Below are 57671 nucleotides of genomic sequence, written 5' to 3'. Positions count from 1 at the left end.
GAACAAGTTTAAAATGCTGATGTACCATGCCTATACCCTTTTTAACAGCATCTTTGGGCGAAGAAAATTCAACCCTCTTGCCCTCAATAAATATTTCGCCCCCGTCGGGTCGATACAATCCAGTGAGCACGCTCATTAACGTACTCTTCCCCGCTCCATTTTCACCCAAGAGTGCATGAATTTCGCCTTTGTTAACAACTAATGAAACTTGATCATTAGCAAGGATACCCGGAAATTCTTTTGTGATTTTGCGCATTTCCACCATGGGCGTATTCCCCATCGATCTCACCCTTTCAACATTATCGCAAACCGGCGAGAAACTCGCCGGTTTGCGGATAACATCATTCTTCTGTTCTAGCCGGTTAAGATTTGGGAATTGATCCCACAACGCCTTTGACAAACCAGTTGATGGAAAGGAGCATCTCATCTGTGGCTTTATCACCGTCTTTAATCTTGAGGTTACCGTTTTGATCGTAAACCGGTCCTGTGAAAGGAACAAATTTACCATCGATAATATCTTGTCGTTTAGCATTAACAATTGCTTGGAAATCTTTATCGACTTTGGAGCTAAAGGGTGTAATATCAATAACACCGCCGTCTTTGATTCCGCCGAAATATTGGGTTGGTTTCCAGGTTTTATTCATAACTTCTTTGACTACTTGAACAAAGTACGGACCCCAATTGGAAACGTCACCGACGAGGATAGAATTAGGGGCAAACTTCGACATATCTGAATCGTGGCCAATGGCCAGCACACCTCTATCCTGAGCTGTTTGAGCAAAGGATGGCGAGTCTACGTGCATAGCAAGAACGTCAGCGCCGGCATCAATCAAACTATTGGCCGCTGTTTTTTCTGTTGCGGGATCGTTCCAGGAATTTGTCCAGACTACTTTAACTTGAACTTTAGGGTTTACCGATTGGGCGCCAAGAGTAAAGGCATCGATATTACGGATGACTTCAGGTGTACCAAACGGTGCCAGGAAGCCAAGAATATTGCTCTTTGTATATTTTCCGGCAACCATACCGGTCAGATAGCGGGCTTGATAGTCACGATTGAAATATGTGCCTAAATTGGCAGTTGTTTTATAACCACTGCAATGTTCGAAGACGACATTCGGGAATTTTTTGGATACATCTTTCATGTAATCCATGTAGCCATAGCTGGTACCGAAAATAATATTGTAACCCTTTTGAGCAAGATCTGTGAAAGTACGTTCACAGTCAGCAGTTTCCGGAATGTTTTCAACATAGGTTGTCTCAACATTCTTCATATGTGACTCCAGGTATTTTCGGCCTTGATCCTGAGCATAAGTATAACCGAAATCGCCCACAGGTCCGACATAAACAAAGGCAACTTTAATTTTTTGACCTGCAGACTGACTGCTGCCTTGATCCGAAGTCGCTGCCGGCTTACTGCTTTGCGAGCAGCCACTAAGCAGCAGGGTCAAGATCATGACAAAGACTAACGTAGAAATACTGATTTTCTTAGATAATTTCATGCTCTTTCCTCCACTAATTATTCTTAAATTACGTTATCAAAATTAATGTCTTTGCATCCCCTCTTCCTGACTTGACAGTCTATATTCACAAAAATACAGCTGCATTGCCCTCTTGCTTCCCGATTTTCGTGAATAGTTTAGACATATCCCTGGACCTGTTTAAATGCTGTATCTAAAAGTGCCATGGCAATGCAACCATATTTATACTGCCAAAACCGACTGTGAATGTGCTAACCTTGTGAAGATTATAGTAAATCCTAAAAAAAATTCGCCAAAAACATACCAATATTTAAGAAATTAATTATGTAAAATTGACCTCTATTTCTTTTGTTTTCCAGATAAACAAAAAAGAGAAGTTATATATCCCAGAAAATACCAGGAATTATAGCTTCTTTGCTACCTAATCTAATACAGCTGCCTAATCTAATACATTAAAGACTAGCTACGAACTAAATTATAATAGGTTTTTCTCCATAGTTCAAGTAGTCTAACCCTACTTGCTTCTCTATTATAGCTTATATTAATTAATTAATTAATTTAGTTGTTAATAAAGAGAGACTGGGAAGTGCATCTAACCATTTAAGATAAAAATTTATAAAAATACCCCTTGTAAACAAAAACGACTTGACTTAGAGTAGACTCTAAGGTTTATTCTAAGGTATGAATAATGTTTATACTGGGGGAGTTATAGATGGAAAAGTCAAAAGTTTATTTTACAAACTTACACACAACAATAAATGAAAACTTACAGCAAAAATTAAACCGTTTAATTAAAACTGCCGGAATGCAGCAAATTGATTTTGACAAAAAATTTACAGCCATAAAAATTCATTTTGGTGAGCCAGGAAATTTGGCCTATTTACGTCCTAATTTCGCCAAAACAGTTGTAGATATTGTCAAAGAACTAGGCGGAAAGCCATTTCTCACAGATTGTAACACCTTGTATGTAGGGGGACGAAAAGACGCACTTGAACATTTGGAATCTGCTTATGTCAACGGCTTTTCTCCTTTTTCTACAGGTTGTCACCTTCTCATTGGTGATGGGCTGAAAGGGACTGATGAAGTTTTAGTTCCTGTTAAGGGCGGCGAATATGTTAAAGAAGCGAAAATTGGTCATGCTATTATGGATGCCGATATCATAATTTCTTTAAATCATTTTAAAGGCCATGAACTTACAGGTTTTGGCGGCGCCTTAAAAAATATTGGTATGGGATGCGGTTCATGGGCAGGTAAAATGGAGATGCACAGTAATGGTAAACCCCATGTTTCGCAAGAACAATGCATTGGCTGCGGGATGTGTATAAAAATTTGTGCTCATAGCGCTAATAGTGTTACTGATCATAAAGCGTCTATCGATCATAACAAGTGTGTTGGCTGTGGTCGTTGTATTGGAGTTTGCCCAACTGGAGCAATTGTAGCAGCTTGGGATGAATCTAATGACATCTTGAATAAGAAAATGGCGGAATATACATGGGCTGTTCTCCATGACCGCCCACATTTCCACATTAGCTTAGTTATCGATGTTTCTCCTTTCTGCGACTGTCATGCCGAAAACGATATCCCGATTGTTCCCAATGTAGGGATGTTTGCCTCCTTTGATCCTATTGCTCTCGATGTTGCTTGCGCTGACGCAGTCAACCGCCAGCCGGTCATGAGTGGAAGTCTGCTCGAAAAAAGCGACCACAATCATAGTGATCATTTTACCGCCGTAAATCCAAGCACCGACTGGAAAGTAGGCATAGACCATGCAGTAAAACTAGGGCTGGGCAGCAAGGCGTATGAATTGATTACACTTTAATTAGAGGAGTCGTATTTGATGGGATATACGATTAGCCAAGTTGCTAAAAAATTTGATCTTACTGCACACACCATTCGCTACTATGACAAAGAAGGTCTTCTGCCCTTTGTCGACCGGAGCAAAACAGGAAATAGGGAATTTTCAGATGATGATCTTGATTGGATAAAACTCATTTGTTGTTTGAAAAACACCGGAATGCCCATTAGGCAAATTAAACAATACATTGAATGGTGCCTTTTAGGGGATGAGACCCTCGAAATTCGCCGGCAAATGTTTATTGACCATCGAAAAGAAGTCCTCAGACAGATGGAGGACTTAAAAGAAAACCTTAAAATGATTGATCATAAACTTAAATGTTACGATAAAAGCTGCAACATTTCACCCAACACCAAACAATTGCACTCGTTGTAAGGCAAATCAGTAATTTGCAGCTTCTAAAACGAAAAGCTTCCTTACTGCTATGATGTATTGAGCAGTCGGGAAGCTTTTTTGATAATTTCGTCCAATGAGGTAAGCACAAGAAGTGGGGGTCTTAAAAACCGGATAAAGGCTACGTCTAACACTATTTGTTAAAATCAGTCAACTGAACTGAAGTGGTATATTGACCTACCTGATTACCTTGTGTGACATAATCAAGTTCCAGATTGAACGTCTGGTTTTTTTCAAACTTAAACGTATCGCGCCCATTTTCATTATTGAGTTCAGAAACATACAAATCGAAATCTGTCAAACCATCTACCCTGTACCCATTATCATTCTGAGGCAAGATTTGATTACCAAGGCTATCAAAAACAGCCATCTTATATCCATCTATTAGGAGATTTTTATTATATATCCATCCCCATTTGAAGGAATTGCCAAATTCAGAATACCGAATCCAGATAGATTTTACAGCTGACGATTGGTTAAAGGGAACAGTCAGATGGAAATGTCCGTCCGGTTGTCCGTCAGCCTTTAAATCATTCGGACTTACTTGATCTTTGTCTAGGCCTATCCACTGAAGAGAGACCGTCGTTAAGGGCGTTGGATCGGCAGGCGCATCTTGCCCCTGTGAGGTTTGACTTTCTGTAGGCATTGTTGAAGCTGTTGTTTTTACTTTAGCGGCACCACATCCCATTAGTGCAAAAATTATCACCATTAAAGCAATGGTTTTCAGGATCTTCATTGGGTTTACCTCTCTAACATTTTGGATTAACAGGTTAAAGTTCAAGACAGCGGAAACAATTTCGGCCTTCCGATTTAGCTTGATATAAAGCTTGATCCGCTTTCTTTAAAAAGATATCTAAGGATTGATTGTAAAGAAAATTAGTTCCCGTTACTCCTAGACTTGCCGTAATTTTAATGTGTTTATTTTCGTAACTTACTATTGTATTTTCAATATTTTTTAAGATCCTGCCGGCAATGATGTTACATTCGCCAAGGTTCGTTTCCGGAAAAAGAATAACAAATTCCTCGCCCCCAAACCGTCCGAAAATGTCGATGGAACGAATGGAGTTTCTGCAGCATTTTACAACTTCAATTAATACCAAATCTCCGGCCTGATGCCCATGTGTATCGTTGATTTGTTTAAAATAATCAAGGTCTATAATGATTAACGATAGAGCATGATTATACCGCTTTGCCTTAACGATTTCACGGGAACTAAGTTCAACAAAATACCTTCTATTATACACACCGGTTAGGGCATCCCTGGAAGCTAAATGATTTAGCTCCTGCATCATATTCACATACTTTGTGATATCGGTCAGAGTTACAAGATAACCAACTTGTCTATGATTTACCTCCAATATTCTAACGGTATTTACCCGATAATTACCTTTCGGATCCTCTAAGTCACACTGAGATTCTGCTTCGTTAAGGATTGAATAGACAAGTCCCTTATACCTTCCAAGAACGACTTGCACATCTTTACCTATTACATTCTCTCTCAAATCATTACAGATGACAACTGCGGAAGGATTGAAATCAATAATATTGTAGTTTGTGTCAAGGACAATAATCCCATCATTTGTTAACTCAAAAGCCTTATCTCTTGCTAAAGGTTTAATATTAAGAAAATGATAACGCAAAAAAGCAATAAAAAACAGGATAACTGAAGAAGTAACTGCAAAAGGGCCATAATCTATATCCAAAGGTGAAAGATTTAATAAATCAAGAACGACTGTAACCCACGGAAGTAATGATGCAATCAGCAAAATTGCACCCTGCCGGCGAATAGGGCCAATTGATTTTTTATAAACAGCGTAATACACATAATTGGCGACAATAAAACAGGAAGTTACAAAAAGGGCGTGAACCCAGTACCAAGGACCTTTTTCAATATAGAGTACGGGAAAATAGTAGTTAGAAGTTACTTTGACGCTAAGATAATAGAAATGATTAAGGCTGTTGGTAACGCGAAAAATAAACGTCATGAAAGGAATCATAAAAATACAGAGCTTTTCAATAAGTCCGATGTGTTTGTTATTATATTCAAAAGTAAAAACAAGCCAAAGGGCCGGTAAGAATGGTAAACCAATGTATTCAACAAAATTCCAAAAGCGCATCCTAACCAAGGTATCACTGTACAGTTCCATGGCATATCCAAGGGAATAGAACGTAATGCTTAAGCTAAAAACAGCAAAGTAATTAGTGGCGGGATCACGTTTCCTAAATGAATATATTGCGACCAATAACGTAAAAATGCCAGACGCTAGTAAGAATCCACATAACATGATTCGAAGAATTACCATAACATTTGTCCCCTGCCTAAATTTCACATCACCGACCCGCTTATTAAGACATTATAATTCTACATTAATTTACAGATTAAGCAAACTTTAAAATTTAAACAAAATTTTATAGGTGAACCCGTTTACTCCTATTTTGCGCGGGCCGAAGATTTACAACACAATGTGAACATTGTCTTAAGAAAATGTGAACTGTCATTTGCCTTGAAGGATTCTATTCATTAATAGAGAATACTACCAACAGATTTCTTCACCTTGTATTTACATTGATGCTTCTTTGAGTCAAACTGGAGAGGAGGAGATACCATTTGAAAATTAAGTCGATTAAAATTAAAAGTCAAATTCTTGCTCTAGCTGTCATGGTTGGATTGGGGGCCTGCTCACTTACTAATGGCGTTCCAATTCCCACTGCAACAAATCAGAAGCTGGCGTCTGCTTTCGAGATGTCTAGAAATTTCCAACACAAACGTATGCCAATGCCTTACTTTCAAGAACCACAAAGCGACAATATCACAACTACCCTTCCAGAAAATACCCAAGGATCTGAAAATTGGGCAGGATACATTAATACCCCCAATACCGGAGAGAGCTATAAAAGTGTTTCCGGAAGCTGGACAGTTCCTAGTATCAGTGCAAATCAACCAGATGCAGTAGCAGCTCAGTGGATTGGTTTAGGAGGTGTATCCTCTTCAGATCTCTTGCAAATGGGGACGATTGAAGAAATTGAAAACGGTCAGCCCGTTGCTAAGGTGTTTTGGGAGGAACTGCCCTCTACCGCCCAAAATATCATGACTGTCCCAATTGGCGCCACCATTAGTGCAAGCATAGCCCCCTCCACAGACTCGAGCTCAACATGGACGTTAACTTTCACCATTAACGGTAATACACCGAGCCAAACAATTCCTCCTGTAACATTAAGCTCAGATTATGCACAGGAAATTGGAACTTCGGCTGAGTGGATTAGTGAAGATCCTTCCAATCAGAATGGACAATTATATCCTTTAGCAAATATGGGATCGGTCACCTACCATTCTGCAATGGTAAATGGACAGTCCTTAAAATCCATTGGCAATGTACAGCCTGTTGCCCTCGTTTCACAAAACGGTAATGTGTTAATTGCTCCGTCAGAACTTGGTTCTGATGGCGAATCTTTCTCGACCAATGTTGTAAACTCGGCTACAAGTACTGGAACTGGCCAAGGATATCGTCGAAATCGAAGTCAGAGATTTCCTTCCAGTTGGATTCACATCTCAATCACCCAGGGATCACAAGATGACGGATTTGTCTGGACTTGGGAATTTTAGGCCCTATTAATAACCTGTAACAGACGCACAATTATAACCAGGCATAAATTCATGCCTGGTTTTTACATTAGTTTTATCATAAAATTCTCTAAAGACTTTACCAGCTAATGGTTTAATAATTCATACGTCCTTAACGGATTCGCTGACAAGAAGTCTTAGTTTATATATACTGCTATTTGTATAAATTTCCAAGTGATCCGAAGTTCTTTTAATACTTTTTATTCGGCTGAGACTAGTAACATTACATTCACCATCTTCAAAAAATATGAGTTTGCCTTTCGCCCCGACTTCAATATCCCGAAGCCAAACCTTTCTGCCCCATCTATATCGAGACGATGGCACTTCAGGTAAGAGAAGATCAAAAACACCTTCAATTATTGCAACATCTTCGTTCATTCGCCTACCTCCTACTAGTCAGGATATGCCAAGGCAAACTAACTTTTTATAGTTTAGATAATATGTTAATACTATGTCCATTCTTAACCATCTTTGCTATAATCATTCTACGCTTTTCCTTTATATTCCTTCTAACAATCAAAGAATATTCACCATCTTTCATTACAGCTGCAATATCTCCCTAAGAAGATCACAAACTAAAGGAAACTCTTACTGTCGTTCCCAGGTTGCCTGTCTGAAAATTAATAGTGCCCTTATGCCGAGATACGATGTTTTTACAAATAACTAATCCTAAACCAATTCCCCTTTCCTTCGTGGTCAAGAACGGAGTCCCTAGCTGATTTAAAATTTCCGGAATTATGCCGGAGCCGTTATCCTGAATTTGCAAAACTAATGATTTATTTGAGGATGTTGTAGTTATTGTAACCATCCCCCCTTTTGTTATCGAGTCTAAGGCGTTATCAACTAGATTCCTAATCAATTCTTTAATTTCATGTTCATCTAAAAAAATATTCGGAATTTCCTCTAGATAACATTTAATTGTTTTATTTTGCTCCTTAACCGTGGCTTGAATTGACGGTATCATCGTTCCTAATAGTTGATTAAGGTTTTTAAGTTCTAAATTTAGAACCTTTTCATTTGAGGCGAGAATTAGTTGGCTCAGAATGTAGTCAGCGCGGTTAAGTTCCTGAAGCATTAGAGCACAATGTTCAGCGAACTTATCTTGAGTTAGCTTTTGACAAATTGCTAGCTGGAGAAATCCATGAACGCCCGTGATTGAATTTCTAATTTCATGGGCTAAACCTGATGCAATCTTGCCAAGTATTGTTAAGTCTTCTCTGTTAAGAGAATTCATCTCTAAACACTTAAGTTCTGAAATATTTCGAATAATACTGACCAAAAGTTTTTCAAATTTGATCATAATTTGATGAGAGTTTACTTCAACCGAAAAGCATTCTCCATTTCTTCTGACATGATAGGTTTGAAAAGTTATCCCTTTTTCAATTGCTTCTTGCAGCTGAACATTAACAAACCCCTTCGTCTCCTCTGCTCTAAGGTCGTGAACTCTCATGGAGCATAACTCTTTGTGAGTATAGCCATATGCTTCTAAGGCAGCCCTATTAGCTTCAAGAATTTGTCCTTCTAAATTAATGATTAATAAGCTGTCATGAAAATGGTCAAAGAGCTTGCGATAGTTTTTAAGCGAATGATTATATTGTTCACTATCATTTTTATCGATAAAACCATGGGATTTAAAAAGGAACTTTGATTTAATCATATTGTTTTCCGGATAAATATACGATGAGCAATCGACAAGTTTATTTTGATTTTCCATCATTAAAATCATTCCTTTCTAAACTATAAACTTATCGAAATTTTTTCTAATCTAAGCTAAGAAACTCAGCACCCTCCCTTTTAGGCAGAAATTTGTCGAGGTTATGGAATAACTCTTAATTACAATTAATAACTATAAAAAGGTACTTCTTCAAGACAACCCTATTTTCCTCTTCCGGGCGGAAAATTTTTATAATTCTTACTTTTGGAATCACTTTTTCTTTTTTAAACTTAGCAACAACCGCTTGTATTCTGCATAAAACTTTTCCTATCTTTAAATAAAAGGAAATTGTTTTTATGTGTCGAATTCAGAATTATGTTAATTTTGGGTTTCTTATATTACTAAAGAGAAATAGAGGAGGACTACATTATGCCTGATTTTGGAAATCCGTTTTCCGGCCTTGCAAAAAAAAGCAAACTATCTGAACAAGAATTAATTAGAGCCATTCGCTTCATGATTTCTGCAGAATATGAAGCTATCCAGCTATACATGCAGCTGGCTGAATCCATAGATAATCAATTGGCCATCGACGTCTTAACGGATATTGCTGATGAGGAAAGAGTCCATGCCGGCGAATTTATAAGACTTCTAAAAGAATTGGCTCCAGATGAAGAAAAATTTTATGCACAAGGAGCTCAAGAAGTTGAGGAAGAGATAAAAAAACTCACCAAAAAATAACTCCTCCTGACCAACAACAAATAGCAGTGAGCACACGTCTCACTGCTATTTGTTGTTTTCTGGTAATTACCGTCCATAAGAGTAAATTTGTCCCTTGAGAAATGCGGTAAGGCTCACAAAGATTGATCCTTGAACAACCGCCTTTAATTCGCTATGCGCATCCTTTGGCTTAACAGGCAGCACACTCAGAACAAGTTTCCTCTATTTTTCCTCCAAACAACTTTACACCTTGTTTAGTTAGTTCTTCAACTTTCTCTATAATTGTATCCAGATGTCTAAAAATCTCGTCCGAAAGAACTTCAGCCTGTCGATACAATTCCTGAGCCGAAGACTGCTGTTCTTTATTAACAACGTCAATCACACGTTCACCAAGTTTATGAAATTCATCATGAACAGCATCAATCGCTTCCCACTCATCTTTAACAGCGGGATGGGTTACATTCATTGATCGATAGAAATGACCAAAAGCACACTTAGCTGAATTCGTTTGCAAAGGGTAAACGACCATTTCCTCAACAATACGCTTCAAATTTTTCAGCCATGCATCGTGAGCAATTTTCGCTTTTTGCAGGTTGTCCAAAAACTCATCATTCGTTATAGCATTTACTGTTCCATGCAAAGAACTCATCTGCTTTTTCACAATTTGTGAAAGCTGCTCGTCAATATGAGCAATTTTCTTTGCATAATCTGCGCTTATCATAGCATCTTGGTGAATTACTTGGGTCATTTGGGTAAGCTTTTCTGCTTCTCTACTCGAAACATCCATAGCCTGATTAATTTCCTGCGTTGAAGTTCGAATTCCATCCATGGCCTGAGTTATTAGCTGAACATCTGTGATCGTAGTTTGCAGCATACTAACATCTTGTTCCATAGTACTGGTGATCACTTCAATTTTATGACTCATCTTTTCTGTTAAAGAAATTGTATTATCCATACTTTGTTTGCCCTCTTGAGCTGCTTTCTGGATGCTTTGCATAAAATTCTTCATGCCTTCCAGACTCTTCTTGGTATTGTCGGCAAGTTTTCGTATTTCTTCCGCAACGACTGCAAATCCTCTTCCGTTTTCGCCTGCCCTAGCCGCTTCTATCGAAGCATTTAAAGCCAGTAAATTAGTCTGTTCTGCGATCTCTCCCACTCCATACACAATTTCGTTTACCTTATTGGCCATATCAACTAATTGATCAACCTTTTCGCTCATAATACCAGCATCAACCATAACCTCTTCTTTTAACTGGTTAACCTCTTTTAATTCCTGAAGACTGTTTTGATTACCATTTACTAACTGTACCGATGCTTCAGATAGTTGAGAAAGAGTTTCGGAAGTGTTTTGCACTGTATTATTAACTTCCGACATTCCGGCATTAGTTTCCTCAACAACCGCTAAATTCGATTCACTGAGGACAGACATTTCCTTAGCAAAATCAATCAATTTACTTGAAATATGCGTCATATCAACATCAAAGCTGCTTAAAGATGCGGTAATTGATAAAAGCTCTTTTGTTGAAGCCCCCATTTGTTTTTCATTATCAAAAAGACGCCGAAAATAGTTTAAAAATGATATATGAATTGGATATTCAACCTTTGGTTCCTCCACTTTCAAGCCATTTAACGTTTTTCCCACGTATTTGAGGATATAGTCTGCTTCATAACAAGGTTTTTTGGAGAAAATAGGCAAATGAAACATCTCCCTTTCAATAATTTACTAAATCTGATTAATTCTTTATTTGCATTAATTTTTTAGAATACTCCTTTTCGATTCTACGTAATTCCATGGATTTCCTCTAATATCTGAAAATTTTTTACATAAAAATAACATAACCGGAACGTTTGTGCACGTTCCGGCATTTTAAATCATTGATTGCTCAGCAAATTTTGTAACTTATGAAAATAATGCCAAGAAAAAAATCTAAGACAGTTAGTATTAAGAACGTTGAACTTTATGAAGATCACCTGATACATAACCCTTACGACTCATCGAAAGAAACGCTGCAAGGAGTGCAACAACGCCTCCAATAATCATTACCGTATGATAAGCTGAGAGGGATGCGCTTACTTGTTGGGCAAGCGTTGGTTTTGTTAACCCAGTCAATATTCTATTTTGGCGTGCGTCATAGACTGAAACGGCCAGTGTTGTGCCTACTACCATGCCAACATTACGTACTAGGGCATTTAACCCTCCGGCTGTACCAAGCATATGCCTGGGAACAGCACCCATTACACTGCTGTTATTGGGCGATTGAAACATTCCCGAACCAAGACCCATGAGAATTGTCCCGATCATAATGTACCAAATAGGAGACTGGATATTTAATGTCGCCAGAAAAAACAGGCCCATAGCAATAATTACAAGACCACCGGTTGTTAAAAAAACCGGTCCGATTTTATCCGATAGATATCCGCTTGTTGGAGCAATGATTGCCATTACGACTGGAAAAGTTGCCATCAAAAGTCCAATTTTTTCCGGAGACCAATTGAAAGAGTGCTGGAGAACAAAAGGCATTAACATAGTATTGCAAAACGAAGCCACAAACGACAAGAAACCCGAGATATTGCCAATGGCAAATGGCTTTATTTTATATAGTGATAGATTTATCATTGGCGCTTTAACTTTTTGTTCGATAATAAAAAATGAGATTAGAAGAATGAGGCCGGCTGCAATTCCCAAAAGGATGGGAGCTGAAGACCAACCATAGTCTTCACCATTATTGATTGCAAAAAGGAGAGCAACCATCCCAATCGAAAAGAGGAAAGCGCCATAAAAATCGAAAGGTTCACGCTCTTCAGTTGGTTTATCATCTGGCAGAATGATCTGGGAAGCAATAAAACCAATAATGCCGATAGGAACATTAATGTAGAAAATATATTCCCATCCCACTAAACCTACTATTAATCCCCCCAAGGCCGGACCGGTTAAAGAGCCGAGGGCAACAGTAGTTCCCGTTAATCCGAGTGCTCGTCCGCGTTCATGAGGTGAAAATGCGGCGACAGTAATGGCTTGGGAGTTTGCCATCAGCATTGATGCGCCAAGGGCTTGAAAGACGCGAAAACCGATTAACATAAAAACGTTGGTTGATAGGCCACAAAGTGCTGAACCTACAGTAAAGAGAATAAAACCAATTGAAAAAATGCGTTTTCGGCCTAATATGTCTGCCAATCTTCCAAATATTGGCAAGAGGCTTGATATGGTTAATAAATACCCTGTAACAACCCATTGTAATGTTTCAAGGTCTGTTTTAAAGGCAGTTGAAATTGTAGGTAAAGCAACATTTACAATACTTGAATCAAGCGTAGACATAAATGTACCAACTGATACCGTCAGGAGGATAAACCAGCGAATATTCGGATGTTCTCTTATACTTGCTTCTGCCATGCTAAAACCTCTTTCTTACTTCATTTAAAATTAGATTACCCCAATTACTTTGGTTCTATTTTTTTGTTCCATTTCAGAAGGTTAAAGGATTCCATCCCTACCGAATCTATTGAAAGCAATACCTCCATTTCGGAAAATTATTCATTCTTTATGTATTTACTATAGTTATAATACACTAAAAAGGTATGTTTACAAAATCATACCTTTTTAGTGCGGATAAAGTCTCCTCATGTGAATTGTATATAATATTTTTTACCTCCCGCAAAAATCAGAAAGAGAAGTACCTCTCCTCCTTATACTAAAGAGTAAAGTACTTCCGAGTCATTAAAGGATAAGCACCTTCATCTCAATAACCGGCCTATAAACGCAAGCAAGACTTGTCAGGATAACTAATCGAACCATTTACAGCCAAACCGGTCTGAGCTGGAGGTTTTCTTCGCTTTGAGAAGGTTAAAGCGAAAAATAAGCTGATTGCAGCCATAACAATAAGAACTATAATCTTATCCACCAAATAGGAAAAACCTAAGTTTTTTACGGTAAGCAAACGAAACCCTTCGGCCATCCAAGTGTAAGGCATAAGCCGAACTAATTCATTGATGATCTTCGGTATATGAGTACTGGGCCAAGAATATCCCGAACTTACAAAAATGGGGACTGAAATTAGCATCAGATATCTCGTAACTAATAAAGAGTTGGGAACGTATACGGAAACAACAAAGCCCGCCGAGACGACAATAATGTCAAAAAGCAAGCCCAAGAGAACAATCAGGGCCACCGAACCTTCGATTTTAACATTAACAAAACGCACTGCAACCCACATGACTAAACCATAGTTAAAAAAGTTAGCAATATAATAAGGCAGTGCTTTGCCCAAAAAGATCTTCCATGGCGAAACGGCAGCACTAAGAAATTGAATCCAAGTATTCCGCTCTTTCTCCCGAGTCGCCGTCAAACCAATTCCGAGTAAACCGATCTGCTGAAAAATCATAAGAGCTAAGCCCATATAGATGAAAGTGGCATAACTTAAGGTCGGATTATACCAAATTTCCATGCTGTAGGATACCGTATCCATGACATTCGTGATCTCATGTTTCGTCATACCTAAACCACTAAGGTAAGCAGCAGTATGATCAGCACTGAAGGTATTGAGCACTTGTTGAAAATACTTGCGAGTATTGAACCCATAGATGAGATTAGACCCATCATAAATGGTCAAAATCTGGGTGAGTTGATGCTGAGATAATTTCTGAGAATAATCTTCAGGAATCACAACACCCGCTCGAATCAACCCGGTTTTCATTCCCTTTTCTAAAGCCGCATAAGTAGTCACTTCCGGAATCACTTTAAAATCCGGGGTGTTTTCGAAGGCAGAAACAACATCGCGGCTTTCCTTAGAATGATCAAGATCAACAATCCCAAGAGGGACATGCTGCAGAATACCAGAAACGTAAACGAGACCAAATAACGAGGCGTAGAGGAGCGGTACGAAAAAGATCATCAAGAAAAGAACTCGCTCCTTTAAAATATGCATCATTTCATAATAAGCAATGTTTAAAATCTGCTTCACATCAATCCCCCCTTAGGTAAGAAATTCTCAACCATAAGGCGTAAAGCCGCTACGCTATAGAAAAGAACAGCCATCAATCCTAAAGCCAAATAGTAGTGGCTCATAAATCCCCAGCCCGGATTCTTAAAGGTCAAATAATTCAATCCCTGAAAAAACCAAGTTTGAGGAAGGAACCAAGCCGCATGCTGCACCCACTGCGGCATTGCTTCAAGCGGCCAGGTATAACCAGAAATCACAAAAGCCGGTAAAGCAATAATCATCCCATAGCGTGAAGCATCCACAGCGTTTCGGGAAATACTCGACATCATTGTGCCAAGACTATGCAGAGCAATAATAAAAATCAAGGTGAATGACAATAAATTTAGCCATCCGCAGGCCAGTGGAAGCTTAAAAACGACAAAGGCCAAATAATAAAGCGGGAAAACGATCAGCATAAAAACAGCAATGTGAACCAGAGATTTACAGAAGAAAAGCACTGCTGAGGATATTCCGGAAGTTTTAATTTGAAGCCAGCTGCGCAAACCATTCTCGCCGATAATAGTCATACAGGCAGCGAGAGTCAAACATTGCTGCCAAACATTTAAGGCAAAACCTAAAACTGTAAAATAAGCGTAATTCAACGTTGGGTTAAACCATGCTTCTTCCGGGAAAGCGATGGACTGATAGGCCTCTTGGGCTTGGTTGGCCTGAATTCCCTGGGCAATTAGAGTTTGAATCCCTACTTGGGCCCCAAACGTTCTTGTCACAGTCAAAATAGCACTTGAGGCATTGGTAGCATAGGCCATATTCATACCGTCAATAACTACTGCTACTCTAGTTTGGCGATGTAAGGCAACGTTTTTGCCAAAGTTATCGGGAATGACAACCCCAACAATAACCTCTCCCCTTTTAATGGACTCCTTCAGTTGCGCAAAGCTGTCAAAATAGGCTGCTACCTGTAAATTTTGACTATTTTTCAGTTCCTCAACAACTTGCCGACTGGCGCTGCTGTTATCCAGATCTACGATCCCTGTTGGTATATTACCAATCCGTTGATAACTATAGACACCAGCAAACAGCAGTAAACCGAGCAAAGGACCAATGAGCAAAATATGACGCAAGCTCTTGTCCCGCCACATATAGAATAGTTCACGCTCTAAAACTGCACGACACTGTTTAAGCATGACAACGACCACTCTGTTCTGCGTAATATTTCTCCTGCCTGTCCCATTCCGCTTGGGCTTCTTGCAAATCATAGAGGGTTATAGTCCCGCCCTCTAACCAGGCGACTTTGTCTATATAGTCACAAATTGTCAACGTACTAATTGCACTAACACAAGTGCCGCCTCCTGCTGAAAATTGTTCCAACTCACTTAAAATAAGATTGCGGGAAGGCAAATCAATATCTTTCATAATTTCATCAACTAACAGCAACTTCGGCCGATTAAGCATTGCGCAAGCCAAGGAAAGCCTTTGCAGAGCACCAATGTCTAAAGCTGCTGCCGGTTTAGAGAGAAATTCCTTAAGATTAAATCGTTCAATCATTTCAAGAACATTAGCCTTTGGTGCCTTCTTTAGAGCTGCAATAAAATCAAGATTTTCCACGACTGTCATATCGCGAAATAAACTGTTTGCTTGAGTCACAAGTCCAATATCGCGTTTAAATTTCTCGGTTTTTCTTATATTATGCCCATATATGGTTATCTGACCGGAGGAAAAACGATCAACTCCCGCCAAAATATGGATCAAAGACGTCTTCCCTGCTCCTCGAGTGCCAAAAATGCCCAAACACTCACCTGCCATGACTTCAAACGTGATTCCTTGCAAAAGGGGTTTGCGGCCAATTTTCTGTACCAGATTATTCACCTTAATTACTGGTTCCATGTCACTTAGCCCCCTCTATGATCTTAACTTGTGCCGTCATCCCTGTCTTTAACGCCAAATCCTGATTAGGCAATTCAATTTTAACTTCAAAACTCTGAATGTCATGTTCGTATTGGTCATTAATCGCTTTTTTTACTGCGAATTCTCCAGCCCCATTGATTAAAACGACCTTTCCTTTAAAGACTCGGTTCGGATAAGCATCCACAGTTACGTCTGCCTCCTGATTTAAATGAACACGCCCGATTTTTGTTTCGCTAATGTAAACATTTACATAGGGATTTGCTAAATCAGTTATTTCATAAACAGGTGTACCAGCATTTAACATTTCTCCGGCCTGAAGGTACTTTTTAGTAATGTAGCCCGTCAGCGGAGAAAGCAAATTAGTATCGTTAAGATAGGCTGTTGCTTTATCTACTGCTCCACTGGCTTGTGTAACCGCACCCTGAGCTGCATCAGATTGCGCCTGAGCAATTGTCACATTGCTCTGAGCTGACAAAGCCTGTTGAAGAGCGGCTTGAGCTTCCTGAAGCTTGCTTTTTGCCAAATCATAAGCATTTGTCGCATCATCCAATGTCTTCTGCGGAACAGCACCTCCTTTAAACAGCGCTGTAGCCCGGTCATAGGATTGTTCAGCATCTTTAACACCTATTTCTGCTTGGGCTACTTTAGCTTGAGTCTGGGCTATCGTGCTCTCGACCTGCTCCTTTGTTAAAGGAACCGCATCGGCGGCTTTCTGAGAGTTCTCCAGAGCAGCGCTATAAGCACCTTGGGCGGCAACAACATCTGAACTGATTTCTTCACTTTCCAAGGACGCTATTTCTTGTCCTGCTTTTACTTGACTCCCCTCATCTACCAAGGTTTTGGCTAATTTTCCCGGAACCTTAAAAGAAGCCATAACATCCGTAGCTTCAATTGTGCCTGTCGCCGTCAAACTCTGTTGCTCATTAGTCAGAGCAACTTGACGTTTGTAAAAGTATTGATTAAAAATCACCAGGCTTCCCCCGATAATTCCCATGAACAAAATAAAAACACCTATTTTTTTAAAATTAATTCTCGCTAAAGCATCCATCGATCTTTATTCCTCCTCATGACTAAAAATTCCATCAAAAATTAGAGCCAATATATGCTGCAGTCTTACCTCCAGCATTTCTTCAGACAGTAAATCTTCCTGCCAAAGAGGCTGAACAATCTCACGCCTGTTAAAATAAACAAGACACAAAGCCTGCACACTTACAATTACTTGACGAATATCCGTATCGGGGCGAATGAAATTTCGTTTGATACCATCCTTAATAATGTCACCGAACTCTAATTCAACAAGATCGAAGAATTGCGGAATTACCTTTTTAGCAAACCGACCTCCATTTAGTGCTTCCCAACTGGTAAGCCGTACAAAGTCCTCATTCTTAGCCAGAAAGTAAAAGTAAGCCCGCACTGCTCGCGTAACATTTTCTTTTGAGTCATCAGCTAAGTTAAAAGCATTTTTGCTTAAGGTATAAATTTTTTCATAGTTAAAACGTAATACTTCTACATACAGGTCTTCCTTGCTGCCAAAATAATGATAAAGCATACGTTTGTTGATTCCTGCATCCTCGGCTATTTCATCAATTCGTGCACCATCAAGCCCTTTCTTTGCAAAGATTCTTGTAGCAGAGTTTAAAATCCGTCCTCGACTCTCTTCAGAACGCTGCCCCCGCCCATCGACCTTCTTCATAGTTTTTTCTTTAGCGCCATTATTCATTGTTTCCCCCACCAAAATCAAAAAAGTATGTAACCAGTTAGTTACTTATGGTTTAAAGATTATTCTAATCGGTTTGCAATTATTCGTCAAGGAACTTTATGGTAATATATTTGTTTTTAGCCATTGTTCGGAAAAGGCCACATAATACAAGAAGCATCGCTTACTATACCAAAAAGTAGTTTTGCGGCGCTTCGTTTTTTTTGGAAAATACTGTCAAAACCCAATAGTAGCAGTTTTGAATTTCTTACGTATCCTATTTTCAAACCAACAACTTCAAGTTAGCTAGAGCTAACCTAGTTAACCTGAAGAATAACATAAGGAGGTCACTTAAATGCTTATCCTATACTCCAGGTCTTTAACCTTTAAAACTATTTTGCGTCTTTAAGCTTGATAAAATCTTTAAACGCTTGTTGCCAGGACGGATTTGCTTTAATGAAGTCCACCAGAGTTTTAATGGCCTCAATCGTTGCTATTGAAAGGTAGTGCTCCATTGCTTCGGCCTCAGCAGCAAAATTGCATTGACTACATATAAGGGCAAGAAACTCCTGCAATAATTGGTTTCTCGCCACTAAGTAGTCCCCAAACTCTTTTCCTTTATCGGTAAGCTTGATCTCTCCATATGGTTCGTATTTAATATAACCCTCATCTCTCAATTTATAGAGAGCTTTAGTAACTGATGGTAAAGCAACTTTAAGCCTTTTACTAATATTCGAAACCCGAACAGTGCTTTGGCTTAAGGAAAACCGATATATCTCCTCCAAATAATCTTCCAAGCTGGGTGTCAGCACTCATGACACTTCCTTTGATAGCCTAGTCCCCTATCTTTAAACTATAAGTCCTTGTCGGACTTCAGGGGTAAATATTCTCTCTATAATTATGCCGGTCAGGTATAGCAGTATGTTTTTTTGAATCAACAGATTCGATACAAATGTAACATTGGAGGTAAAAAAATGAGTGAAGGGTTCAATTTATCCAGGCCATCGCTTTCATTGCCATTATCGCTGCCAAAAGAAACCTTTGCAACAAAAGCAAAAAGTATGCTCAAATTTATTGGTCCGGCATTTATTGTAAGCGTTGCCTACATTGATCCTGGTAACTTTGCCACAAATATCAGCGGAGGTTCTACGTTTAATTACAGCCTTATCTGGGTCATTCTTTGGAGCAATTTAATGGCAATTTTCTTACAAAGTCTTTCGGCGAAATTAGGCATTGCTTCCGGTCATAACCTGCCAGAGATGTGTGCAAAGATTTACTCCCGGAGAGTGAATTGGTTCTTTTGGCTCGAAGCGGAATTTGCTGCCATGGCAACAGATCTTGCAGAGTTCCTGGGCGGAACATTGGGATTGTATCTACTCTTTAAAATTCCCATGATTTATGCCGGTCTCCTCACAGGCGCTCTTACGTTCTTAATTGTCTATATGGAAAAATACGGACAAAGAGTTGTTGAGTGGATTATTGGCACATTAGTATCAGTTATTACCATCGCTTACACCGTCGAAGTTTTTTTGGCCAAACCGGACTGGTCTCAGGTCGGCATTCATACTCTTGTTCCATCGCTTCCCAATGGCAATGCTGTCTTAATTGCCGTTGGAATGCTCGGTGCAACAGTAATGCCTCATGTAATCTATCTTCACTCGCAGCTAGTGCAAGCCCGAAATATGGATACAACAGAGGAACAGAAGCGAAAACATTTGCGTATGGAGCGAATTGATATTGCCATCGCCATGAATATTGCCTTTCTTGTCAATGCTGCTATGGTTATTGTTGCTGCAGCAGTATTTTTCAAGAATGGCATGGCTGTGGATACTATTGAAGAAGCGCATAAATCACTAGAACCTCTTCTGGGGACTCTGTCCAGCGGCGCTTTTGGTGTCGCCTTACTGGCATCTGGTTTATCATCGTCTGCAGTAGGCACAATGGCCGGACAAACTATTATGAAAGGTTTTGTTGGGCTAAGTATCCCCGTCAACATACGGAGGTTAATTACTATGACTCCGGCGCTACTCATCATTGCTTCAGGTATTAACCCCATGTATGCTCTAGTTATGAGCCAGGTTGTTTTGAGCTTTGCCTTGCCTTTCGCTATTGTACCTATGCTGAAAATTACCAGTCGTAAAGACATAATGGGGAGTTTCGTCAATAAACCGCTTACCAAAATAGTAGGCTGGATGATTACTAGTCTTATCATAGGACTAAATTTAGTTCTGCTTTACCTGACGTTCACTGGTAATGTATAGCGGTAAAAGGGCCGGAGAATCCACTCCGGCCCATCGTATGCGTTCAATTTTTTCATCTTCTTTGGAGGTTCGGATTTGCTAAACAAATTACTTTAAAAAGTTGAAATATAACAATACGAGAATCCCCAAAACGATCCTGTAATAGCCAAATAGTTTGAAATCCCTCTTAGAAATGTAATTCATAAAACCAGAAATGACGAACAAGGCAACGATGAACGATACTACGAAGCCAATTGCCAGCAACAGCAACTGATATGCAGTCATACCCAAACCTATTTTCAAGAGTGAATATCCTGATGCCGCAACCATTGTGGGAATAGCAAGGAAAAAGGAGAATTCTGCGGCTACCAGTCTTGAAGAACCCAAAAGCATCGCTCCGATAATCGTCGCTGCGGATCTTGAAGTCCCTGGTATCATAGCCAAGCACTGAATAAAGCCGATGCTCAAGGCTGTCTTATAGCTTAATTGTTTAATTGAGCTGATTTTTCCACCGGCGTTTTTGTTTTCGATAATGATTAAAATAATACCGCCAATAAGTAAAGCTAAAGCGACGACCACCGGCGTAAATAATTTGTCTTCAATGCGTTTTCCTAAAAGTGCTCCGATAAACAAAGCAGGCAGTACTCCAATAATCGTCTTTTTCCATATGTCCCATATTTCGGCTTTTTCCAGTCTCGATTTATGCCTTCCAAAAGGGAAAAGCTTATGCCAAAAGTAGACGACCACAGAAAGAATAGCACCAAGCTGGATAATCACATCAAACATTTTAGCAAAACTACCTGTAAAATTAATGAATTCATTGACAATAATTAAATGTCCGGTCGAAGAAACCGGTAAAAATTCAGTAATCCCTTCCACAATACCTAAAATGATTGCTTTAATGATTAGACTCACCTTTTTGCACCCTCCTTTTTTATACACTCTGAACCATTTAACCGTAAGCTTATTATGACGTTACTTGCGCAAATTTAGTTGGCATCGCTTTAATTCATTATTTTACATGATGTACATCTCTATTGTTAAATTGCCCAGCCTCTACTCCTTTCTAAATGTTACCTTTATGTAATATCTTTATCTTACCACTTTTCCAGCAGAAATTGCTTACTAATATTGGCGATATTGTTCCTAAACCCATTCTATTAAAGCAAATCGACTGCTAATCTTGTCATCATGCTTGCTCTCTTTAATTAAGCAAAGAGGGCCGTATAATGTTGATTAAAACGGATCAAGATTGCTATCAGGATAGACATAATAAAATCCGAAAGATAACGAGTAATAAATACCCTTGCTTTCGGATAGTCTTGCTGAAAGATCAAAATCTTCTATTTTAAAAATGCGAGGACTCTTAAGCATGGTATTTATCATTCGCTAAAATAATCTAAAACAACTCCCATAGAGTAATTATTACTATTTTTGCCAGCATATCCGCATCGGGTATTTCCATTTCTATTATAAACTAGCAGTATTAAGTAACAATTAAATCCTTGTAAAAGTTTCAATCCGAAAGCCAAAGCAACGTGTTTTTAGCTAAAATTGCCTTCAAGTTACATCTTATAAGCTTTCGTCACAAAGAAGCATTTGAAGGAATATCAAGGATTTCTACAAAAACTCAGAAAAGGAATATTTGCTAAGACGAGTCTTTGGACTCGTCTTTTTGCATAATTACACGAAAAAGGGAGCTGCCCCTCAATAGAAATTAATTTCTATTTTGAGACAGCCCCTTAGTTTATTATATAACAGATAATAGTATTCCAATTAGGGCAGCTGCAATAATTAAATATACAGGATGCAGCTTTGTTCTTATTAAAATCACAAAAGCGACTATCATTAAAATGGCACTTTTAATGTCAAGAATATTTCTGCCTCCTATAATATGATTGCTGACAGCAAAATTAATGGCCGCAAAAATAATAACGCCAATGATAGCAGGTCTTAGGCCATAAAATGCAGCTTTAAAATTACGATGCTCCTGCAGTTTGCCAAGCACCTTTCCTACGAGAAGTATGACAAGCAGTGACGGCAAGGTAAGCGCAATCGAGGCGATTAAGGCGCCCCAGATGCCATCTATTTTAAAACCAACTATAGCCGCTGTATTTGTAGCAATGGGTCCCGGAGCCATTGCTGAAACAGCAATCGAATCTGTTAACTGACTCGTGCTCAGCCATCCATGGGTCTTCATTTCTGTTTGCAAAAGCGGCAGCATAGCATAACCGCCGCCGAAAATTACTATCCACAACTTGGAAAAGGCTACAAACACACTTTCAAACATGCTCATTTTCTTTCACTTGCCTTCACTAGAGATACAGGACGGTTGAGCTTTATCCTTATGTTCACAAGCACAATTCCTAAGATAGCTCCAGAAACAATCACTACAAATATTAAACTTTTATGATATAAAAGGGTCACAATACTTAAGGCAGTAATGGCTAGGCAAGTTTTATCTATCAGAGACACTTTACTCATTTTAAAGGCAGCTGAGGCAATCATCGCAACGACTACTGGTCTTATACCCTGTAAGGCAGCTTGAACATAAAAGTTATGTTGGTATGTAATCAACATCGCTCCAAATATAACCATGATAGCGAATGTGGGCAAAATCACTCCTAAAAAGGCGGCAATAGCCCCCACAATTCCTGCTACTTGATATCCGACTAGTGATGCAGCATTAACTGCGATAGCCCCAGGCAGTGATTGAATAATAGCAAAAATATCAACAATTTGTTCCTTTTTCACCCATTTCTTTTTATGCACCACTTCTTCTTCCATTATAGGAATCATTGCAAAACCTCCGCCGAATGAAAGCGGTGATATTTTAAAGAAGGAAAAAAAGATTTCCAATATAAATTTAAAGTTAATTCTTTTCTTTTCCATTGATAAACTCCCCTTTCCTGCAATCGAGGAAGCGATTGGACCTATTTCGTCTACATAGGAATCACGCAACAACTATGCAATAAGAGAATAGGAATTCTTTCACTAATAACGAAAAAGGATTATTGACAAGACAAATAGAGCACTCTTATTAGACCTTCTGAAATTCTCATAATATTTTCTACAGTGATTTTTATATTACGAGTCTGAAAGAAAACTACAAATAAATTCTGCTGAGAGTTTCTTAATTAAAAGGGCAGGTACCTTGGATTTTGCCAATATTTCTTGTGAAAAACTGCCAACTATGGTTCTTCTGAATTTTGAAAATCCTCGTGTACCAATAATTATTAATTGAAAGGCATTTTTTTCAGCATAATCGGCAAGGGCTTTCACAATTTCTGACCTGTTTGATTTCTCAGAAAAGCAAGTATTCAAATATAATATCTGATGCTGTACGTCTTGTTTTCGTTGCAAAAAAATATTGTTGGTTTGAGATAATAGTTTTTCATACTTTTTTGTGTTCTTATGATCCGCCCCATCAAGAATCTTTTTAAGCCACTTCTGGTCAGGACTAACGGGCCATCCGTCCAACCAATTAAATTCTGCACCCGAAGAGTTTGACCAATAATATTTGATACACTTTACCCTTAACTCTTTCCAACTATATTTTACGCCTAATGAACCTCCATCTTTTTCTTGAATTCGTAGAATTGTCAAATTCATTTGGGGAGAATTTTGCAAGAGATTTGCAGCATAGACTGCTGCCGATAGGGCCTGATATGAGCCATCAGAATAGAGAAGAACTTTTAGTTTATTTTCCATTTTCTATGCCTCTTTATTATAGAACTCTTATAAAGTTTACTTTATGTCACAATCTTCTATATATATTTGTTATCATTTTGAGGTCACTAATTATTTATTGAATTTTAATAAATAGCCCCCCTCTCCTTACCCTCGTCCGTTTTTAATAGACAATTATAATTATTTCATTTAATAAAATTATACTGTGATAATCTTGTCAAAAGTAACTAGTAAAATTAATGGTTTTACTATTATATTTCCCTGAATTAACCTAGGAAAAATACTAGTTACAAAAACATTATATAAAAGCAAAAAGCAGACAAAGTCTGCTTAAGGGGTATATTGGTTTTAAATTTCAAGTGGGAGGGGTGTTCCTATACCTTGCAGTTCACTCAACCAACCCGTGCCGTAAGGCATATTGAGCTAGAGCGACCCTGCCTTTGATGCCTAATTTCTTCATGATCCGTGCACGATGAAAATCAACAGTTTTGGGACTAATCTTCAGGAGTTCTGCAATCTGACGGTTGGTGTACCCACGAGCTAACATAACGAGAATCTCTCGCTCTCTCTCCGATAGTTGTCTATTATCTGTTACAGTACCATTTTTTACGTCCTGACAGTACTCTGCTAAAATTGTTGAAGTTACATTTGAATCAAGAAATGACTTTCCTTGATGAACAGCGCGAATAGCCATAACAAGTTCATCAGCGGCAGCTCGTTTTAAAACATAACCCTCTGCCCCTATTTTTAGAGCCGGCTGAAGATACTCTTTATTTTCATGTTGAGTAAGCAGAATAATTTTCGTCATCGGTGCAGTCTCTTTTATCCGTCTTGCCGCACTTAGCCCATCAACGCCTGGCATTGCAATATCCATAAGAACAACCTCAGGCTGCAGCTCACGAACAAGTGATAAGGCCTTTTCACCTTCTTCTGCTTCTCCAATGACTTTAAAATCCGGCTGCATCTCCAAAAGGACACGGATACCTGCTCGAAAAATTGTATGATCATCTACCAAGAGAAGTCGAATTGTTTCCAAACGAGGTACCCTCCTTTTTGAATTCCCTCTGCGACAATTCAAGGTCAACAATTATTTCAGTTCCTTCGCCTATCTTAGAGGTTATTGTAATCGTTCCCCCTAATAAACCAACTCTTTCGCGCATTCCTAAAAGCCCGAGATGCCCTTCGTTGTCAGTCGTGTTCCACATTTCTTGACTTGAGAAACCCTGTCCATCGTCGTTGATCGTCATCCTTAACCTCTTGCTCTTTTGAATTAGAATAAGCATAACCTTAGTTGCTTGAGCATGCTTAAAAACATTACTGATAGCCTCTTGAGCAATACGGAATAGTGTTGTCTCCGTTTCAGTTGAAAAGCGGCTGTCGATACCCTCAGTATGTAACTCGAACTCCACTCCTCTGGGGCTCAGACGACTTTCACCATACCAACGCAAGGCAGGTACTAAGCCAAGATCATCTAATATAGTCGGTCTCAAATCATAAACGATATTATGCAGCTCTTTAACAACCTGTCCAGCAATATTACGAACTTGCTCTAAATAATATATACCTTTTTGGTGATCATTAGGGAGAATTTCTTCTGCTGTTTTCAAACCAATCGTGATCGCTGCTATCGACTGAGTTGTTTCGTCATGGAGCTCCCGGGCAATCCGTTTTCTTTCCTCTTCTTGAGCAGAAATAACTTGATGCCATAGCTTTTCTAAAAGATCTTCACGCTCTCCAAGTTTTTGCGATAATTGGGACAGTTCTTGATTGCGCTTTTGCAGTGCCTGAATAGTCTCTTTTAGCTGTGATGTCATTAGATTAAAACACTGGGCTAAGTGTCCCACTTCATCTTTGCTGTTGAGACAAATTTTATCGTCTAGATTCCCTTCTCCAATTCGAACTGCCTGCCTGCTTAAAGTTTCCAAAGGACCTGTAATGAAGCGACTCAAGACTAGAGCCGCCAGATTCCCTATTATTATACCGATCAGCGTCAATAATGCTATCATCCAAGAAATATTTGATATAGGCTGTAGTAAAGCGCTCTCAGTCAGGCCGATATGTAATTCAATACTATTTAGTCCCCTCACTAAGGGCACGCCGGTATCTAATACCAGGCTACCATTAATATTTAACAGTTTAGTGACATATGTTTGGCCTTTCCCAAGCGGATCTGCCAGAACTAATCCCTCCGGAAACCCTTGCTGAAACGTATCGATCTCCGAGCCGTTATCTCTATTTAAAATATAAGCATATGCAATATATTTATTGCTATCGATTTGGTTCTTCAAAACGCTTTTGACAGTTAACAGTTTTCCGTCCAAATACTGATCTGCAACATTGCTCGAGGTATTATCAGCTAATACAACGCCATTCTGTTCAATACTGCTGCGCACCGCGCTTTTTACAATACCATTAATTGCGATTATAGTCACCAGGCCCATAACAACCACAATTCCTGATGTCATATAGATAATTTTATGACTAAGCCGCATCTCAATTCTACCTCTCATTTGGCTTGGTTTACATTGAATGATTTAATTAAGCAGACCAAATTTTTTAATCCAAGGTCGATAAACAGCATAAGGATCTCCTTCAAGTGCAGCAAACCCTTTAGGCATTTCTGAGTTATTCCATTGGTATAGGCCATCACGGTCTTTCCCTTGCGGTTGAAAATTAAGTAACGCTTTTTGAACAGCAGCCGCAGTAACCGGATCGATTCCAGAAGCAACCGCTATACCTCCGCTTGGGAAATAATCAGATATCGCTATAATCTTCACTAAACCTTGTGCAGCTAGTTTTTCTGCTAAGGTATCTTGCAGTGCTGCAGCGTCAAAACGGCCGCCAAGCACTGCATTCGCAGCATCTTCATAAGATTGAAAAGACTCAAAAGAGGCTAATTCACTTAGATCAATCTTCGCTTGAGCAAGCATAATTCGCGGAATAAGATATCCTTGGGTTGAAGTCCTGGAACTGAAGGCTAATGTGCGTCCACGCAAATCTTGAATTTTATTAATCGAACTATCACGTTGGGTGACAATCATTGTACGATAGCTTGAAGTTCCGTTCTCAGTGATTCCAATGACCAAGCTCTTGACTCCATACTTTTCAGCGCGAAGTACACTCAAGGGACCTATAATTGAAAACTGAACCCGTCCTTCGCCCATTTCTTTAGCTATATCTACATTTTGGGGAAACACCCTTAATCTAAAATTATATCCTGTTTGTCGCTCTAGGTAATTCAATAATGGTGTGTATCGTTTGACATCCTCACTGGGACTTAATCTCCAATCAAAACCGACATAATAATAATTAGTTTTAGACTTAACCATTTGTTTTAATTGATCGGCAGAAACAGTCTTTTCAAGGTCAATTGTAATAGAATTTGTCTTTTGACAGCCAACAACAAGTAGAACCACCAGGAGAGTTAATATCGTCGCAAACCACAATTTTCGCAGCATTAATTGTTTTCACCTCTCTCAAGTATTTCAAGTATAACATGTCTATAGCATCAAGGAAATTCTTGAACCTTGAACATACTTCTCAGGAAAGTGAACTCGTACGGGGAACCCACTCCCGCTTAAAGAAGTGGGAGTCTTACGATTGGATAAAAAAGTCGCCTTAGATCAAGGCGACGACTCCTTCAAGCAGTAAAATATGATTCAACCTTTTGTTTCTTAACTTATAACTTATAACTGTAACCGTTTGTCCAAAGCACGATACTGGATAGCTTCGGCTAAGTGCTCCGGAAATATATCGACGGAATCTCCAAGATCGGCAATGGTCCGAGCTACTCTTAAGATCCGATCATGAGCTCGAGCACTTAAGCCCTGTCCATCAAAAACCCGCTGCAAAAGGGCCTCTCCACTTGAAGTTAAGCGGCCGAATTCCTTGCTTTCCTTTGACGTCATCTCAGCATTAGTTTTCGCGGGTCCAAGCCTGGCCCACTGTCTTTCCCGAGCAGCTATCACTCGTTTTCTCACCGTCTGCGAAGATTCTTGAGAGCCGCTGGCATTCCTTAATTCCGAGAAATTCAGTCGTGGCACCTCAATATGCATATCAAAGCGATCTAAAAGGGGGCCGGATATCCTCCCTCGATAGTTTTGAATCTGCAAAGGCGTACAACGGCACTCTCTGGCGGGATCACTAAAAAAACCGCAGGGACACGGATTCATACTGGCAATGACACTAACATTGGCAGGATAGGTAATACTGCCTGATTGACGTGATATTGTCAATTCCCGGTCTTCCAAAGGCTGGCGAAGACTTTCTAAAACTTCGCGTGGAAACTCAGGCAGCTCGTCCAGAAATAGAACACCATAATTGGCAAAAGTTAATTCGCCCGGGCGCAGATCACGCCCCCCACCAATCATCCCAACTTTGGTAATAGTGTGGTGAGGACTGCGAAAAGGGCGAAACTGAACCAAAGAGCCATTGCAGGGCTGCAAGCCACAGACACTGTAAAGCTGCGTAACTTCAAGGCTCTCACTCTCACTTAATGGAGGAAGTATTCCTGAGTAGGCCTTAGCGAGCAATGTCTTACCCGATCCCGGAGGACCCACGAGTATAACATTGTGTCCCCCTGCCGCTGCAATCTCCAAAGCGCGTTTTACATGTTGCTGGCCGTGAACATCTGTCCAATCAACCTGATTTCCACGAGCTATTTCTTCGCCAAGAGATACTCGAAGTATCCGTTCGTCTTCAAAGTCATTTTCACCCTCTAACGCCGCAATGAGTTGTTTTAAAGTTGAAGTGCTGTGGGTTTCCAATCCTGTCACGAGGCGGGCTTCAGCTAGATTCTCTGGTGAAATTACCAGGGAGAGCTCCTTTGTCTTCCTTGTCGTTTCTAATTCATACTGTTGATTATCCCGATACAAGGAAATGGCCATAGTTAACACACCTGGAACAGGCCTCAAAGATCCCTCCAAAGACAATTCGCCTGTAAATACATAATGATCAAGGCAGGCACCACGATATTGATTTGTTGCTGCCAGAATCCCCAGGGCAATTGGCAGATCAAGTCCTGATCCTTGCTTCCGCAAATCTGCCGGAGCTAAATTAACGGTGACCCGCTGTAAGGGAAACTGGTAACCTGAGTTACGTATCGCAGAGCGCACTCGGTCACGAGCTTCTCGAACAGCAGTCGTTGCTAATCCCACAATCTCAAAGCTTGGCAAGCCGTTTGACACGTCAACTTCTACTCGAATTAAGTGAGCATGTAATCCTAAAACGGTCATTCCGTAAATTGAAGCGAACATCATACTCTCCCCCAAAAAGGCAATAGTAAAATGTTCGCTCTAAGAGTCTTTAATCCTTCCAGAATAAGCAAAAAAATACATTTTATTCTAATGAAGAGGCATTGAAATCTTTGGGCAAAGTTATAAGGAAGGTCGTTCCTTTTCCCATATCGCTTTCTACTTTTATCTGTCCTCCATGAGCTTCTACAATTTGACGAACTATCGCTAAACCAAGTCCCATTCCTCCGTCTTTTCTCGTACGTGCTTTATTAACCCGGAAAAAGCGATCAAAGATATAGGGCAGTGCTTCCCGTGGTATCCCCTCTCCTTCATCTTGGATAGCAAATTGAACATGATTTTCCTGATCTTCAAAAAGAACTCGAACCGTTTTGCCCTGCGGGGTATGACGCATTGCATTATCCAAAAGATTAATAAATACCTGTAAAAGGCGATCAGGATCGGCCATGATTTTGCCCGAACCTTTGGCGACTTCCAAACTTAAACCTAAATCCTGAGCTCTGCCCTGAAAGCGCTGGCAAACTTCACTTAAAAAGCTCTGCAGATCTAAGTCAACCGGCTGCAAACTCTGTCCGCGCTCCAACCAATTAATGTCTTGCAGATCTTTAACTAAACGGGCTAAGCGTTTCGCTTCTTCCAAGACCAAGTCAATATATTCTCCCCGCTCATTCTTAGGTATCACATCATCCTGGATTGCCTCTAAGTATCCTTGAATAAGATGGAGTGGAGTTCTTAGTTCATGGGTAACACTGGCTAAAAATTCACGCCTTGCCTTTTCAGCCCGCAGCGAGGCAGTTATATCGCGAAGAACGGCAACATGTCCTCGAAATCCCTCAGTCTCTGTCATAGGGGCCAAGATTACCTGAAGTACTTGAAGCCCTAATTTTAAAGTTCCATAATTTTCGGTTTGCTCTTGGTTTTTTCTCATGGCCTGGAGAAAATCAACGATTCTAAGTTTCCGATCTTGGAGTTCTGCCTCTTGCTCTTGCCATAATGCCTTTGCTGTGTCATTGGCATAAAGTATAGATCCGTCACAGCCTAACATAACTACAGCATCACTAATGCTTTCAATAATACCTTGAAGCAGGTTTTTTTGCTGTGAAAGCCATTCCATGTGGTTTTTTAAACTTTCCCCCATAGAATTAAAAACTTCAGCTAGTTCTCCAATCTCATCTTGACTCGTTACTCCCTGGATCGGCAAGAAGTCTCCTTTTGCCATTCTCGAAGCACTTCGCTGCATTAAAGCAAGCGGCCTTGTTACCTGCCGAGCAAAAATGAGGCTGACTATAGTGGCGAGAAACACAGCAATTAAGGACGCATAAACGATTAAGTGCCGAAAGGTTGCGATACTTTCTTGGATGGGAATTGGTGAACTGCCCAGCAGAACAACGGCTTGTACCGGTTTTGCTCCAACGGGTGCTGCCGCAATGAGCATGGCTTGCCCCCCTCCGCTGGCGGGCAGAGCCTTAATCGAGATGGTATTGCCGGCCAGGACTTGCGCCAAATAGTCGTCGGTAAAAAAATCAGAAGGGAGTAATGATCGCGTCCAACCTCCAAGTAACCCATTAATCTCGCCAATAGGTCCGCTGAGTCCTATTCCTTGAGTCTTGCTTGAAGTTGATCCCGCAATCACAAGGATATTTCCTTGTGGATCAAGCAAAACCAGTTGGGTTCCAGAGGTGAGTTTAAAGGTTTCTAATAAGCTTAATCGTTCACTCCAACCTGGAATTGAAGCTAATTGGGTCGAGACTTCCGTTGCTTCTGTGCGCAGAGAATCTAGCTTTTGCTGTAAATAAAAGTCCCCGAACAGCCATGTAATGGTGACTCCTAATCCTCCCAGTACCAGAAGAATCAGAAGTGTCATAGCCAGCCAAAGTTTCATGGAGATGGTCCAGGAACGACGTTTTCTCCATTTCATCAGGACACCATATCCGGATCAAATTTATAACCGACGCCCCATACGGTAACCAGCATTTTTTTAATCACAGGATGGGCCAGTTTTTCCCTCAATTTTTTGACGTGGGTATCCACTGTACGAGCATCTCCATAAAAATCATATCCCCATACCGTTTCCATAAGCTGCTCACGTGAAAAAACTCTTCCTCGATTTTTAGCGAGAAAATAGAGTAAGTCAAACTCCAAGGGGGTTAAGTTTATCACCTCATCGCCAATTGTGACGCGATGCCTTTCTTTATCAATGTTGAGCAAACCAACAGTTATTTCCGAGGAAACTGTATGCATCTGGCCGCTGGATCGGCGCAGAAGTGCCTTGACCCTGGCGACTAATTCTTTCGTACTGAATGGTTTAACTAAATAATCGTCTGCACCCAGTTCCAAACCTAGTACACGATCAAACTCTTCCCCGCGTGCCGTCAGCATAATAATGGGAATCCCTGAGCTTTCGCGGATTTCACGGCAAACCCGCCAGCCATCAACATCAGGCATCATTAGATCAACAATTAATAGTGAAAATTGGCCTGTTTTAAATTTAGACAGAGCAACACTGCCATCCTCTGCCTCTTCAACAGGAAATCCTTCCCGCTCAAGATACAATCTAACTAAACTACGAATTCGTTCTTCATCATCGACAATTAGAATTGGATCCATGTTCTAACTCCCCTTTGAAAACTTGATGCAAGATTTTTCTTGGGTATTTGTCTTTAGTTTACCACGTTATCATGGCTATTTTGTGAAAATTAATTGAAGAATATTATAAAGCTCCTCTAATCCACATAAGATCAGGATTATCTTCCAGCCATCGTATGGCAATGACATCAATTCTCATTTCCGGCCAGTTGACATATCCTTGCTGCAGAATATAATACGCTGCTATTGACCTAAGACGCTGTGCCTTCCGAAAGGTGATACTTTCTTCACCCCATCCTCTATACGCAGAACTGCGAGTTCGCACCTCAATGAACACTAATGTTTCCTGATCTTGAGCAATAATATCCATTTCGCCTTTTGGGCAGCGGTAGTTCCGCTTAAGGACTTTTAATCCGGACGCTGTCAGCGAATGGACAGCCAATTCTTCCCCAGCTTTTCCCAAGCTATTTTTCTTGACTCCGATGATAATTCACTCCTTTCAGAGCAATATCATTTAATTCTTTGTCCTTGATCGGAAGTCCTTTATGCAGTTGCACTTAAGCAACAGGAAAGTTATACAAGCGAAAATTATACTTTCTGATAGTACAAAAAGAGGCTCTCAGAATGACTGAGAACCTCTTTAATGATTATACAAGAAACATAACACAAGTGAACTCGCCCACCCTCACTTATAGAAGTGAGGTCTTAAAAACTGGATAAAGGTGGACGTTAGTTCTTATTGAACTAAACTTTGTGCCGCCGCTATAGCCATTTGGGCCAAGGGAGTTGGGTAAATCCCAATAGCGATTGTTATAATCATTGTGAATAACATTGTAAATTTAACTGCTCCATGGACAGGAATATCAGGAAGCCCTTCTCCCTCTCCGAGGAACATGACTTTAACAACCGACAGATAATAATATACAGACACCATGCTCATGACAAAACCGATGTAAGCGATAGCCGTATAGCCTTGACCCATGACGGCGGAGAAGAGATAAAATTTCCCGACAAACCCAGCCAGAGGCGGAATCCCGGCTAAGGACAACAAGGAAGCTGTCATAACTACTGCTGCCAGGGGAGACCTTCGAGCCAAACCGGCAAAATCCTGAATCTCGTCGCTGCCTTGTTTTTCAGATATATGTGTCGCCACAGCAAAGGCACCCATATTAGCAAAGACATAAATCATAGCATAAAAGAGTACGCCTTTCACACCGGGAATAGACTCGGCGATAATGCCAACCATCAGATATCCTGCTTGGGCAATACTCGAATAAGAAAGCATCCGCTTGATATTCTTCTGCGGTATGGCAACTAAGTTCCCGATAATCATCGTCAGGGCTGCCAGAACCATGAGCAGGGTTTGACCTGTTGCTGAAAAAGACTGGCTGTTCATGGTAATCAGATAAACTCTGATCAACGCCGCAAAAGCAGCAGCCTTAGAAGCAATTGCTAAAAAGGCAGTGACAGGTGTCGGCGCTCCTTCATAAATGTCGGGGGCCCAGAGATGAAAGGGAACCAGGGAAATCTTAAAGCCCAAACCTGCTAAGATAAAGACAGTGGCCAAAAATGAGGTTGGGGTTAACGTCGCCCCAAGCCCGCTGGCGATCTCTGAAAGTTGAGTCGATCCTGTCAGTCCATAGATAAGACTGATACCATAGAGCAAAATCGCCGAAGAAGTTGCGCCTAAGACCAGATACTTGATTCCTGCTTCAGAGGAACGAGCATCTTCAGATAAATAGGCAACAAGAATATAAAAGGAAATCGTCATTAATTCCAGGCCAACATACAGGGTAATCAGCTCGCCGGCTCCCGCCATAAGCATCATACCTAACGTTGCTGTCAAAATTAAGGAGTAAAATTCCCCCCGGTACTTCGGCAATTTCTGTATATATCCGCCCGAAGAGAGCACAACCAATAGAGCCGCCGCTAAGAAAAGCACTTTGAAATACAGAGCGAATTGATCGTGCCAGTAGAGTCCATTCATAAAGGAAGTCTTCGTACCAAAGTAAAAATCATAGAGGGTATAACTAAGGATTCCGATTAAAGAGAAAGCGGTGAGAGGCATCATGCCCTTTCTCGCGCCGGGTGGTATCAGAAGTCCAATGGCCAAGAGAATCAAGGCCATTGCAGCTAGCGCAACTTCGGGCGTGAGTACTGCAAAGATATTGAAATCAACCATTAGAACAGCCCCCCCATCTTCGCCTGACTCACCGTCTCAAGAACCTTCGCAAGGCCTGAGGAGGTAACACCAGTATTAACTAAACCAAACAAGATATTCGGGAAAATTCCTGTTGCAAAAATCACGAAACCCAGAACAACCAAAGGAACTAGTTCGGCACCTTTGATATCTTTTAGGTGATCCCATTCCGAGCGCCGCGGGCCAAACATAACATTGGCAATCACCCTCAAGGTGTATACCGCCGTAAAGATAATCCCTGCAATTCCGAGAATAGCCTGCACAGGCAGAGCTTTAATGGTTCCCATGAAAATAGTAAATTCGGAGATAAAATTAATGGTACTTGGTAAACCCAGAGATGCCATACCGGCAATGATAAACCCAGTGGCCAAACGAGGCATCTGATGGGCTAAACCACCTAAATCGGGAATGTTGCGGGTATGAGTTTTTTCATAGATAAACCCAATCATCGAGAAGAACAAAGCGGACATAACACCATGAGCAAACATCATCGCCACGGCCCCTCCAACCGCTGTCGGATTTAAAGCCGCAATGGCAATGAGGACATAGCCCATATGGCTTACCGAAGAATAACCAATAACATATTTAAGATCTTTTTGAGCCAGAGCAATGAATGCCGCATAAAGAACATTGGCAATAGCCAGAACAGCAATCACCGGAGCCCAATACTTAGCTCCAATGGGGAGAACATAAATTCCGAGTCGAATCAATCCGTAACCACCGATTTTTTTCAAGACACCGGCGTGAATCATACTGACAGCAGTAGGCGCTCCGGCGTAGCCATCCGGTGACCAGGAGTGGAAAGGAAACATAGAAATTAGAGATCCAAAGCCAAAGAGCATTAAGCCGAAAGCAACTTTTTGGAATGGTGCACTATAAAGATTTTGTCTTGCAGCTAATTGGTCAAACATAAAGGTTGGATGCCCCTGTTTAGCTGCTGCTAGATAGAGAGCCACCATCCCAACGAGAAGGAATGCCGATCCGATAAGGAGGTAAATGGTCAGTTTCATACCGGCATATTCTTTGGAGACCCGTTTAGTACTACCCCAAATAATAACCATGATGTAAATCGGAATAACGACTATCTCGTAGAAAAGGAAGAAAATGAAGAGGTCGCGTGCGATAAATGTTCCCATGACACCGGTAATAAGGATAAGCAGCAAAGCAAAAAATTCTTTGGCCCGCTTTTCCATATTCCAGGAAGCATAAATTGAGGAAAAGCCAATCAAATTCGTCAGAAGAAGCATCGGCAAGCTAATTCCGTCAACCCCGAAGGCTAAATTGACACCAAGATCAGGAACCCAGGGGATTGTCAGGGTAAACTGCATGCCGCCTGCCGCTTGATTATAGGCGAAGAATGCATAAAGCGAGAGCACCATAGAGGTAAAGGTACCTAGAGCTGCAACAATCTTTATCGTTTTCGTTTCTTCCTTCGGCAGGAATACAATGATAAACATGGCTAATAACGGTGCCAGTAAGATAAAAGGAAGCAGGTAAGACCCTCCTGATGGCAGTGCTGACATTATTTCACACCTCCCAGCATCGCTAAGGGGTTAAGGGATGAGAACTGTCCTTCCCCAAAAGCGAAGACCATGAAAATGACAACAACTGCGAAAAAGAATACCATAGCATAGGTTTGAAGTTGTCCGGTACTCATTCTGCGCAATCCTTTAGCACTCCCACGTGTCAATAGAGCAATTCCATTGATAATCCCGTCAATAATATAGATGTCAAAGAAATAGAGTACTTTAGCCAACCCATCCATGATATTGTGGATAATCCAGAGATACAGCTCATCAATGTAGTATTTGTTCTTGAGGATTTTATAAGGCACTGGGAAACGGGCAACTATGCTCTCTGAGCTGATTGCTTTTTTGATATAGATATAATAGGCCAAGCCCATGCCAAGCAAACCGGCAATAACCGATATTCCGGCCAAACCCCAGTTCATACCTTCTGGTTCAAATTCACCAAAGTGAATAAAGAAGGCAAAATTGTGACTTGGTAAAGCAGCTAATCCACCTATAGTACTAAACGTTGCCAAAACAATCAGTGGAATAGTCATAGTCCAAGGAGATTCGTGAGGATGATTCTCCGGTTTTTCAGGCCCCATAAAGGCTACGAAGAAGAGGCGGCTCATATAAAAGGCCGTTAAAAACGCCGTAAACAAGCCAACAGCATAAACTATGGGGTGACCATTTTGTAAGGCATTGGCCAACAGCTCATCCTTCGACCAGAAGCCGGCAAAGGGTGGAATACCGGAAATTGCCAACACTCCAATAAAGAAAGTCCAGCCTGTAATAGGCATTTTTTTCCATAGACCACCCATGTCCCAAATGTTCTGTTTTTCATGCATAGCATGAATCACCGAACCTGCTCCCAAGAACATTAAGGCTTTAAAGAAGGCATGAGTCATCAGATGGAACATCGAGCCTGAATAAGAACCAACCCCAAGAGCGAAGATCATATAGCCTAATTGACTCAAGGTCGAATAGGCCAAAATCCGTTTTATATCATCCTGGGCAATGGCGATGGTTGCCGCAAAAAGTGCTGTGAAAGCACCGATTCCTGCAACAAACTGCAGCGCGGCCGGGGAAGCTTGAAACAGAAAATACATTTTGGCCACAAGATAAACACCGGCTACAACCATAGTTGCAGCATGAATCAGGGCGCTAACGGGTGTAGGACCTTCCATTGCATCAGGCAGCCATACGTGCAGAGGGAATTGGCCTGACTTGCCCATCGGTCCCATAAAGATCAGAAAGGCCATAACCGTGACATAACCGGCTGTACCTACAACGGCCACGTTTTGCAGGCTAGTGCTCAAGGCAGCGGAGAGGGCCGTGAAATCCAGAGTTCCGAACTTGTTGTACAGAAACAGAATTCCCAGCAGTAAACCAAAATCCCCAACACGAGTTGTGATAAAAGCTTTCTTGGCTGCTTCCCGAGCAGAGACTTTGAAATACCAGAAACCAATCAGCAAATAGGAACAAAGACCGACAAGTTCCCAGAAAATAAAGAGCTGTAATAAGTTAGTCGCAATAACCATTCCCAGCATAGAGGAAGCAAATAAGGACTGGTACGCATAGTAACGTGACCAACCTTTATCTCCATGCATATAGCCTAAGGAGTAGATTTGTACCATAGAGGCAACTAAGGTCACAACAAACAACATCATAGCACTTAGAGGATCTACGATTGTACCGAAATTAATCTTTAATCCTCCAATATTTAGCCAGTTCGCGCTAACGATCACCGGATGTTCCACAATTTCAGCCCCAGACTGAATAATGCCTAAACCAATTGCGACAGCTAAACCCAATGCAGTCAAGATCGCAAGGATCGACACCGTGGAAGACAGTCCTTTGGATCGTTTCGTGACAAAGGCGATGAGTAGAAACGACAGGAAGGGCAAAGCAGGAATTAACCATGCCCATCGAAAGAGATCATGCATTTCCTTGAACACCTACCTTCTCCATAGTCTCTCTTACCACTTCAACCAATCAAATTCATCAACATTTGTTGAATGACGATTACGATAAATTGTAATCACGAGGGCCAGGCCCACAGCAATTTCAGCTGCAGCCACCACGATTACGAAGAGTGCCGCTACATTTCCTGTAAGGATATAGTGAATATCAATTTTTTGATTCCATAGAAAACGGTTAAAGGCGACAAAATTGATGTTAACAGCATTAAGCATTAACTCAAGGGACATGAGTATGGCAATAATGTTCCTCTTAGCAAATACACCATAAAGTCCAAGGCAAAAGAGCATCGCTCCTACCAAAAGATAGGTTGAAAGTCCAACACTTAAATTACCTAAATTCATTTGTTTTCCTTCACTCCCTTCGCCAAAATTACGGCTCCGGCTAAAGCTACAGTCAGCAATACGGCAGCAGCCTCAAAGGGAATCATAAACTGTGAAAGCAGCAGGAGGGACATATCCTCGGCAGAACCGCCGCTCGTCCAGGCCGATGGCAAAATACGCCAGTCCGGATTTGTAAGAACGACGAGAGCAATCACCGCGAAGAGCAGTACAGAAATAAACGCTCCCCATCCCCACTTGCGATTCTCCGGATTACTGTCACTAACCTCTCCGCGCAGCGTCAGCATTACTGCGAAAACGACCATAATCGATACTGCACCGGTATAAACAAGCAATTGAACAGCTGCGAGGAAATCCGCGTTCATTAGTACATAAAGTACGGCTACTCCTGAAAAGGAAAGTGCCAGATAAAACGCACTATGGACAATATTCCTGGAAGTAACTACCCCCCAAGCTGCGGCTATTGCCAAGATAGCAAAGATAAAGAAAACGATAGTGCCCACGCTTAGCCCTCCTTCCCTTTCCGCTCAGCCCGCGCAATCATATCCCATTTCATGTCATCAGCTTCAAATACTGCATTTTCATACTCCTGGGTGACTGTCAAAGCCTTAGTCGGGCAAGCTTCCGTGCACAAACCACAAAACAGGCAGCGACCAAGATCCATATGATAGCTTTTAAGAACTCGTTTTTTGCTTTCTTCATCTTTTTCGCCGGTTAATTTAATCACGCCATTCGGACAAGCCATCGCACACATATTGCAACAAATGCATTTTTCCCGCTGCAGACCCATCGAACTTCGCACTCTACTTGGAAGCACAGGCTTCTGTTCGGGATAAAACTCTGTGATATTGGGACCGACCATGCGTTTGAACGTGATGCCTAATCCTTGAAACAGACCTTTACCAAACACTGCGTCAACCTCCCATCACGAGCCGGTAAATAAAAATTCCCAGACCCGTTAAGAAAATGTTCAAAATCGAAAGCGGCAGTAATACCTTCCATGCCAAGTGCATCAGATGATCCACCCTAATTCTGGGGAACGTCCAGCGCACCCACATCATAAAGAAGATTATTACCCCGACTTTCATCCAAAACCAAACCCAGCCCGGCAGAAAAGGACCTTGCCAACCTCCCAGAAATACCGTTGCAGCAAGAGCTGAAACCGCCGTCATGTTGCCATACTCTCCTAAGAAGAACAAGCCCCAGCGAAGACCGGTATACTCTGTGAAAGGACCTGCAACAACCTCTTGATCTGCTTCAACCAAGTCGAAAGGTGCACGATTGACTTCAGCAATTCCCGCAATAATATAAATAACAAAGGCCAAAGGCTGAAGAACTATAAAGGGAATCGTATGCTGAGCTTTAACGATATCGCCAAGATTAAAGGACTGAGTAATCATAATTACTCCCAGAAGGGAAAATAACAGGGGAATTTCATAACTGATCATTTGAGCAACCGCCCGCATACCGCCCAACAAAGAGTATTTATTGTTGGATCCCCAGCCGGCCATTAAAAATGCCAAGGTAGAAATAGCAGAAACCGCCAAGAAATAGAAGATTCCCAAATCGAGATCTATTGGAGCCATATGGTTTCCATAGGGAATCACGGCCAAGGTCATCATCGGCAGTGAAAAGATAATCATTGGTGCGATTTTGAAGATGATTTTATCGGCACCAGCCGGAGTAACATCTTCTTTTCCCATTAATTTTAAAGCATCTGCAATTGTCTGAAACCATCCGCGCGGACCGAGACGATTGGGCCCTGTTCTCATTGAAGTCCAACCCGCTACTTTACGTTCAAGTAAAATAAGGATTAATGCAGCCAGGACAATAATGACAACCACGATGATGAAATTAATGACATCCATGGTTAAATTAGCCCAAACCGATTGGGGATCCGCAAATAAACTACGGATGAAATGCGCGATAATCAAAAACAGATTATTTAAAGTCTGCATCTTATTCTCCCCTCATAGGATTTTCTACTTGTCCACTTCACCCAAGACTGCATCCAAAGTTGCAAATATCGCCACAACGTCTTGAATTTTCCACCCTTTAGCAACGATGGGAAGCATTTGCAAATTGACGAATGTTCCTGGACGAATGCGAACACGTGCCGGTTTCGTCGATCCATCACTGACGATATAAAATCCCAATTCCCCTTTGGGGTTCTCCACGCGGTGATAAACTTCGCCAACCGGAGGCTTTATGACTTTCGGTACTTTGGCCATAATCGGCCCTTCAGGGATATCACGAATAGCTTGCCTAATAATCTTAACGCTTTCCTTAATTTCATCCATCCTTATTATGGTGCGGTCATAGCTGTCACATCCGTAGCGAACAGGGACATCGAAATCAAAGCGGTCATAGATACTGTACGGATAAGCCTTGCGCACATCATACTGAACCCCGGATGCCCGTAAAACCGGACCGGTAATTGATAGATTTTCTGCCAGTTCTTTAGGCATAATCCCCACATTTTTCAAACGGCCTTGAGCAATTTCATTCCCGAAAAAGATGCCGTAGTATTCTTCGAGCATCTCAGGGGTATCGTCCAAGAACGATTCTAATGCAGGCCAAAACTCAGCCGGAGGTTCGGCACTCATGCCACCAATACGCATGCAGTTTACTGTTAAGCGGCTTCCTGCAGTCATTTCATACATATCCAGGATTCGTTCCCGATCCCGGAAGGCATAGCCCCAAGCCGTCCAGCCCGCGATATCCAGGGCAGTACTGGCAATCATGACCTGGTGGCTGGCAATCCGAGCAAGTTCCCCAAAAATTACCCGAAGATATTCAGCCCGCTCAGGAATTTCAACACCCATCAGCTTTTCAACAGTCTGTACATAGGCCCAGTTATTATGTGGAGAAGCTAAGTAATCTAAGCGATCCGTGTAGGGGATAAACTGCGTATAAGTCCGGCTTTCTGCTAGTTTTTCTATTCCTCGATGTAAATATCCAATTTTGGGCTCGATTTCTGTTACAGTCTCCCCTTCTAAATGAACAATCATCCGAAATAAGCCGTGCATACTCGGGTGTTGAGGACCCATGTTAAGAACGAGTTCTTCCGTTTTATCAATACTCATGGTTTTCCCCCCTATTCCCCGTCTATACGCTGGCGGACAAGATTACGAATCTCAATGGGTTCGGTCTCATAGTCCTTGCGTAGTGGATAGCCTTCAAAATCATCCCACATATAAATCCTTTTGAGGTTAGGATGACCTTTAAATTGAATTCCAAACATGTCGTAGGCTTCACGCTCTAAATAGTCTGCGCCTTGCCAAATTCTCGTGACCGAATCAACCACCGGGTTTTCCCGGTCAACAATAGCTTTTACGCGCAGATGCTGAGGGCCGTTCAGACTTGTCAACTGATATACAACCTCAAGATGATCCACCAAGTCTAACCCCGCCAGATCGTGGAGAAAGTCACATGGGACATCATCGAAGCTTTTCACTGCTGTAAGGGTTTCTGTCACATAAGGTGCCTGAACTTTAAGAATAAGTGTACCTAAGATCTCTTCGACCTCACCGTTAACCCTGCCGGCCAGCTCTTCCACTCGTTGTTTTAACAGTTCTTTATTTTCCATGTCTCATTAACCTCACCTTAGCGGGATTTGAAACCTTATATTGAAGTTGCAAAAGCCCATAGATTAAGGATTCCGGCCGCGGAGGACACCCCGGAATATAGACATCAACCGGGACAATCTTATCAACGCCTGCCATCATTGAATAGGAATCCACAAAAGGTCCTCCGGCGTTGGCACAACTTCCCATGGCGATAACCCATTTTGGTTCAGGCATTTGGTCATAAATACGTCTTAAAAGCGGCGCCATTTTGCGGGTACAGGTTCCCGCAACAATCATGACATCAGCTTGCCGCGGTGATGCCCGGAATACCTCATAGCCAAAGCGCGAAATATCGTAGCGTGGTCCGCCGGTAGCCATCATCTCGATGGCGCAGCAGGCTAAACCAAAGGTAACAGGCCAAAAAGAGTGCCCGCGTGCCCAGTTAAGAAGCTTATCGATATTCGTTACTAAAATGTTCTTCTCCAGCAGCGTTTCATCTTCACGCAGCTGTCTTTCCAACCTTACATCCACTCTAAAGCACCTTCTTTCCAAGCATACCAGAAGCCAACCAAAAGAATGACGATAAAGATGAACATTTCCACGAAGGCGAATGTCCCTAGTTTTTGGAATGTGAGCGCCCAAGGATATAAGAAGACCGTTTCAACATCAAACGCTGTAAATACAAGAGCATACATAAAGTAATTACTCTTAAATCCGAGCCAGGTCCGTCCAATAGTTTCGTTCCCGCACTCATACGTTGTCAGTTTTTCCTTATGTGGCTTATTGGGCGCCAACAACTTGGGCATTAGCATCATAATGACCGATACAGCGATGGCACCAACAAGAAACACTCCGACAGCAGCAAAATTGTTGTCCAACTTCCTTACCTCCTTCCTGAAAAAAATTTTTTATAAGCCGGGTTAATCCACGGACTCAGAAAGAACCTCTCATTATCCCGGCATAAAGCGGCGCCATAGACCTCGGCAAAGTTAAAGAGCGGACAGCCCTTCTTTTACCGGGGCAAAACTCTTACGATGAAGAGGACATGGCCCTAAACGCCGCAAAACTTTCATATGTTCACTCGTACCATAACCCTTGTTTTTAGAAAAGGTATATTCAGGATAAAGTGCGTCAAGTTCGACCATTAATCGATCACGAGTTACCTTTGCTAAGATTGAAGCCGCAGCGATCGAGGCGCTTAACTGATCTCCTCTTACCAGAGGAAGCTGCGGTAAATTGACCGCCGGCAAAGTGAGGGCATCAATCAATAAGTAATGGGGACGAACTGTCAAACCTTCGACTGCTCTCTTCATTGCCAGCTTTGTTGCTTGTAATATATTGAGAACATCAATCTCTGCGGGTTCAGCACTGCCAATAGCGTAGTCTATGGCTTGGTTTTGGATTTGCGAAAATAGTTTTTCACGCTTGCTTTCTGTTAAAGCTTTAGAGTCGTTAAGACCGGGAAGCGTAAACCGTGTCGGCAGAATACAGGCTGCAGCAACAACCGGTCCAGCAAGGGGACCCCGGCCGGCCTCATCAATACCTGCTATCAGTAAAAAACCCTTCTGCCATAATTTCTTTTCCTCGATAAGTAATCCCTGAACACGCGCGTCTTCTTGCGCTTGGGCCTGCTGATGCTTTATTTGACGTTCTGCGAGCCGCCGAACCCCTTGCCGTGGGTCATTTTGGCAAGCAGCAAGCATCCGAGGAGAAGGATCATTATATAATGCGATTTCAACTTCTTTAATATTCATCTGGGATAACGGTACCACCTATTTTCCCTCTTTCTGAGTTCGACATCACAGGTCTATATCCTTTAATTACGGGGCTGAAATCCTTCCAAATAACGGAAAACACCTATCCAAATATATCCATGGTAATGGGGCCAAGCTGCCCTGTTCTCAGTTCACGCAAAAATATTTGAGCTGCTTTTAATGTATCCACCCGCCCGCCTCGAATCAAACAACCCCGTTTAATACCTATAGTCTCCAGGGTTATGTCCGAGTCAGAATTCTGATAGCGGCTTAAAGACTGGGGTGAATGTAATCTGAACCAATCAATCATCCAAAGGGCCAATTCTTCCAAATCAAAAACTTCGTCTTTAATCGCCCCTAAAACGGCAAGTTTACGTCCGATTTCAGGATCTTCAAACTTGGGCCATAACATACCCGGCGTATCCAAGAGTTCGACTCGATCATGGATCCGAACCCATTGATTTCCCCGGGTCACACCGGGCTTATTGCCAACTTTGACTTGGGCTCCCCCAGTCAATTGATTAATTAAAGATGATTTGCCGATATTAGGTATCCCCACGATCATAACCTTGATCATTTGCGGGCGAACGCCTTTTTCCGCAAGTTTCGCCTGTTTTTGCTGTACCATGCTTTCTAAGGCCGGTACAATCTGTTTAACGCCTTTTCCCGTAACAGCGCTCAATGCATAGGCTGGACTGATGCTTCTCAACTTTTCGAGCCATTTTACTGTCCAGTCAGGTTCTGCCAAATCAGCTTTATTGAGCAACAATAACTTTGGTTTTTTGCCAAGGATCTCATGTAATAAAGGATTGCGGCTGCTAGTCGGTATTCTGGCATCAGCAAGTTCTACGACAACATCAACCCATCTTAGCTGATCCGTTAAAAGACGCCTCGCTTTGGCCATATGCCCCGGAAACCACTGTATACTCACTAAAAACCTTCCTTATTAGTTTAAAACAACCTTTAATAAATTAAAGAACTTTAATAAATCAAATTAGAGAAACTTAACCCTTGGAAACGGGTAATAAACAAGCCAGGCTTTTCCTAAAAGATAGCTTTTAGGAAGAAGTCCCCATTCTCGGGAATCCTCGCTTTGACGGCGATTATCACCTAAAACAAACACTTTATCTTTAGGTACAACCTGCGGGCCATAAGGCGGATAATCTCCCGGTTTAACATAGGGCTCTTGAATTGCTTGGCCATTGACAAATACTTTATTATCACGAAGTTCGACTTTTTCTCCTTCAACAGCAATGACACGTTTAACAAACGTCCGTTTTGTGTCTTTGGGAAAAGCGAAGACAACGATATCTCCGCGGGTAGGAGCCCAAAGTCGATAGGCTAATCGGTTGACAAGAATACGATCTCCCGGAGCAATCCCCGGTTCCATGGATGGAGAAGGTATTAAATAGGGCTGTAACACTCCCCAACGCAGCAATCCTCCGCTTAGTAAAATAACCCCAAACAAAATTACGATCCACTTTCTTTTTGATTTTGATTGTTCCATTCCATAGCTCCCCTCTTGAACTACTTCATAGTATGAACAAGATTTTATGGAGCATACGTTAAAAATCAATAATCTCCAAAGTTATCACTAAGTCAAGTCTGATAACTCAAAATAGTTCTACGGATCGTATTAAAGAAGGCTCGGCTTGCGCCGAGCCTCGCGAGGGCGGAAGCCGTCAGGTTCTACTGCACCATCATCATGAATGATTGAGTGCCCGAAAAAGATTGCCTATTAAGAAGACCAACTGAGAATCTTTTTTGCATGCATGTAAAAAAAGGGCTAGATCGCTCCAGCCCATTTTTAACCTTAGATCGAACGCCGGTCGCGAATTCGTGCCGCCTTTCCGGACAAAGATCGTAAATAATAGAGTTTAGCCCGACGTACAATACCACGGCGAATTACCTCGATCTTATCTAAGCGAGGGGAATGCAAGGGAAATGTACGTTCAACTCCTACACCGGCAAATACACGCCGAACTGTAAAAGTCTCCCTGATACCGCCACCTTTCATGGCAATAACAAGTCCTTCAAACACCTGAATACGTTCACGAGTGCCCTCAACAATACGTACATGCACACGTACTGTGTCACCCGGACGGAAGTGAGGAAGATCCTTTTTCATTTGCTCTTCTTCAATCATGCGAATATAATCCATTATAAAATTACCCCCCTTCCTTGCCTAGATGTTCATACACTGGTTTGGCAGCGAGAGGACCATCCTTTTTAGACCAATTTATATTATCATAACCTGTTTAGTTATGCAACTTCCATTTACAAAATATAATAATTCGGTCTTTTCTTAATACTTATCAGTGTCCCCTTAAACGATCTAGAATAATGGCTACTGCCGACCTTACGGATAAATGATTATAATCTGTAGGGCCATAAACTGGTTCAAGGATTTGATCCATAGATTCCATGTCTTCTTTTAACAGTCCCCAGCCCGTGCCAAATAAAAGCAGAATAGGCGTTTCCGTAGTGTCAATATCCTTGCGCAATTGCGCGTAGGAAACTGTATTCGCGTATTTCCGAGCATCCGTAGCCACTCTCAAGGGAGCCACTCCTTGCTCAGCTGTGATCTCAGCATAAACTTCGGCTAAATCCGCAGCGATCTTCACCTTAGAAAAGGCCTCTTGGCGATCCGGATTATATTCTGCACCATACCCATCTTGCCAAAAACCCATAATTCGTTTAGCCAACTGACGCTGAGCTTCAGCAGGATGTACAACATAGTAGCGTTTAATCCCATAAGTCGTTGAACTGCGAGCAATATCATGTAAATCTAAATTCGTGATTGAGGTTGCAACCGTTTCCATGTTTTTATTGTAAACCGGTGCATGGATTAAAGCTAGGTAGATATCCGCCACGATATTTCCTCCTGATCTCTATACGAACTTTATAATTACTGAATCCTATATATTATCTCGTCTTTATACGTCCCCTGCCCTGCTTCCTGAAGATCTATGGCCTTTCCAGCCATGTAGATTACTCAAGTAATTTTAAACGTCGACGTTTTTTCGGCGGAGGACAGAGGAATTCCCACGTTTCACGCCATACGGCCATTTCTGGATGTTCAAGAAGAAGTTCTTCCAAAATGGAATAATCCTCAGGTTCGAAACTTAAATGTTTAAACAAATCCGGACGCCGCAAAAAGGTTCGTCGCAGGGATTCCTTTCTGCGCCACCGCTTAATGTTAGCATGATGCCCGGAAAGCAGGACTTCGGGGACGATTCTTCCCTCAAAATCTGCAGGCCTGGTATATTGCGGATATTCCAAAAGCAGTTTACTATGGGATTCTTCCTCAGCAGAAGTTTCCTGCCCTAATACACCGGGAACTAACCGGGCTACAGCGTCCATCATAACCATTGCCGCCAGCTCTCCCCCCGTCAGAACATAATCACCCAGCGAAGCCTCTTCATCTGCCAACTCACGAATCCGTTCATCAAAGCCTTCATAGTGCCCGCAAATAAACACCAACTCTTCATACTCGGACCAGCGTTGAGCTGTATCCTGGCGAAAAACCTGACCCTGCGGAGACATCAGGATTGTTCGCCGTCTGCCTTGCACTTGAGGCAAATCCCGCACGGCAGCAAAAATAGGCTCCGGCTTCAAAACCATCCCAACCCCGCCGCCATATGGAATATCATCAACATTTTTATGTTTGCTGACTGCATACTTGCGAAAATCTATGAACTCAAATTCTAAATATCCTGCCGCCTGAGCACGTTTGAGAATGCTTTCATGCACAGGCGCAAACATCTCCGGAAACAAGGTCAAAACAATCATTTTAATCGGCATCTGCTAGTCCTCCAACAACCCTGGGGGAAGCTCAACATCCATCCGTCGGCCTTTAACATCCACATGTTTGACAACGCTTTTAAGGGCAGGAACACAAATTTCTCCGCGAGTCCCTTTGACAATATAAACATCATTAGCACCCGTTTCTAAGACCTGGGTCAGAACTCCCAAAAAGGTCTCCCCATCATATACCTTCATCCCCTCAAGCTCAAAATAATACCAACCTTCCTGAAGAGGAGGAACTTCCGAACGATCAATCCGGACCTCCCAGCCACGAAATGCTTCCGCCTGTTCAATACTCTCAATACCTTCAACCGAGAGCAGGACATGATCCGGCTGTACAACGGCAGAAATAACTTTAAAGCGTTGATTTGTCCTTCCCTTACCCAGGATAACTTCCCGCAGCCGAGAAAACCGCTCCGGGTCACTGGTAATAGGATAGACTTTTAACATCCCGCTCACACCGTGAGGACGTAAAACTTCACCAATCAGCACTTCTTCCATTTTTCAGGCCCTTTCTTTCAATTTATATCCTAAAACATTAAGAAGGGCCCTAAGCCCTTCTTAACATCATTGATCAATGTCCATATGAACTCGGCGACCATCTTTAACGGCAGCGGCTTTGACCAGCGTACGAATAGCGTTCGCGATCTTTCCCTGTTTACCGATAACCTTCCCCATGTCTTCAGGAGCGACAGTAAGCTGCAAATGCACGCTCTTGTCTGTCTCAGACTGTGCAACAAGAACCTGGTCGGGATGATCGACCAAGGCTTTCGCGAGGATTTCAACAAGTTCCTTCACAGGAACCACCCCCCACACACTACTCTAGTTCTTGGACTCGTGGAATTTTGTTAAGATACCCGCTTGACTTAACAAAGACTTAGCAGTATTTGAAGGCTGAGCTCCCGTAGAAAGCCATTTTAAAGCCTTTTCCTCGTCGATGTTTATAACAACAGGGCTCTTTGTCGGATCATAATAACCGATTTGCTCAATAAAGCGTCCATCACGCGGAGCTGAAGACTCGGCAATTACCATACGATAGAAAGGTTTCTTCTTTGCACCGATACGGCACAAACGAATTTTCGTAGCCATCTTTTCACCTCCTTTACAGAATACCCAAATTTACAGGACCGTAGTCCTCGGTTGGGATCAGAAGCCCTTAAACGCAGCTTTCTTACCCTTCTTGCCCTTCTTACCCATTCCGAACATTCCCATACCGCCGGAACTCGTCAATTGCTTCATCATTTTTTGCATCTGTTCAAATTGCTTTAATAGCCGCCCAACCTCCTGAACGCTTGTTCCGCTTCCTTTAGCAATCCGCTTTTTCCGAGAATCTTTAATAAGGGCGGGCTTTCTGCGTTCTTCAAGAGTCATAGAGCGAATAATCGCTTCAATATGAGCAGTGTCTTTTTCATCAATTTTTACATCTTTTAATTGTTTTCCGACACCGGGAATCATTTCCAAAAGAGACGACAAAGGTCCCATCTTCTTCATCTGCTGCATTTGATCGAGAAAATCATCAAGTGTGAATTCTTGCTTGCGCAGCTTTTGTTCCATCTCTTTGGCTTTTTTCTGATCAAAGGACTCCTGAGCTTTCTCAATGAGAGTCAGAACATCCCCCATCCCCAAAATCCGAGATGCCATGCGGTCTGGATGGAAAGGTTCTATGGCATCCATTTTTTCACCGGTCCCGGCGAACTTAATCGTGCAGCCAGTAACTGCTTTAATGGATAGTGCTGCCCCGCCTCGCGTGTCTCCGTCTAGTTTTGTCAGAATGACACCGTCAAGACCGATTTCCTTGTGAAAAGACTCCGCCACATTGACAGCATCCTGTCCAGTCATAGCATCTACTACCAACAGGATTTCATGAGGTCTAACAGCAGTTTTAATTGCCCGGAGTTCATCCATCAATTCTTCATTGATGTGTAAGCGGCCCGCTGTATCAATAATCACAACATCATGGCCATTTTGATTAGCATGGTTTATACTGGCAACCGCAATATCCGCCGGAGGTTCCTGCCCCATAGAAAACACAGGCACATTCAGTTGTTCTCCCAAGACCTGCAATTGCTTAATGGCCGCAGGGCGATAAATATCACAAGCTACCAGCAAGGGATGTTTCCCCTGTTTCTTAAGCATGTTGGCAAGTTTGGCGGCATGGGTTGTTTTCCCTGCGCCTTGCAATCCCAACAGCAAAATCACAGTAGGCGGTTTTGGAGCGATCAGGATTTTTCCCGTTGCTCCCCCCATCAGGTCAATCATTTCCTCATGGACAATTTTGATCACTTGTTGCGCCGGAGAAAGGGATTCCAAAACGTCTTGCCCAATGCAGCGTTCCTTAACTTTAGCGACGAAGTCTTTAACTACTTTAAAGTTAACATCCGCCTCGAGCAAAGCAATACGCACTTCTCTCATGGCTTCGGTAACATCAGCTTCTTTTAAGATGCCTTTTCCCTTAAGTCGCTTAAATGTTTCTTGGAGTTTATCGCTTAGTCCTTGAAACATATCTTTGGGACACCTCCTGTGTCGTCGCCTCGTAAACCTTAGTTCTGGAGCAACTTACTCTCAAATATTAACTATATCCTCTATCTTAACGCCAATTTGGCAGTGACGTTCCCAAGCCTCAGAACTGGAAAAATCTTGCTCGCTCAGCCCCTGCATCAAAGTCTGCACTTCTGCGAGCTTCTCCCTTTCCTTCCAAAATCTTTGGACAAGTCCTAACTTATGTTCATATTCTTCAAGGATTCTCTCTGTTCGCTTAAGCAAGTCATGAATCGCTTGGCGACTGATATGTTCCAACTCAGCTATTTCCGCAAGTGAAAGATCCTGTTGGTAATGCAGATCCCAAACGTTTCGCTGCTTTTCTGTGAGCAGCGGACCATAAAAGTCTGCGAAAAGAGCCATTAAGGCAAGTTTCTCCATATCGATCCCCCTGTAAAGTAATTTTACTTTACATTCGAATTTTAGACTAAAAGCAATGATTTGTCAAGAACCTATTACCCATTCAAAGCATTTGCAATCCTCTTAGCCCTGATTTCCGCTTCCTGACATACCTTGTGAACATCAAGAGTAAGGATTTTTCGATCCTCCATCAGTATCTTGCCATCGACCATCATCATGCGTACATCTCCCGCATGAGCCACATAGGCTAGATGAGCTGGAATAGAAAACCGCGGATAAAAATGGGGCTGATCCAGATCAACTGTAATTAGATCTGCTTTAAAACCCGGAGCCAACATTCCTACGTCTTCAAGACCTAAACTTTGAGCGCCGTTAACTGTAGCCATCTCAAGCACTTCATAAGCAGGGAGGGCTGTAGAATTCACCCGAAGTTTCTGTTGAAAAGCTGCCGAACGCATCTCCCCGAAAAGATCGAGATTATTATTACTGGAGGCTCCATCGGTACCTAAACTTACAACAATTCCCTGAGCCCGAAGTTCTGTGATAGGGGCAGTTCCGCTGTTTAATTTCATGTTGCTTTCCGGATTATAGGCTACACAAACCTTATTGCGTGCTAAAATATCCATATCTTTCCTGGTTAGATGAACACAGTGAGCTGCCACTACATGACCGCCAAACAAGCCTAACTCTTCTAACCATTCCACAGGAGTCTTCCCATATTGATCATGAATCATTTTAATTTCATCAAGAGTTTCTGCCACATGAATATGAATTCCCACACCTAAACGATCCGCATGGGCTTTTACTTTCTGAAGATATTCTCCGGAGCAAGTATAAGGAGCATGAGGGCCAAACATGACCTTAAGCCGTCCTTGACCGGCACCTTGATAACGTCTGACAAGATCAATGCCTTCTTGCAGGGCGCGCTCACCATTTGGGCCATTCCCTATAAGTCCACGAGAAAGAACAGCACGAGTACCTGCCTGTAGGACGGCTTCGGCGACTTGATCCATTGAGGCATACATATCGAGCATCGTAGTTGTTCCTGAACGGATCATTTCGCAAAGCGCTAAGCTTGTTCCCCAATAAATATCCTCCTCGGTCATCTTGTCCTCAAAAGGCCAAACCTTTTCATTTAACCAAGGCATAAGAGGAAGATCATCGGCATAACTCCTTAGCAAGGTCATTGCTGCATGGGTATGAGTATTAATTAAACCCGGCATGACAACATCATTAGGCAAATTAAGGACTCGATCAGGGACAAAGTTCTCAGGTGCAGAACCTTCTTCCCCAACTGATACAATCCGATCGCCATCAATGCCAATTTCTCCGCGGGAATAAAAAACTTCGGGGCCGGTCATAGGCAAAACCATAGCCCGAATTAATAGTTTCGACAAGCTCTATCACTCCCTACATTGTGCCTATCACCTTAAGAACGCACCATTAACTTAAGAAGGTTGACTGAATATGGTGCCGTGACAATTCCTTTCTCCGTGATGATTCCCGTAATATATTTCGCCGGAGTAACATCAAAAGCCGGATTGTAAACGTTAACATCTTCAGGAGCCATAGGCACGCCAAAACATTCTTTCATTTCTTTAGCCGGTCTTTCTTCAATAGGAATCTCTTGCCCTGTGGCAACTTTTAAATCAATAGTTGAGGTTGGAGCCGCCACATAAAAGGGAACTTCATGGGCCTGAGCCAAAACCGCTAAGGAATACGTTCCTATTTTATTGGCTGTATCTCCATTGGCAGCGATACGATCTGCCCCCACAATAACTAAGTCGACTTTGCCTTGCTGCATTAGTGAGCCCGCCATATTATCAGCTATTAATGTCACAGGGATTTTGTCATTCATAAGCTCTAAAGCAGTTAGTCTTGCCCCCTGTAACAAAGGCCTTGTTTCATCCGCATACACGTGAATTGATTTACCGGAAGAATAAGCAGTACGAATAACACTTAACGCCGTTCCATACTCTACAGTCGCTAAAGCTCCGGCATTGCAGTGTGTAAGGATATTACCTTTCTCCGGAACAACCTCATTCCCAAGTTCTCCAATCAATCGATTCATACGCCGATCGTCTTCAGCAATACGGTCAGCTTCCTCGATAAGTGCCTTCCGCACTCCGTCCAAGTCCTCAATTTCCCAGCAATCACGCAAACGATCTTCCATGCGGCGCAAGGCCCAAAACAAATTCACTGCTGTTGGACGCGTCTGGGCTAAACGCCCCTGGACTGTTTCCATAAAGTCTGTCAAGCCTTGTCTGGGACCATTATATTCGAGGGCACCGAGCACATAGCCATAGGCCACTGCAGCCCCAATAGCAGGAGCTCCGCGAACTTCCATTTTTTCAATAGCTTCGGCAACTTCCTCATAGGATTTAGCATCTCGGTAGGCCGTTTCTCTAGGTAACTTGGTCTGATCTAATATTCTTAAAATATTTCCCAGCCATTCGATTGATTTCATCATCCCACCGCCCTTTCTAAAACTTACCAACTTCTTGATTCGCAGAAGGACACCAACAACTCTGTTCAGGAGACAAAACCTCAAAGGTTCCCTGAAGGAGTTCCGCGGCCTTCCTACCTAAGTTTTTCAAACTCTCCGTTACTTCAGCATGACTTAAGCGATGATCCGCAATCCCAGCGGCTTCATTAGTTACCATTCCGACAGAAGCATAACACATCCCGAGTTCCCGCGCCAAAACTACTTCCGGGACACTTGTCATGCCAACCACATCCGCTCCGAGCTGCTGAAACATCCGTATTTCCGCAGGCGTCTCAAATCTCGGCCCTTCTGTACAAACATAACATGCCCCATCCTTAACTACAATCCCAATTTTTTCGGACACATCCAAAACAGCCTTCTTCAGATAAGGACAATAAGGTTCAGTCATATCCACATGGAGGACTCCCTGATCTTCGCCTTCAAAAAATGTTTGAGGACGACTCTTAGTAAAATCTAAAAACTGACTTAAAAGAACTAATTCACCCAAACGATAATTTCGGGATAAAGAACCGACTGCTGCTGTCGCTAAAATCTTGCGCACTCCCAAAGAATGCAGAGCCCAAATATTGGCCCTATAATTCACCAAGTGAGGAGGGGCAGCATGTCCATGGCCATGACGGCTTAAAAAAACAATTTCACGGCCCGCAATCTTCCCAACCATTGGGTGAACTGTCCCATAAGGTGTCTCCACCGTAAGCAAACATTGATCCATTAAGGTGAAATTTTCAACACCTGTACCGCCAATTAAGGCAAACTGACGCAAATTATCACTCCTCAGAATTGCCGAAAAGAGCCTCAGCAAAGTCTTTGGGCACAAAGGGGCGCAAATCTTCCATACCCTCACCGATTCCAATCCATTTCACAGGAATTCGCGTTTCCCCCTGAATTCCCAGAACAACGCCGCCTTTTGCCGTTCCATCGAGTTTTGTTAAAACAATTCCCGTAACCCCGGCAACCTCTTGGAATAATTTTGCCTGCTGCAAGGCGTTTTGGCCAGTTGTCGCATCTAACACGAGAAGAACTTCCTGAGACGCACCAGGAATTTCCCGCTCGATCACCCGCTTAACCTTTCGCAATTCTTCCATTAAATTCACTTTATTATGAAGACGTCCCGCGGTATCCACAAGAACAACATCTAAATCGCGCGACTTTGCTGCCTGCACCGCATCATATGCAACCGCAGCCGGATCAGCACCTTCACGCTGCTTAATCACCTCAACTCCCGAACGTTCTCCCCAAACCTCCAATTGATCAATAGCCGCTGCCCGAAACGTATCCCCGGCAGCCAGAACAACACGTTTTCCATCCTTTTTAAAACGATTAGCAAGCTTCCCGATCGTCGTCGTCTTACCAACTCCATTAACTCCAACGACCAGAATAATACTCGGCCCCCGCGCCGCAAAAGCAATCGTTTCCTCCTCACCTAACAATTCCACAATCAGCTCTTGAAGAACCTTAGTCAACTCTTGAGGATCAGAAATCTTCCGCTGTTTCACCTCTTTGCGCAAACGTTCAACCAGCTCCATGGAGGTATTAACTCCAACATCTGAACGAATCAATACCTCTTCCAATTCCTCAAATAACTCTTCATCAATTTTTTTATAACCGGTAAAAATTTGCTCAACTTTTTCCACGAAATTTTGACGTGTTTTCGTTAGACCAGCCTTCAGCTGCGAAAAAAAACCTGCCATACTGTACTATGCCACCCTCCCATATCGTGATTCGAAATCACAATTCACAGACCGAAATCAGACATAGATGGTATCACTCATTTTGTATGTCGTTTTTGCTCAACTCATGCCAAAAACAAAATACTGATGAATTGTTTACCATATATACCATATCTTTATGTAACCAAAATAGCAAGTCAAAAAGGGGTCGGTTTTCTTGTTACTAAACCAATCCCTATAATATAACTCAAAAAACTCCATTATATTCGGTCAGGAGAACTCTCTCTCCTTACCTTGTCTACTCACTGTCCCCTAGTCCGTTCCAAAACAGACGGCGCACATTTATGTGCCGTCACCCCAAATTCCGTCTCCCGTTTTCGTTTTCCAAACCGATTCCGGACAAGGACTGATTCGTTAATTCCTTCTTTATTTGACCCCAACAAAAGAGCATCTCCCGATCCACCCACAGCAGACGGTGCTCATTTTTGTGCCGTCACCCAAAGTTCCGTCTCCATTTCGATTCCTAAGCCGACCCCGGACAAGGATTGTTTCGTTAATTCCTTCTTTATTTGGCCCAAACAAAAAATCATACCCGATTCGCCCGAGATTCCGCTTTTTACGTCCCCCGACCCAAGTCCGAGACGCAGCATGATACGGGAGTGAGGTCTTTACGTGAGCAGCTCAGCAAACTCCGTGAAAGCGACCCCAGACACGGGGCGGTGCACAGGGATGTGCACCGCCACCATAGCGCCATGGATGGCGCTTATGGTACGATAATCTCCAGTGGAGATTATCGCCGGAGGCGGATTCTTCAAAAAATACTATCGCCGGAGGATGAACCCCGCTCCCCAAAGAAAAAGCTTGAACGGGTAGTTTGCTCTGCGAACGTATGACCGAGCGACGTATCATGCAAGTCTCTCATGCAAGTCTCTCATTCAACCGTACCGAAAGCAGCTTAGAAACCCCGCTCTCCTCCATAGTAATCCCATACAAAATGTCCGCCGATTCCATAGTCCCTTTTCTATGCGAAATAACCACAAATTGCGTTGAGTCAGATAAGCGGTGAAGATACTGGGCAAACCTCTGTACATTAGCATCGTCGAGAGAGGCTTCAATTTCATCTAAAATACAAAATGGACTGGGTTTTACGCGCAAGAGGGCGAAAAGGAGAGCTATTGCTGTTAAAGCCCGTTCCCCCCCGGAAAGCAGTGAAAGCAGCTGAGGTTTTTTACCGGGCGGCTGGGCGATAATCTCCACACCCGTTTCTAATAATTTATCAGGTTCAACTAAAGACAGTTCGGCATTGCCGCCAATGAAAAGCTCCTTAAAGACTTCTTGAAAGGCCGAGTTCACGGCATTAAAACTTTCTAAAAAGCGGACACTCATAGTTTCATCAAGCTCATTAATTAATTGGCGCAGTGTCTGATCAGCTTCAACTAAATCCTTTTGCTGAGCCAGCATAAATTCCTTTCGTTCACGCAGCTTAGGAAATTCTTCAATAGCCGCCTGATTAATCGGGCCAAGTTCCTCAATGCGCCGTTTTAATTCTTGAACTCTTTTCCCGATAGCTGTTCTCTCTTCTTGGGTAAGATAAGTCACAGCTTCTTCCCATTGAAGGGAAAACTCCTCTTCAAGACGGGTTAGCCCTGTTTGGCACTCTGTCTCCCAGCGAACAATCCGAAGATCATTGGCATGTAAACGTTGTTCATTTGTGTGGACTTTTTGACTTTGAGCATGCATTTCTTGTTCTAGTGCCTGGGCTCGGGCTAATAGGTCTTCCTTCTCCTGTCTTAGCTTCATCAGAGAGTATTGCAAAGACTCCTGAGCCTTGCCATGGCTTTCCAGACTCTCGTTTAATTCCAGTTGTTCTTTGTCGACCGTCTCAAGGTTATGCTGGAAGGTAAAGAAGTTATGTTTTTTCTGTTTAAGACTTTGTTCACTTTCTCTGTAAGTTTCTTTTTCCTGTCCAATTTGCTCTGAGCACTGGGCCAGTTCTTGCTCCCACTTAGCTAAGCTTACCTTTTCCTGGGTCAACAGCTCCCTGCCTTGATTGAGTTCGTCGGCAGCTGTTTGTGCTTCTTGTTCTCGTTGATTAAATTCTGCGCGTATCCTGCGGGAATTATTTTCTGCTTTTTCAAATTGCTCCGTACTCTTTTGCAAATTCAGAGTTATTTCGTCAATCTCCCGCAGGGTTCCCTGTTTACGCTGATCTAACCCACTCAAATCGTTACCGATGCGCCGTATCTGGCCTAAGGAATTGTCATTGGCCGTTTTAAGGATGACCTGACGTTCTTTTTCTCGACGCTGCTTCTGAATTAAGGTTTCCAGATTTTCTTGAAGCTCTCTTTCTTGACTTTCCAGCCTCAGGGATTCCTGTTCTTTTTCCTTATAGTTTTTTTCCAATTGACTTAATTCAGAGCGCAGTGTTTCTATTTCACGCGAACGCCCCAGCAGATTTCCGCCTTTGCGATGAATGCTGCCGCCAGATAAGGAACCTCCCGGGTGTACTTGGTCCCCTTCTAATGTAACAATTCGCAGCTTATACCCGGACATTCGTGCGATCCGTGTTGCAGCATCCATATCTGTGACAACCACGATACGGCCCAACAGAAATTCAATAGCCTTTTGGTATTTGGGATCATAGCCTACCAAATCTACGGCAATTCCAATAAATCCGGGATCATTTTCCACAGTTCTAGCGACACTCATCCTGTTGCCTTGAATTACATCCAAAGGCAAGAAGGTAACTCTTCCCAGCTGATGGGCTTTTAAATATCCTATCGCGGTTTTAGCAGCTTGTTCATTTTCAGCGACGACATTTTGCAGGCCCGCTCCGAGAGCTGTTTCTATGGCGACTTCATGGTTCTCCTGCACAGAAATCAAATCGGCCACAGTACCACAGAGTCCAGAACCTTCGCGAATTCCTTTTTTCTTCGCGAGCATCACCTCTCGGACCCCGCGTTGATATCCCTCCAGGGAATCCTCCAAACTTTGTAAGGCATGTAACCGAGCGCGAGTTTGATCCATTCTTGTGCGATGATGCTGCAATTCGCCAGTTTTAGCTTGGCGTAATCCCTTTAGCTTTTCCAACTCCGACTGAAGTTGGACTTTTTCCCGCTGATAAGCTTCTGCTTGCTCCTGCAAACGGAAAAGTTCCTGTTCTTGGGCTTCCGCTTCCTCCGTCATGGTTTGGAGTTCATGTTCCTTATTGGCTTGCTCACGTTGTAGTTGCAGAAGCTGCTGCTCCAGTGAGGCTAGGGAATGTCTCATACCCGTAAGAGCATTCGAACAATTCGCTTGTTCTGTCATCGCTTCAAAGAGATCGGCTTTTAAACGGTCGATATCTTCTCTCAGTTCATGGTCCCGGGCATTTGCTAATTTAGACTCATGTTCAGCAACCCTTTGACGGGATT

58 protein-coding genes (2 of these 58 cut by a window edge) are annotated in these 57671 nt (G+C 42.2%); 5 read left to right on the top strand and 53 right to left on the bottom strand.

Going from position 1 to position 57671, the window contains the following annotated elements; genetic code table 11:
• Together DEAC_RS16525 and DEAC_RS16520 are read right to left on the bottom strand one after the other, a co-directional pair.
• A protein-coding gene (locus DEAC_RS16525; RefSeq protein WP_053006477.1) for an ABC transporter ATP-binding protein crosses the window boundary here: on the bottom strand, nucleotides 1-265 show its beginning. 1241 nt of this gene lie to the left of the window's left edge; 265 of the gene's 1506 nt are visible here — the first part of the coding sequence; its start codon is at nucleotides 263-265; its stop codon lies off the left edge, out of view.
• 97 nt (nucleotides 266-362) lie between these two features.
• Nucleotides 363-1499, bottom strand: coding sequence for a BMP family ABC transporter substrate-binding protein (locus tag DEAC_RS16520; protein WP_047811179.1), 1137 nt, complete (start codon nucleotides 1497-1499; stop codon nucleotides 363-365).
• A gap of 691 nt (nucleotides 1500-2190) precedes the next feature.
• Between DEAC_RS16520 and DEAC_RS16515 the strand changes: the two genes are divergently transcribed.
• A complete protein-coding gene (locus DEAC_RS16515) occupies nucleotides 2191-3297 on the top strand; it encodes a DUF362 domain-containing protein (RefSeq protein ID WP_047811178.1) in 1107 nt (368 codons plus the stop codon).
• Between the two features lie 18 nt (nucleotides 3298-3315).
• Nucleotides 3316-3708: a MerR family transcriptional regulator gene (locus DEAC_RS16510; RefSeq protein ID WP_047811177.1), complete on the top strand. Its 393-nt coding sequence runs from the start codon at nucleotides 3316-3318 to the stop codon at nucleotides 3706-3708.
• Between the two features lie 151 nt (nucleotides 3709-3859).
• On the opposite strand, the gene DEAC_RS16505 is transcribed toward DEAC_RS16510, so the two are convergent.
• Both DEAC_RS16505 and DEAC_RS16500 read right to left on the bottom strand, forming a co-directional pair.
• Nucleotides 3860-4462 carry a hypothetical protein gene (locus DEAC_RS16505; protein WP_047811176.1) on the bottom strand — a complete coding sequence of 201 codons (603 nt, stop codon included), beginning with the start codon at nucleotides 4460-4462 and terminating at the stop codon, nucleotides 3860-3862.
• A gap of 34 nt (nucleotides 4463-4496) precedes the next feature.
• Nucleotides 4497-6029, bottom strand: a complete 1533-nt coding sequence (locus DEAC_RS16500) for a histidine kinase N-terminal 7TM domain-containing diguanylate cyclase (RefSeq protein WP_047811175.1) — start codon at nucleotides 6027-6029, stop codon at nucleotides 4497-4499.
• 305 nt (nucleotides 6030-6334) lie between these two features.
• Here DEAC_RS16500 and DEAC_RS16495 point away from each other — a divergent pair, with 305 nt between their 5' ends.
• Nucleotides 6335-7330, top strand: coding sequence for a G1 family glutamic endopeptidase (locus DEAC_RS16495; RefSeq protein WP_047811174.1), 996 nt, complete (start codon nucleotides 6335-6337; stop codon nucleotides 7328-7330).
• A 120-nt stretch (nucleotides 7331-7450) separates the two neighbouring features.
• Here DEAC_RS16495 and DEAC_RS16490 read toward each other — a convergent pair whose 3' ends face one another.
• Both DEAC_RS16490 and DEAC_RS16485 read right to left on the bottom strand, forming a co-directional pair.
• Nucleotides 7451-7726, bottom strand: coding sequence for a hypothetical protein (locus DEAC_RS16490; RefSeq protein WP_047811173.1), 276 nt, complete (start codon nucleotides 7724-7726; stop codon nucleotides 7451-7453).
• A 190-nt stretch (nucleotides 7727-7916) separates the two neighbouring features.
• A complete protein-coding gene (locus DEAC_RS16485; protein ID WP_053006476.1) occupies nucleotides 7917-9065 on the bottom strand; it encodes a two-component system sensor histidine kinase NtrB in 1149 nt (382 codons plus the stop codon).
• A gap of 366 nt (nucleotides 9066-9431) precedes the next feature.
• Here DEAC_RS16485 and DEAC_RS16480 point away from each other — a divergent pair, with 366 nt between their 5' ends.
• Nucleotides 9432-9740, top strand: a complete 309-nt coding sequence (locus DEAC_RS16480; protein ID WP_047811172.1) for a ferritin family protein — start codon at nucleotides 9432-9434, stop codon at nucleotides 9738-9740.
• A 169-nt stretch (nucleotides 9741-9909) separates the two neighbouring features.
• Here the strand turns inward: DEAC_RS16480 and DEAC_RS16475 are convergent, their stop codons facing one another.
• The 8 genes from DEAC_RS16475 to DEAC_RS16440 form a co-directional block, all read right to left on the bottom strand.
• Complete coding sequence (locus DEAC_RS16475) at nucleotides 9910-11424, bottom strand: methyl-accepting chemotaxis protein (RefSeq protein WP_047811171.1); 1515 nt, start codon at nucleotides 11422-11424, stop codon at nucleotides 9910-9912.
• 237 nt (nucleotides 11425-11661) lie between these two features.
• Nucleotides 11662-13110: an MFS transporter gene (locus tag DEAC_RS16470; RefSeq protein ID WP_047811170.1), complete on the bottom strand. Its 1449-nt coding sequence runs from the start codon at nucleotides 13108-13110 to the stop codon at nucleotides 11662-11664.
• Between the two features lie 358 nt (nucleotides 13111-13468).
• Entirely contained in the window at nucleotides 13469-14677 is a 1209-nt protein-coding gene (locus DEAC_RS16465; RefSeq protein WP_047811169.1) for an ABC transporter permease, read from the bottom strand.
• Nucleotides 14674-15840, bottom strand: a complete 1167-nt coding sequence (locus tag DEAC_RS16460) for an ABC transporter permease (protein WP_047811168.1) — start codon at nucleotides 15838-15840, stop codon at nucleotides 14674-14676. Before DEAC_RS16460 ends, DEAC_RS16465 begins: the two co-directional genes overlap by 4 nt.
• The gene (locus DEAC_RS16455; RefSeq protein WP_047811167.1) at nucleotides 15833-16540 is read right to left on the bottom strand and encodes an ATP-binding cassette domain-containing protein; all 708 of its coding nucleotides are present in this window, start codon (nucleotides 16538-16540) and stop codon (nucleotides 15833-15835) included. The genes DEAC_RS16460 and DEAC_RS16455 overlap by 8 nt, the downstream gene beginning before the upstream one ends.
• A gap of 1 nt (nucleotide 16541) precedes the next feature.
• Nucleotides 16542-17609 carry an HlyD family secretion protein gene (locus tag DEAC_RS16450; protein WP_047811166.1) on the bottom strand — a complete coding sequence of 356 codons (1068 nt, stop codon included), beginning with the start codon at nucleotides 17607-17609 and terminating at the stop codon, nucleotides 16542-16544.
• A 6-nt stretch (nucleotides 17610-17615) separates the two neighbouring features.
• Nucleotides 17616-18281 (bottom strand): TetR/AcrR family transcriptional regulator, encoded by a 666-nt coding sequence (locus tag DEAC_RS16445; RefSeq protein WP_047811165.1) that lies wholly within the window; start codon nucleotides 18279-18281, stop codon nucleotides 17616-17618.
• Between the two features lie 368 nt (nucleotides 18282-18649).
• Nucleotides 18650-19069: a metal-dependent transcriptional regulator gene (locus DEAC_RS16440; protein WP_047811164.1), complete on the bottom strand. Its 420-nt coding sequence runs from the start codon at nucleotides 19067-19069 to the stop codon at nucleotides 18650-18652.
• Nucleotides 19070-19231: 162 nt separating this feature from the next.
• Here DEAC_RS16440 and DEAC_RS16435 point away from each other — a divergent pair, with 162 nt between their 5' ends.
• The gene (locus DEAC_RS16435) at nucleotides 19232-20518 is read left to right on the top strand and encodes an Nramp family divalent metal transporter (protein WP_083996238.1); all 1287 of its coding nucleotides are present in this window, start codon (nucleotides 19232-19234) and stop codon (nucleotides 20516-20518) included.
• An 87-nt stretch (nucleotides 20519-20605) separates the two neighbouring features.
• Here DEAC_RS16435 and DEAC_RS16430 read toward each other — a convergent pair whose 3' ends face one another.
• The 39 genes from DEAC_RS16430 to smc all read right to left on the bottom strand — a co-directional run.
• Nucleotides 20606-21412: an undecaprenyl-diphosphate phosphatase gene (locus DEAC_RS16430; protein WP_047811163.1), complete on the bottom strand. Its 807-nt coding sequence runs from the start codon at nucleotides 21410-21412 to the stop codon at nucleotides 20606-20608.
• An 835-nt stretch (nucleotides 21413-22247) separates the two neighbouring features.
• Nucleotides 22248-22793 carry a chromate transporter gene (locus tag DEAC_RS16425; protein WP_047811162.1) on the bottom strand — a complete coding sequence of 182 codons (546 nt, stop codon included), beginning with the start codon at nucleotides 22791-22793 and terminating at the stop codon, nucleotides 22248-22250.
• Nucleotides 22790-23389, bottom strand: a complete 600-nt coding sequence (locus DEAC_RS16420; protein WP_047811161.1) for a chromate transporter — start codon at nucleotides 23387-23389, stop codon at nucleotides 22790-22792. Before DEAC_RS16420 ends, DEAC_RS16425 begins: the two co-directional genes overlap by 4 nt.
• 195 nt (nucleotides 23390-23584) lie before the next feature.
• Nucleotides 23585-24208 carry a universal stress protein gene (locus DEAC_RS16415; protein WP_047811160.1) on the bottom strand — a complete coding sequence of 208 codons (624 nt, stop codon included), beginning with the start codon at nucleotides 24206-24208 and terminating at the stop codon, nucleotides 23585-23587.
• 367 nt (nucleotides 24209-24575) lie between these two features.
• Entirely contained in the window at nucleotides 24576-25223 is a 648-nt protein-coding gene (locus DEAC_RS16410) for a response regulator (RefSeq protein ID WP_047811159.1), read from the bottom strand.
• On the bottom strand, nucleotides 25192-26679 hold the full coding sequence (locus tag DEAC_RS16405; RefSeq protein WP_047811158.1) for a sensor histidine kinase: 1488 nt from the start codon (nucleotides 26677-26679) through the stop codon (nucleotides 25192-25194). Before DEAC_RS16405 ends, DEAC_RS16410 begins: the two co-directional genes overlap by 32 nt.
• A 42-nt stretch (nucleotides 26680-26721) precedes the next feature.
• The gene (gene phnD, locus DEAC_RS16400; RefSeq protein ID WP_047811157.1) at nucleotides 26722-27645 is read right to left on the bottom strand and encodes a phosphate/phosphite/phosphonate ABC transporter substrate-binding protein; all 924 of its coding nucleotides are present in this window, start codon (nucleotides 27643-27645) and stop codon (nucleotides 26722-26724) included.
• A 228-nt stretch (nucleotides 27646-27873) separates the two neighbouring features.
• On the bottom strand, nucleotides 27874-29442 hold the full coding sequence (locus DEAC_RS16395) for a YifB family Mg chelatase-like AAA ATPase (protein WP_047811156.1): 1569 nt from the start codon (nucleotides 29440-29442) through the stop codon (nucleotides 27874-27876).
• 82 nt (nucleotides 29443-29524) lie between these two features.
• A complete protein-coding gene (locus tag DEAC_RS16390) occupies nucleotides 29525-31357 on the bottom strand; it encodes a HAMP domain-containing sensor histidine kinase (RefSeq protein ID WP_047811155.1) in 1833 nt (610 codons plus the stop codon).
• Nucleotides 31357-32046: a response regulator transcription factor gene (locus DEAC_RS16385; RefSeq protein ID WP_047811154.1), complete on the bottom strand. Its 690-nt coding sequence runs from the start codon at nucleotides 32044-32046 to the stop codon at nucleotides 31357-31359. The genes DEAC_RS16390 and DEAC_RS16385 overlap by 1 nt, the downstream gene beginning before the upstream one ends.
• A gap of 103 nt (nucleotides 32047-32149) precedes the next feature.
• Nucleotides 32150-32509: a YraN family protein gene (locus tag DEAC_RS16380; RefSeq protein ID WP_047811153.1), complete on the bottom strand. Its 360-nt coding sequence runs from the start codon at nucleotides 32507-32509 to the stop codon at nucleotides 32150-32152.
• A 252-nt stretch (nucleotides 32510-32761) separates the two neighbouring features.
• Nucleotides 32762-34207, bottom strand: a complete 1446-nt coding sequence (locus tag DEAC_RS16375; protein WP_047811152.1) for an NADH-quinone oxidoreductase subunit N — start codon at nucleotides 34205-34207, stop codon at nucleotides 32762-32764.
• The gene (locus DEAC_RS16370) at nucleotides 34207-35748 is read right to left on the bottom strand and encodes a complex I subunit 4 family protein (protein ID WP_047811151.1); all 1542 of its coding nucleotides are present in this window, start codon (nucleotides 35746-35748) and stop codon (nucleotides 34207-34209) included. The genes DEAC_RS16375 and DEAC_RS16370 overlap by 1 nt, the downstream gene beginning before the upstream one ends.
• The gene (gene nuoL, locus DEAC_RS16365) at nucleotides 35748-37691 is read right to left on the bottom strand and encodes an NADH-quinone oxidoreductase subunit L (protein ID WP_047811150.1); all 1944 of its coding nucleotides are present in this window, start codon (nucleotides 37689-37691) and stop codon (nucleotides 35748-35750) included. Before nuoL ends, DEAC_RS16370 begins: the two co-directional genes overlap by 1 nt.
• Nucleotides 37692-37712: 21 nt before the next feature.
• Entirely contained in the window at nucleotides 37713-38057 is a 345-nt protein-coding gene (nuoK, locus tag DEAC_RS16360) for an NADH-quinone oxidoreductase subunit NuoK (RefSeq protein ID WP_047811149.1), read from the bottom strand.
• Entirely contained in the window at nucleotides 38054-38557 is a 504-nt protein-coding gene (locus tag DEAC_RS16355) for an NADH-quinone oxidoreductase subunit J family protein (protein WP_047811148.1), read from the bottom strand. The genes nuoK and DEAC_RS16355 overlap by 4 nt, the downstream gene beginning before the upstream one ends.
• A gap of 2 nt (nucleotides 38558-38559) precedes the next feature.
• The gene (locus tag DEAC_RS16350) at nucleotides 38560-38964 is read right to left on the bottom strand and encodes a NuoI/complex I 23 kDa subunit family protein (RefSeq protein ID WP_047811147.1); all 405 of its coding nucleotides are present in this window, start codon (nucleotides 38962-38964) and stop codon (nucleotides 38560-38562) included.
• Nucleotides 38965-38968: 4 nt separating this feature from the next.
• Complete coding sequence (gene nuoH / locus DEAC_RS16345; RefSeq protein WP_047811146.1) at nucleotides 38969-40012, bottom strand: NADH-quinone oxidoreductase subunit NuoH; 1044 nt, start codon at nucleotides 40010-40012, stop codon at nucleotides 38969-38971.
• 24 nt (nucleotides 40013-40036) lie between these two features.
• Nucleotides 40037-41140 (bottom strand): NADH-quinone oxidoreductase subunit D, encoded by a 1104-nt coding sequence (locus DEAC_RS16340; protein ID WP_047811145.1) that lies wholly within the window; start codon nucleotides 41138-41140, stop codon nucleotides 40037-40039.
• Between the two features lie 11 nt (nucleotides 41141-41151).
• On the bottom strand, nucleotides 41152-41643 hold the full coding sequence (locus DEAC_RS16335) for an NADH-quinone oxidoreductase subunit C (protein WP_047811144.1): 492 nt from the start codon (nucleotides 41641-41643) through the stop codon (nucleotides 41152-41154).
• Nucleotides 41633-42154 carry an NADH-quinone oxidoreductase subunit B gene (locus tag DEAC_RS16330; protein WP_047811143.1) on the bottom strand — a complete coding sequence of 174 codons (522 nt, stop codon included), beginning with the start codon at nucleotides 42152-42154 and terminating at the stop codon, nucleotides 41633-41635. The genes DEAC_RS16335 and DEAC_RS16330 overlap by 11 nt, the downstream gene beginning before the upstream one ends.
• Nucleotides 42145-42501 carry an NADH-quinone oxidoreductase subunit A gene (locus DEAC_RS16325; protein ID WP_047811142.1) on the bottom strand — a complete coding sequence of 119 codons (357 nt, stop codon included), beginning with the start codon at nucleotides 42499-42501 and terminating at the stop codon, nucleotides 42145-42147. The genes DEAC_RS16330 and DEAC_RS16325 overlap by 10 nt, the downstream gene beginning before the upstream one ends.
• 111 nt (nucleotides 42502-42612) lie before the next feature.
• Nucleotides 42613-43395, bottom strand: coding sequence for a ribonuclease HII (locus tag DEAC_RS16320; protein WP_172408250.1), 783 nt, complete (start codon nucleotides 43393-43395; stop codon nucleotides 42613-42615).
• Nucleotides 43396-43480: 85 nt separating this feature from the next.
• Entirely contained in the window at nucleotides 43481-44308 is an 828-nt protein-coding gene (gene ylqF / locus DEAC_RS16315; RefSeq protein ID WP_047811141.1) for a ribosome biogenesis GTPase YlqF, read from the bottom strand.
• A 63-nt stretch (nucleotides 44309-44371) separates the two neighbouring features.
• Complete coding sequence (gene lepB, locus DEAC_RS16310) at nucleotides 44372-44884, bottom strand: signal peptidase I (protein WP_047811140.1); 513 nt, start codon at nucleotides 44882-44884, stop codon at nucleotides 44372-44374.
• Nucleotides 44885-45190: 306 nt separating this feature from the next.
• Complete coding sequence (gene rplS, locus DEAC_RS16305; RefSeq protein ID WP_047811139.1) at nucleotides 45191-45538, bottom strand: 50S ribosomal protein L19; 348 nt, start codon at nucleotides 45536-45538, stop codon at nucleotides 45191-45193.
• 154 nt (nucleotides 45539-45692) lie between these two features.
• On the bottom strand, nucleotides 45693-46250 hold the full coding sequence (locus DEAC_RS16300; RefSeq protein ID WP_047811138.1) for an RNA methyltransferase: 558 nt from the start codon (nucleotides 46248-46250) through the stop codon (nucleotides 45693-45695).
• 118 nt (nucleotides 46251-46368) lie between these two features.
• Nucleotides 46369-47181 (bottom strand): tRNA (guanosine(37)-N1)-methyltransferase TrmD, encoded by an 813-nt coding sequence (gene trmD / locus DEAC_RS16295; RefSeq protein ID WP_047811137.1) that lies wholly within the window; start codon nucleotides 47179-47181, stop codon nucleotides 46369-46371.
• Between the two features lie 3 nt (nucleotides 47182-47184).
• Nucleotides 47185-47685 (bottom strand): ribosome maturation factor RimM, encoded by a 501-nt coding sequence (rimM, locus tag DEAC_RS16290; RefSeq protein ID WP_047811136.1) that lies wholly within the window; start codon nucleotides 47683-47685, stop codon nucleotides 47185-47187.
• A gap of 66 nt (nucleotides 47686-47751) precedes the next feature.
• Complete coding sequence (locus DEAC_RS16285; RefSeq protein WP_047811135.1) at nucleotides 47752-47982, bottom strand: KH domain-containing protein; 231 nt, start codon at nucleotides 47980-47982, stop codon at nucleotides 47752-47754.
• A gap of 24 nt (nucleotides 47983-48006) precedes the next feature.
• Complete coding sequence (gene rpsP / locus DEAC_RS16280; RefSeq protein WP_047811134.1) at nucleotides 48007-48273, bottom strand: 30S ribosomal protein S16; 267 nt, start codon at nucleotides 48271-48273, stop codon at nucleotides 48007-48009.
• A gap of 57 nt (nucleotides 48274-48330) precedes the next feature.
• A complete protein-coding gene (gene ffh / locus DEAC_RS16275) occupies nucleotides 48331-49686 on the bottom strand; it encodes a signal recognition particle protein (protein ID WP_047811133.1) in 1356 nt (451 codons plus the stop codon).
• 60 nt (nucleotides 49687-49746) lie between these two features.
• On the bottom strand, nucleotides 49747-50103 hold the full coding sequence (locus tag DEAC_RS16270; protein WP_047811132.1) for a putative DNA-binding protein: 357 nt from the start codon (nucleotides 50101-50103) through the stop codon (nucleotides 49747-49749).
• Nucleotides 50104-50177: 74 nt separating this feature from the next.
• Nucleotides 50178-51479, bottom strand: coding sequence for an amidohydrolase (locus DEAC_RS16265; RefSeq protein WP_047811131.1), 1302 nt, complete (start codon nucleotides 51477-51479; stop codon nucleotides 50178-50180).
• Nucleotides 51480-51511: 32 nt separating this feature from the next.
• Nucleotides 51512-52549, bottom strand: a complete 1038-nt coding sequence (gene mtnA, locus DEAC_RS16260; protein WP_047811130.1) for an S-methyl-5-thioribose-1-phosphate isomerase — start codon at nucleotides 52547-52549, stop codon at nucleotides 51512-51514.
• Between the two features lie 16 nt (nucleotides 52550-52565).
• A complete protein-coding gene (gene mtnP / locus DEAC_RS16255) occupies nucleotides 52566-53351 on the bottom strand; it encodes an S-methyl-5'-thioadenosine phosphorylase (RefSeq protein ID WP_083996232.1) in 786 nt (261 codons plus the stop codon).
• A gap of 4 nt (nucleotides 53352-53355) precedes the next feature.
• Entirely contained in the window at nucleotides 53356-54279 is a 924-nt protein-coding gene (gene ftsY / locus DEAC_RS16250; protein WP_047811129.1) for a signal recognition particle-docking protein FtsY, read from the bottom strand.
• Nucleotides 54280-54737: 458 nt separating this feature from the next.
• A complete protein-coding gene (locus DEAC_RS23620; RefSeq protein WP_161796463.1) occupies nucleotides 54738-54908 on the bottom strand; it encodes a hypothetical protein in 171 nt (56 codons plus the stop codon).
• A gap of 268 nt (nucleotides 54909-55176) precedes the next feature.
• Nucleotides 55177-57671, bottom strand: partial view of a chromosome segregation protein SMC gene (smc, locus tag DEAC_RS16245; RefSeq protein WP_047811128.1) — the 3' portion only. The gene runs 1084 nt beyond the window's last position; only the last 2495 of its 3579 coding nucleotides appear in the window; its start codon lies beyond the right edge, outside the window — the gene reads right to left on this strand; it ends in the stop codon at nucleotides 55177-55179.

The organism is Desulfosporosinus acididurans (assembly GCF_001029285.1).
GTDB classification, from domain to species: Bacteria; Bacillota; Desulfitobacteriia; order Desulfitobacteriales; family Desulfitobacteriaceae; genus Desulfosporosinus; species Desulfosporosinus acididurans.
The sequence above is the reverse complement of the archived record's forward strand: the minus strand, read 5'-3'. Positions and strand labels throughout refer to the sequence as shown.

Bases quoted from the DNA above. Each gene is read 5' to 3' on its own strand.
- DEAC_RS16340 (WP_047811145.1), bottom strand. From the start codon at position 41,140: ATGAGTATTGATAAAACGGAAGAACTCGTTCTTAACATGGGTCCTCAA.
- nuoH (WP_047811146.1), bottom strand. From the start codon at position 40,012: ATGCAGACTTTAAATAATCTGTTTTTGATTATCGCGCATTTCATCCGT.
- DEAC_RS16420 (WP_047811161.1), bottom strand. From the start codon at position 23,389: ATGGAAAAGAAAAGAATTAACTTTAAATTTATATTGGAAATCTTTTTT.
- DEAC_RS16505 (WP_047811176.1), bottom strand. From the start codon at position 4,462: ATGAAGATCCTGAAAACCATTGCTTTAATGGTGATAATTTTTGCACTA.
- trmD (WP_047811137.1), bottom strand. From the start codon at position 47,181: ATGCCGATTAAAATGATTGTTTTGACCTTGTTTCCGGAGATGTTTGCG.
- DEAC_RS23620 (WP_161796463.1), bottom strand. From the start codon at position 54,908: ATGCTGCGTCTCGGACTTGGGTCGGGGGACGTAAAAAGCGGAATCTCG.
- DEAC_RS16335 (WP_047811144.1), bottom strand. From the start codon at position 41,643: ATGGAAAATAAAGAACTGTTAAAACAACGAGTGGAAGAGCTGGCCGGC.
- lepB (WP_047811140.1), bottom strand. From the start codon at position 44,884: ATGGAACAATCAAAATCAAAAAGAAAGTGGATCGTAATTTTGTTTGGG.
- nuoK (WP_047811149.1), bottom strand. From the start codon at position 38,057: ATGAATTTAGGTAATTTAAGTGTTGGACTTTCAACCTATCTTTTGGTA.
- DEAC_RS16370 (WP_047811151.1), bottom strand. From the start codon at position 35,748: ATGTCAGCACTGCCATCAGGAGGGTCTTACCTGCTTCCTTTTATCTTA.
- DEAC_RS16450 (WP_047811166.1), bottom strand. From the start codon at position 17,609: ATGGATGCTTTAGCGAGAATTAATTTTAAAAAAATAGGTGTTTTTATT.
- mtnA (WP_047811130.1), bottom strand. From the start codon at position 52,549: ATGAAATCAATCGAATGGCTGGGAAATATTTTAAGAATATTAGATCAG.
- ffh (WP_047811133.1), bottom strand. From the start codon at position 49,686: ATGTTTCAAGGACTAAGCGATAAACTCCAAGAAACATTTAAGCGACTT.
- DEAC_RS16415 (WP_047811160.1), bottom strand. From the start codon at position 24,208: ATGGAAAATAAACTAAAAGTTCTTCTCTATTCTGATGGCTCATATCAG.
- DEAC_RS16475 (WP_047811171.1), bottom strand. From the start codon at position 11,424: ATGTTTCATTTGCCTATTTTCTCCAAAAAACCTTGTTATGAAGCAGAC.
- DEAC_RS16445 (WP_047811165.1), bottom strand. From the start codon at position 18,281: ATGAATAATGGCGCTAAAGAAAAAACTATGAAGAAGGTCGATGGGCGG.
- rpsP (WP_047811134.1), bottom strand. From the start codon at position 48,273: ATGGCTACGAAAATTCGTTTGTGCCGTATCGGTGCAAAGAAGAAACCT.
- DEAC_RS16470 (WP_047811170.1), bottom strand. From the start codon at position 13,110: ATGGCAGAAGCAAGTATAAGAGAACATCCGAATATTCGCTGGTTTATC.
- DEAC_RS16425 (WP_047811162.1), bottom strand. From the start codon at position 22,793: ATGAGCATGTTTGAAAGTGTGTTTGTAGCCTTTTCCAAGTTGTGGATA.
- DEAC_RS16500 (WP_047811175.1), bottom strand. From the start codon at position 6,029: ATGGTAATTCTTCGAATCATGTTATGTGGATTCTTACTAGCGTCTGGC.
- DEAC_RS16405 (WP_047811158.1), bottom strand. From the start codon at position 26,679: ATGCGGCTTAGTCATAAAATTATCTATATGACATCAGGAATTGTGGTT.
- DEAC_RS16490 (WP_047811173.1), bottom strand. From the start codon at position 7,726: ATGAACGAAGATGTTGCAATAATTGAAGGTGTTTTTGATCTTCTCTTA.
- DEAC_RS16460 (WP_047811168.1), bottom strand. From the start codon at position 15,840: ATGCTTAAACAGTGTCGTGCAGTTTTAGAGCGTGAACTATTCTATATG.
- DEAC_RS16270 (WP_047811132.1), bottom strand. From the start codon at position 50,103: ATGGAGAAACTTGCCTTAATGGCTCTTTTCGCAGACTTTTATGGTCCG.
- DEAC_RS16435 (WP_083996238.1), top strand. From the start codon at position 19,232: ATGAGTGAAGGGTTCAATTTATCCAGGCCATCGCTTTCATTGCCATTA.
- rplS (WP_047811139.1), bottom strand. From the start codon at position 45,538: ATGGATTATATTCGCATGATTGAAGAAGAGCAAATGAAAAAGGATCTT.
- DEAC_RS16485 (WP_053006476.1), bottom strand. From the start codon at position 9,065: ATGATGGAAAATCAAAATAAACTTGTCGATTGCTCATCGTATATTTAT.
- DEAC_RS16515 (WP_047811178.1), top strand. From the start codon at position 2,191: ATGGAAAAGTCAAAAGTTTATTTTACAAACTTACACACAACAATAAAT.
- rimM (WP_047811136.1), bottom strand. From the start codon at position 47,685: ATGGAAGAAGTGCTGATTGGTGAAGTTTTACGTCCTCACGGTGTGAGC.
- DEAC_RS16375 (WP_047811152.1), bottom strand. From the start codon at position 34,207: ATGGTTGATTTCAATATCTTTGCAGTACTCACGCCCGAAGTTGCGCTA.
- DEAC_RS16455 (WP_047811167.1), bottom strand. From the start codon at position 16,540: ATGGAACCAGTAATTAAGGTGAATAATCTGGTACAGAAAATTGGCCGC.
- DEAC_RS16390 (WP_047811155.1), bottom strand. From the start codon at position 31,357: ATGAAATGGAGAAAACGTCGTTCCTGGACCATCTCCATGAAACTTTGG.
- DEAC_RS16395 (WP_047811156.1), bottom strand. From the start codon at position 29,442: ATGTTCGCTTCAATTTACGGAATGACCGTTTTAGGATTACATGCTCAC.
- ftsY (WP_047811129.1), bottom strand. From the start codon at position 54,279: ATGGCAGGTTTTTTTTCGCAGCTGAAGGCTGGTCTAACGAAAACACGT.
- DEAC_RS16520 (WP_047811179.1), bottom strand. From the start codon at position 1,499: ATGAAATTATCTAAGAAAATCAGTATTTCTACGTTAGTCTTTGTCATG.
- DEAC_RS16480 (WP_047811172.1), top strand. From the start codon at position 9,432: ATGCCTGATTTTGGAAATCCGTTTTCCGGCCTTGCAAAAAAAAGCAAA.
- phnD (WP_047811157.1), bottom strand. From the start codon at position 27,645: ATGCTGCGAAAATTGTGGTTTGCGACGATATTAACTCTCCTGGTGGTT.
- DEAC_RS16510 (WP_047811177.1), top strand. From the start codon at position 3,316: ATGGGATATACGATTAGCCAAGTTGCTAAAAAATTTGATCTTACTGCA.
- DEAC_RS16385 (WP_047811154.1), bottom strand. From the start codon at position 32,046: ATGGATCCAATTCTAATTGTCGATGATGAAGAACGAATTCGTAGTTTA.